The sequence below is a fragment of the Methylobacter tundripaludum genome, from assembly GCF_002934365.1.
Taxonomy (GTDB): Bacteria; Pseudomonadota; Gammaproteobacteria; order Methylococcales; family Methylomonadaceae; genus Methylobacter_A; species Methylobacter_A tundripaludum_A.
This window is the reverse complement of the sequence record NZ_PTIY01000007.1, coordinates 1-57,671: the sequence shown is the minus strand read 5'-3', so window position 1 is coordinate 57,671 and position 57,671 is coordinate 1. Positions and strand designations below refer to the sequence as shown.

45 protein-coding genes (1 of these 45 running past the window's edge) are annotated in these 57,671 nt (G+C 48.5%); 25 read left to right on the top strand and 20 right to left on the bottom strand.

Features of this window, described 5'->3' with window-relative positions:
• The 7 genes from B0F88_RS09985 to rpmH form a co-directional block, all read right to left on the bottom strand.
• On the bottom strand, positions 1 to 89 hold the 5' portion of the coding sequence (locus B0F88_RS09985; RefSeq protein WP_104423795.1) for a bacteriohemerythrin. Its footprint begins 361 nt before the window's first position; the window shows 89 of its 450 coding nt (coding positions 1-89); it begins with the start codon at positions 87 to 89; its stop codon lies off the left edge, out of view.
• Positions 90 to 110: 21 nt separating this feature from the next.
• Complete coding sequence (locus tag B0F88_RS09980) at positions 111 to 2,804, bottom strand: EAL domain-containing protein (RefSeq protein ID WP_104423794.1); 2,694 nt, start codon at positions 2,802 to 2,804, stop codon at positions 111 to 113.
• Positions 2,805 to 3,335: 531 nt separating this feature from the next.
• Positions 3,336 to 4,682, bottom strand: coding sequence for a tRNA uridine-5-carboxymethylaminomethyl(34) synthesis GTPase MnmE (gene mnmE, locus B0F88_RS09970; protein WP_104423793.1), 1,347 nt, complete (start codon positions 4,680 to 4,682; stop codon positions 3,336 to 3,338).
• An 11-nt stretch (positions 4,683 to 4,693) separates the two neighbouring features.
• Positions 4,694 to 6,409, bottom strand: coding sequence for a membrane protein insertase YidC (gene yidC / locus B0F88_RS09965; RefSeq protein WP_104423792.1), 1,716 nt, complete (start codon positions 6,407 to 6,409; stop codon positions 4,694 to 4,696).
• Positions 6,402 to 6,635, bottom strand: a complete 234-nt coding sequence (yidD, locus tag B0F88_RS09960; protein WP_081466894.1) for a membrane protein insertion efficiency factor YidD — start codon at positions 6,633 to 6,635, stop codon at positions 6,402 to 6,404. The genes yidC and yidD overlap by 8 nt, the downstream gene beginning before the upstream one ends.
• A complete protein-coding gene (gene rnpA / locus B0F88_RS09955) occupies positions 6,617 to 6,985 on the bottom strand; it encodes a ribonuclease P protein component (RefSeq protein ID WP_104423917.1) in 369 nt (122 codons plus the stop codon). Before rnpA ends, yidD begins: the two co-directional genes overlap by 19 nt.
• Positions 6,986 to 6,995: 10 nt before the next feature.
• Entirely contained in the window at positions 6,996 to 7,130 is a 135-nt protein-coding gene (gene rpmH / locus B0F88_RS09950; RefSeq protein WP_081466895.1) for a 50S ribosomal protein L34, read from the bottom strand.
• 169 nt (positions 7,131 to 7,299) lie between these two features.
• Between rpmH and dnaA the strand changes: the two genes are divergently transcribed.
• The 4 genes from dnaA (at position 7,300) to gyrB (ending at position 13,473) form a co-directional block, all read left to right on the top strand.
• Positions 7,300 to 8,616: a chromosomal replication initiator protein DnaA gene (gene dnaA / locus B0F88_RS09945; RefSeq protein WP_104423791.1), complete on the top strand. Its 1,317-nt coding sequence runs from the start codon at positions 7,300 to 7,302 to the stop codon at positions 8,614 to 8,616.
• 187 nt (positions 8,617 to 8,803) lie between these two features.
• On the top strand, positions 8,804 to 9,904 hold the full coding sequence (dnaN, locus tag B0F88_RS09940; RefSeq protein ID WP_104423790.1) for a DNA polymerase III subunit beta: 1,101 nt from the start codon (positions 8,804 to 8,806) through the stop codon (positions 9,902 to 9,904).
• 10 nt (positions 9,905 to 9,914) lie between these two features.
• The gene (gene recF / locus B0F88_RS09935; RefSeq protein ID WP_104423789.1) at positions 9,915 to 10,991 is read left to right on the top strand and encodes a DNA replication/repair protein RecF; all 1,077 of its coding nucleotides are present in this window, start codon (positions 9,915 to 9,917) and stop codon (positions 10,989 to 10,991) included.
• Between the two features lie 43 nt (positions 10,992 to 11,034).
• Positions 11,035 to 13,473 (top strand): DNA topoisomerase (ATP-hydrolyzing) subunit B, encoded by a 2,439-nt coding sequence (gene gyrB, locus B0F88_RS09930; protein WP_104423788.1) that lies wholly within the window; start codon positions 11,035 to 11,037, stop codon positions 13,471 to 13,473.
• A 135-nt stretch (positions 13,474 to 13,608) separates the two neighbouring features.
• Here gyrB and B0F88_RS09925 read toward each other — a convergent pair whose 3' ends face one another.
• Together B0F88_RS09925 and B0F88_RS09920 are read right to left on the bottom strand one after the other, a co-directional pair.
• Positions 13,609 to 14,346 carry a DUF2272 domain-containing protein gene (locus tag B0F88_RS09925; protein WP_104423787.1) on the bottom strand — a complete coding sequence of 246 codons (738 nt, stop codon included), beginning with the start codon at positions 14,344 to 14,346 and terminating at the stop codon, positions 13,609 to 13,611.
• 14 nt (positions 14,347 to 14,360) lie between these two features.
• A complete protein-coding gene (locus B0F88_RS09920) occupies positions 14,361 to 15,212 on the bottom strand; it encodes a hypothetical protein (RefSeq protein WP_146083341.1) in 852 nt (283 codons plus the stop codon).
• Positions 15,213 to 15,762: 550 nt separating this feature from the next.
• Here B0F88_RS09920 and B0F88_RS09915 point away from each other — a divergent pair.
• The 9 genes from B0F88_RS09915 to B0F88_RS09875 all read left to right on the top strand — a co-directional run bounded on the left by B0F88_RS09915 (position 15,763) and on the right by B0F88_RS09875 (position 25,537).
• A complete protein-coding gene (locus B0F88_RS09915; RefSeq protein WP_104423785.1) occupies positions 15,763 to 16,050 on the top strand; it encodes a type II toxin-antitoxin system TacA family antitoxin in 288 nt (95 codons plus the stop codon).
• A complete protein-coding gene (locus tag B0F88_RS09910; protein WP_104423784.1) occupies positions 16,047 to 16,559 on the top strand; it encodes a GNAT family N-acetyltransferase in 513 nt (170 codons plus the stop codon). The genes B0F88_RS09915 and B0F88_RS09910 overlap by 4 nt, the downstream gene beginning before the upstream one ends.
• Before the next feature lie 242 nt (positions 16,560 to 16,801).
• A complete protein-coding gene (locus tag B0F88_RS09905; RefSeq protein ID WP_104423783.1) occupies positions 16,802 to 20,506 on the top strand; it encodes a hypothetical protein in 3,705 nt (1,234 codons plus the stop codon).
• A 282-nt stretch (positions 20,507 to 20,788) separates the two neighbouring features.
• A complete protein-coding gene (locus B0F88_RS09900) occupies positions 20,789 to 21,049 on the top strand; it encodes a type II toxin-antitoxin system ParD family antitoxin (RefSeq protein WP_104423782.1) in 261 nt (86 codons plus the stop codon).
• Positions 21,049 to 21,402: a type II toxin-antitoxin system RelE/ParE family toxin gene (locus tag B0F88_RS09895; RefSeq protein WP_219820820.1), complete on the top strand. Its 354-nt coding sequence runs from the start codon at positions 21,049 to 21,051 to the stop codon at positions 21,400 to 21,402. Before B0F88_RS09900 ends, B0F88_RS09895 begins: the two co-directional genes overlap by 1 nt.
• Positions 21,403 to 21,598: 196 nt before the next feature.
• The gene (gene lgt, locus B0F88_RS09890; protein WP_104423781.1) at positions 21,599 to 22,390 is read left to right on the top strand and encodes a prolipoprotein diacylglyceryl transferase; all 792 of its coding nucleotides are present in this window, start codon (positions 21,599 to 21,601) and stop codon (positions 22,388 to 22,390) included.
• A gap of 4 nt (positions 22,391 to 22,394) precedes the next feature.
• Positions 22,395 to 23,867 carry a DUF6880 family protein gene (locus B0F88_RS09885; protein ID WP_104423780.1) on the top strand — a complete coding sequence of 491 codons (1,473 nt, stop codon included), beginning with the start codon at positions 22,395 to 22,397 and terminating at the stop codon, positions 23,865 to 23,867.
• Positions 23,868 to 23,955: 88 nt separating this feature from the next.
• Positions 23,956 to 24,789, top strand: coding sequence for a thymidylate synthase (thyA, locus tag B0F88_RS09880; RefSeq protein WP_104423779.1), 834 nt, complete (start codon positions 23,956 to 23,958; stop codon positions 24,787 to 24,789).
• A 133-nt stretch (positions 24,790 to 24,922) separates the two neighbouring features.
• Positions 24,923 to 25,537 (top strand): inorganic pyrophosphatase, encoded by a 615-nt coding sequence (locus B0F88_RS09875; RefSeq protein WP_104423778.1) that lies wholly within the window; start codon positions 24,923 to 24,925, stop codon positions 25,535 to 25,537.
• Between the two features lie 51 nt (positions 25,538 to 25,588).
• Here the strand turns inward: B0F88_RS09875 and B0F88_RS09870 are convergent, their stop codons facing one another.
• Positions 25,589 to 26,605: an asparaginase gene (locus B0F88_RS09870; protein ID WP_104423777.1), complete on the bottom strand. Its 1,017-nt coding sequence runs from the start codon at positions 26,603 to 26,605 to the stop codon at positions 25,589 to 25,591.
• A 49-nt stretch (positions 26,606 to 26,654) separates the two neighbouring features.
• Between B0F88_RS09870 and folA the strand changes: the two genes are divergently transcribed.
• Positions 26,655 to 27,146 (top strand): type 3 dihydrofolate reductase, encoded by a 492-nt coding sequence (folA, locus tag B0F88_RS09865; RefSeq protein ID WP_104423776.1) that lies wholly within the window; start codon positions 26,655 to 26,657, stop codon positions 27,144 to 27,146.
• Between the two features lie 215 nt (positions 27,147 to 27,361).
• Here the strand turns inward: folA and B0F88_RS09860 are convergent, their stop codons facing one another.
• The gene (locus B0F88_RS09860) at positions 27,362 to 28,204 is read right to left on the bottom strand and encodes a symmetrical bis(5'-nucleosyl)-tetraphosphatase (RefSeq protein ID WP_104423775.1); all 843 of its coding nucleotides are present in this window, start codon (positions 28,202 to 28,204) and stop codon (positions 27,362 to 27,364) included.
• Complete coding sequence (apaG, locus tag B0F88_RS09855) at positions 28,205 to 28,582, bottom strand: Co2+/Mg2+ efflux protein ApaG (protein ID WP_104423774.1); 378 nt, start codon at positions 28,580 to 28,582, stop codon at positions 28,205 to 28,207.
• 71 nt (positions 28,583 to 28,653) lie between these two features.
• Here apaG and B0F88_RS09850 point away from each other — a divergent pair, with 71 nt between their 5' ends.
• The 4 genes from B0F88_RS09850 (at position 28,654) to trpC (ending at position 32,568) form a co-directional block, all read left to right on the top strand.
• A complete protein-coding gene (locus tag B0F88_RS09850) occupies positions 28,654 to 29,163 on the top strand; it encodes an ankyrin repeat domain-containing protein (protein WP_104423773.1) in 510 nt (169 codons plus the stop codon).
• Positions 29,164 to 29,187: 24 nt separating this feature from the next.
• Positions 29,188 to 30,543, top strand: coding sequence for a UDP-N-acetylmuramate:L-alanyl-gamma-D-glutamyl-meso-diaminopimelate ligase (gene mpl / locus B0F88_RS09845; protein ID WP_104423772.1), 1,356 nt, complete (start codon positions 29,188 to 29,190; stop codon positions 30,541 to 30,543).
• Between the two features lie 195 nt (positions 30,544 to 30,738).
• Positions 30,739 to 31,755, top strand: a complete 1,017-nt coding sequence (trpD, locus tag B0F88_RS09840) for an anthranilate phosphoribosyltransferase (protein WP_104423771.1) — start codon at positions 30,739 to 30,741, stop codon at positions 31,753 to 31,755.
• Positions 31,756 to 31,767: 12 nt separating this feature from the next.
• Entirely contained in the window at positions 31,768 to 32,568 is an 801-nt protein-coding gene (gene trpC / locus B0F88_RS09835) for an indole-3-glycerol phosphate synthase TrpC (protein WP_104423770.1), read from the top strand.
• Positions 32,569 to 32,759: 191 nt separating this feature from the next.
• Here trpC and B0F88_RS09830 read toward each other — a convergent pair whose 3' ends face one another.
• Entirely contained in the window at positions 32,760 to 35,243 is a 2,484-nt protein-coding gene (locus tag B0F88_RS09830) for a S8 family peptidase (protein ID WP_104423769.1), read from the bottom strand.
• Positions 35,244 to 36,236, bottom strand: a complete 993-nt coding sequence (locus tag B0F88_RS09825) for an AAA family ATPase (protein WP_104423768.1) — start codon at positions 36,234 to 36,236, stop codon at positions 35,244 to 35,246.
• 565 nt (positions 36,237 to 36,801) lie between these two features.
• Here B0F88_RS09825 and murI point away from each other — a divergent pair.
• Positions 36,802 to 37,596, top strand: coding sequence for a glutamate racemase (murI, locus tag B0F88_RS09815; protein ID WP_104423766.1), 795 nt, complete (start codon positions 36,802 to 36,804; stop codon positions 37,594 to 37,596).
• 84 nt (positions 37,597 to 37,680) lie between these two features.
• Here the strand turns inward: murI and B0F88_RS09810 are convergent, their stop codons facing one another.
• The 4 genes from B0F88_RS09810 to B0F88_RS09795 all read right to left on the bottom strand — a co-directional run bounded on the left by B0F88_RS09810 (position 37,681) and on the right by B0F88_RS09795 (position 46,501).
• Positions 37,681 to 40,188 (bottom strand): glycogen/starch/alpha-glucan phosphorylase, encoded by a 2,508-nt coding sequence (locus B0F88_RS09810; RefSeq protein WP_104423765.1) that lies wholly within the window; start codon positions 40,186 to 40,188, stop codon positions 37,681 to 37,683.
• Positions 40,189 to 40,215: 27 nt separating this feature from the next.
• The gene (locus B0F88_RS09805) at positions 40,216 to 40,974 is read right to left on the bottom strand and encodes a ParA family protein (RefSeq protein WP_104423764.1); all 759 of its coding nucleotides are present in this window, start codon (positions 40,972 to 40,974) and stop codon (positions 40,216 to 40,218) included.
• A gap of 95 nt (positions 40,975 to 41,069) precedes the next feature.
• The gene (locus tag B0F88_RS09800; RefSeq protein ID WP_104423763.1) at positions 41,070 to 42,929 is read right to left on the bottom strand and encodes a diguanylate cyclase; all 1,860 of its coding nucleotides are present in this window, start codon (positions 42,927 to 42,929) and stop codon (positions 41,070 to 41,072) included.
• Positions 42,926 to 46,501: a response regulator gene (locus tag B0F88_RS09795; protein ID WP_104423762.1), complete on the bottom strand. Its 3,576-nt coding sequence runs from the start codon at positions 46,499 to 46,501 to the stop codon at positions 42,926 to 42,928. Before B0F88_RS09795 ends, B0F88_RS09800 begins: the two co-directional genes overlap by 4 nt.
• Between B0F88_RS09795 and B0F88_RS09790 the strand changes: the two genes are divergently transcribed.
• The 6 genes from B0F88_RS09790 (at position 46,500) to B0F88_RS09765 (ending at position 51,971) form a co-directional block, all read left to right on the top strand.
• Entirely contained in the window at positions 46,500 to 46,814 is a 315-nt protein-coding gene (locus tag B0F88_RS09790) for a hypothetical protein (RefSeq protein ID WP_104423761.1), read from the top strand. The two genes, B0F88_RS09795 and B0F88_RS09790, sit on opposite strands and share 2 nt — an antisense overlap.
• A complete protein-coding gene (gene hemL, locus B0F88_RS09785) occupies positions 46,807 to 48,093 on the top strand; it encodes a glutamate-1-semialdehyde 2,1-aminomutase (protein ID WP_104423760.1) in 1,287 nt (428 codons plus the stop codon). Before B0F88_RS09790 ends, hemL begins: the two co-directional genes overlap by 8 nt.
• Positions 48,094 to 48,186: 93 nt before the next feature.
• Positions 48,187 to 48,603 (top strand): BLUF domain-containing protein, encoded by a 417-nt coding sequence (locus B0F88_RS09780; protein ID WP_104423916.1) that lies wholly within the window; start codon positions 48,187 to 48,189, stop codon positions 48,601 to 48,603.
• 25 nt (positions 48,604 to 48,628) lie between these two features.
• Positions 48,629 to 49,951 carry a DNA recombination protein RmuC gene (locus B0F88_RS09775; RefSeq protein ID WP_104423759.1) on the top strand — a complete coding sequence of 441 codons (1,323 nt, stop codon included), beginning with the start codon at positions 48,629 to 48,631 and terminating at the stop codon, positions 49,949 to 49,951.
• Positions 49,952 to 50,379: 428 nt separating this feature from the next.
• Positions 50,380 to 50,880 carry a 5-(carboxyamino)imidazole ribonucleotide mutase gene (gene purE / locus B0F88_RS09770; protein WP_104423758.1) on the top strand — a complete coding sequence of 167 codons (501 nt, stop codon included), beginning with the start codon at positions 50,380 to 50,382 and terminating at the stop codon, positions 50,878 to 50,880.
• Positions 50,877 to 51,971, top strand: coding sequence for a 5-(carboxyamino)imidazole ribonucleotide synthase (locus tag B0F88_RS09765; protein WP_104423757.1), 1,095 nt, complete (start codon positions 50,877 to 50,879; stop codon positions 51,969 to 51,971). Before purE ends, B0F88_RS09765 begins: the two co-directional genes overlap by 4 nt.
• Positions 51,972 to 52,039: 68 nt before the next feature.
• Here the strand turns inward: B0F88_RS09765 and B0F88_RS09760 are convergent, their stop codons facing one another.
• Complete coding sequence (locus B0F88_RS09760; protein WP_104423756.1) at positions 52,040 to 57,028, bottom strand: SIR2 family protein; 4,989 nt, start codon at positions 57,026 to 57,028, stop codon at positions 52,040 to 52,042.
• Between the two features lie 206 nt (positions 57,029 to 57,234).
• Positions 57,235 to 57,513, bottom strand: coding sequence for a type II toxin-antitoxin system ParD family antitoxin (locus tag B0F88_RS09755; RefSeq protein WP_104423755.1), 279 nt, complete (start codon positions 57,511 to 57,513; stop codon positions 57,235 to 57,237).
• Between the last annotated feature and the right edge of the window lie 158 nt (positions 57,514 to 57,671).

Sequence of the window (57,671 nt, the reverse complement as noted above, 5' to 3'; positions counted from 1 at the left end):
AGATTAATAAGGATTTGATGTTGCTCGTCAATTTTATCAATTCCGGTGACAAGCCCGTCGTTCCATACGATAAGATCATAATCGGCCATATGTGTTCTCTATGAGTATTGCTATGTGAGTAATCGGTCGGCGAGTATAACCCGCAAGCGGTGCAGGAGACTGTTCATATTCTGCTGTAGCGCCAGCAATTGGGCCTTATCGGCGTCTGCTTTAACCGTCATACCGGCCTTGTGATGTTCGTACAGGCGAGCGGCGGCTTGGTGGATGCTTTGATGTATTTCGTCGAGCGTATCAAACTCGCTTATATTACAAAAACGGCGCCGGCCTTCGTCGTAATACCATTGGCCAAAACGGCATTGCCGGTGATCGAGCAGGGATTCCGGCGTAGTCTGGTCATTCGGTTCGTCAAGATTGGCGATAATCCGGTCAATCCAGTAGCGGTGATTGGCTTCCGCCTTCAACAACTCGAAATAACCCCGCGAAGTTAAATGGGTGGAGGATAAACTCCATAGCGGATCCGGCTTAAATTTCTCCAGCCATATCGCCATTTTTTTTCCGGGCATCGGCCGGGCGATTCCGTAGCCTTGCATAACGTCGCATCCCAGCGCCATTAACATCAATATCTGATCGATGAACTCAACGCCTTGGGCAATGACTTGCAGCCGGAAGGAAGCAGCCAAACCGATGACACCTTCTACAATCGCCCTGTCTCCCGGATTTATAAGCATGCCGGAAACAAAGCTCATGTCGATTTTCAACGCATCGGCGGCAAGATGCTTCAAGTGCGTCAACGATGAAAACCCGGTGCCGAAATCGTCCAGCGTAACGCTCACTCCCATATCGCGGCATTTTCGGATAGCTTCGCTGCTGACACGCATATCTTCCAATGCCGCCGTTTCGACAATTTCTATTTCCAGGCGCCGGATAATTTCAACATCATATCGGGCAAACAATTCTTGCAAACGCTGCAAGAATTCCTGGTTGTGCAGTTGGCGGGAAGAGATATTGACGCTAATATGAATATTAAACCCTGCCCCGGCCCATTCATTCAGTTGCCGCAAGGCTTCCTGTATGGTCCATTCGCCCAGGGCGATAATCAGTCCGCTGTTTTCGATCACGGGGATAAATTCGGACGGCGACAATATGCCGAGAATCGGGTGGTTCCAGCGCACCATCGCCTCGGCTCCGACCACCTTGCCTTGGCGGCAATCAACCTTGGGTTGATAATACAGTTCAAACTGCCCTTTATCCAATGCTTCGCCGATTTTCTTGAAAAACGCCTGAGTCGTTTGCATACGCTTTGCGTATACCGAGTTAAACAACTTATAGCCGTTTTTATTCGATTGCTTGACCTCGTACATGGCTTGATCCGCATGGCGCAGCAATAAATCCGGGTCGCCGCTGTCTTCCGGGAACAGGGTGACGCCGATACTGGCCGAAACATGCGCCGTCTGCCCGAATATCCGGTACGGAGCCGCTATGGAAGCGATGATTCGCTCCAGCGTCTGTTCGCATTCCCCGACTGCTGTAAAGCCGCCCAACAGCAGAGCAAACTCATCGCCGCCGAAGCGGGCGGCGGTGTCTTCGCGCCGTATGCACTCTTGTAAACGCTGGGCCACGTCGCATAACAGCTGGTCGCCCGATGCATGGCCGAGCGTATCGTTGACTTGTTTGAAACCATCCAGATCAAGCATACAGACGGCGACAATTTCCCGATGACGGCGAGCTAAAGTCTGATTCATCCTATCAGCCAATAAAACCCGGTTAGGTAAATGAGTAAGCGGGTCGTAGAAAGCGAGGTTATTGAGTTTCTCCTCTATAACCTTGCGCTCGGTAATATCGGTATAGGTCGCAACGTAATTAATAACCTCGCCGTTATTATTTTTCACCGCAGTAATAGTGACGAATTCAGGATGCAGCTCCCCATTTTTAAACCGGTTCCAGATTTCGCCCTGCCATGTACCGGTACGCCTAATGCTGTCCCACATGTCGGCGTAAAATTTCGCATCGTGGCGACCGGATTTTAAAATATTCATCTTACGATTAATCAATTCCTCGCTTGAATAACCGGTGAGCCTGACAAAAGCCTGATTGACTTTGATAATGACATTGTCGATGTCGGTGATGACCATGCCTTCCTGGGACTCGAAGGCGATAGCGGCGATTTGGAGTGCATTTTCTGCCTGTTTCCGTTCGGTAATATCGGTAATAAAACCATGCCAGAGCGTCGAGCCGTCGGCAAGCCTTTGCGGTAGCGCATTCCCGAGCAGCCAACAGTCCGGCTCATCGCCGAATTTCAACCGGTACTCCTGAACCCAAGGTGTTAAGTTTTCTGCAGAGGCTTTAATGGAGGCCAGATGATTCTCTGAATCGTCAGGATGTACAACAGTAAATATATAGGATGCGTCTTCACGAACATCCTCCGGCTTGACCCGGTAAATCTTCAGCAGACTTTCATTGGCATACGGCATGCCACAACTGCCGTCCGGGCGCAATTGAAACTGGTAAACAATGCCGGGTACCTGAGCAGCGATTTTCCGGAGCCGATCCAGTATTTCCTGCTGAGCTGTTTCCGCTTGTTCCTGTTTGATTAATTGAATTTTAAGTGGACGAAACGCCAGAAAATAGACGGCGGGAAAGGTCAAAACCGAAAGCAGCGCCGCATCGAGCAGCACTTCGCGCCTTTGCGAAAGAGGCGGCAACAGTTCAATAAACAACATGACCAGTGTTTCGCCGACAAAAATGGAGCTGATTAACGCTAAAATCAGATGCCTGACGGACTGTGGGTTTTTAATGGATATCACGTCAATTCTTACCCATCAAAAGTAAATTTATTTTTTGGAGTGGAAACCGGCTCATTACATCCTTCAGGTAGCTAACAACTTGTAATCATTTACTGATACTGCGTCAGCATAACATAACAATACAATTTGTCTAACGGCGTTTATGCTTGCCTGTTTTAAAAGGGTGGAATTGATCCACCCGTTATTGAGGTTTTGAATTAGCACCATTAAATACAGCTGACGCACGGCTTCTTCTGGCGTGAGTTTGATTTCTTTATTGCGCACTCAGCAAGTAACGTAAGGCGTGGTTTTACCTCGCGTTTTTTAACGACTATACTGGTTTCCAGAGCTTGGATTTGTGCAAAATTAATTGTATGCTGAATCTCTGAGTAGTTCGGCAAGGGTGATGGTCATTATTTGTCCTGTGGCAATAGCAGGGTAGTTAGAATATGCGTATGTTATGCGACAAAACGCAGCAAGGCGTATCCGTAGCGTAATAGCGATGTCTTTATGTGTGTGCTGTCGTCAGGCTTTAGAATTCAAGCCAAACTATCACTTGCCAATGCAAAAACTGGAAAATATTTTCCCCAGCAAATCGTCCGAGGTGAATTTTCCGGTAATTTCCGCAAGACTCATTTGCGCCTGTCTTAAATCTTCGGCGACCAGCTCTCCGGCCTGGCTGCCTCTTAACTGGTTTAAGGCGCTGTCAACAAACTGATGGCCTTTGTTCAAGGCTTCGATATGCCGCCTTCTGGCTATGAACACATCATCGGTAGCCTCGTTAAAACCGACGCTCTGTTTGAGGTGTTGTGTTAACAGTTCCATGCCGTCGCCGGTTTTTATCGACAAATAGATTTCGGCGCCGAGTTCGGTTTGTTTGATTTCCGGCTCTAGGCCCAGCAAGTCTATTTTGTTGTAGATTTTGGTGATGTTACCGCCGGGCGGCAGGGTTTTTAACAGCGAGTCTACTTCCGGTTCCCGTGCATCAATCAGCAACAAGATTTTATCTGCGTTTTTGATTTCCTGGTGCGCCCTGCGGATGCCTTCCTGTTCTATCGCATTATCGCTTTCGCGCAGGCCCGCGGTGTCGATGATATGCAAGGGCATGCCGTCCAGCTGGATGCGCTCTTTTAACACGTCGCGCGTGGTTCCGGCTATGTCGGTGACTATCGCGGCTTCGTGTCCGGCCAGCGCATTTAAGAGGCTTGATTTTCCGGCGTTGGGTTTGCCGGCCAATACGACAGTCATGCCGTCGCGCAGCAGGCGGCCTTGTTGCGCCGTTTGTTGGATTTGTCCGATGCGATGCAGTATGTTGACTATCCGGTTTTCGACTACGCCGTCGGTCAGGAAATCGATTTCTTCATCGACAAAATCGATAGCCGCTTCGACGTAAGTCCTGAGTTCCGTCAGTTCTTCGACCAGTTCGTTGACTTGTATTGAGAAAACGCCCTGCATCGATTTTTGCGCAGAGCGTACCGATTGTTCGGTGCTGCTTTCAATCAGGTCGGCGACGGCTTCGGCCTGGGCCAAGTCGAGTTTGTTGTTAAGGAATGCACGTTCGGTAAATTCGCCTGGATTGGCCAGGCGTGCGCCCAGCGATAATACCCGCCGCAACAGCATGTCCAATACGACCGAGCCGCCGTGGCCCTGAAGTTCAAGGATGTCTTCGCCGGTATACGAGGCGGGAGCGGAGAAATAGAGGCTGATACCGGAATCGATGACCGAGCCGTCGTCATCGGTAAAAGATGAATACTGGGCTAATCGGGGAGTTAATTTTTTGTTAACAAGGTATTTGGCGATTTCGGGAACCAATGCGCCTGAAATGCGGATGATGCCGACACCGCCGTTCCCTGGCGGTGTCGCAATGGCTGCAATGGTATCTAGGTAAGCAATGTCCACTTGAGCCTAAATTATGCGGTTTTGGCTATCTGCTTGGTAATGACCGACTGTTGAATGATAGACAGGGTGTTGTTGACTACCCAGTATAAAACCAGACCGGCAGGGAAAAACAGGAAGAAGATGGTAAAGACGATCGGGAACATCTTCATGACTTTAGCCTGAATCGGATCGATCGGCGCAGGGTTTAAGCCTTGCTGAATTTTCATGGTGATGCCCATGATGACCGGCAAGACATAAAACGGATCTTGAATCGACAAGTCCTGTATCCATAGCATGAAAGGCGCTTGACGGAACTCGACGGTTTCGCTCAATACCCAGTACAAACACATAAACACCGGGATCTGCACCAAGATCGGCAAGCAGCCGCCCAATGGATTGACCTTTTCTTTTTTATACAGCGCCATCATTTCGGTATTGAAACGCGGTCTGTCATCGGCAAAACGCTCTTGCAGCTCTTTAAGGCGCGGCTGGATTTTGCGCATCTTGGCCATTGATTTGTAGCTGGATTGCGACAATGGGAAGAACAGCAATTTGATACACAGCGTTACGCCGATAATGGCTACGCCCCAGTTACCAACCGCATCGTGGATCTGGTTCAACAACCAATAAATGGGTTTGCCGATAAAGGTTAAAAAACTGTAATCGACGGTAAGCTCAAGCCCCGGCGCTGTCTTTTCCATCATCGGCTGGATTTTTGGACCGGCGAATAATTTGGCGACAAACTGCGCATCGGAATTTGCATTAACGGTAACCGGTGCAGAATAGGTTCCAATGACGTAATGGCCGTCATTCAGCGCTTTGGTATAAAAGTGATTCTCCTGATCGGCAGGTGGAATCCACGCAGAAGCAAAATAATGCTGAATCATCGCCGTCCAGCCGCCTTTGGTGGCTACGTCAAGATTCTCATCCGTCATGTCGTCATAACTGATTTTTTGATATTTTTCTTTTTCGGTATAAATAACTCCGCCGGCATAAGCTCTCATACCGCCAGTCAGCATCCCGCCAGAATTGCTAGTCGTATCCGGCGCTCTAAGCAATTGACTGTATTGTCTGCCGGACCAAGCCTTGCCTGAATCGTTTTTGACTTTTTGTTCCAGCGTTATCTCGTAGCTTCCGCGTTTGAAGGTAAATGATTTGGTAATGGTCAGGCCGTTATTATCCGTCCAGGTTAAGGGTACGGTTAAACTGTCTTGTCCCGGTTGCAGATCGTAATTAGTCTGTTCGTTTTTAAATACGGTGTGATGGCTCGGCGCAGCCGAAAAACCGCTGTCGGCAATCAAACCGCTTTGTGCGACAAATAATTTTTCCTGGCTGCTGTCAAATAAGCGTACCGGAGAGATATCTTTTTCGGCAACGGATAAACCGACTAAAGTCCTTAATTTATCTACAACGGTATTGGATTTTTCTACCGGATAAGTCAGCAAATCCAGATTTTGGATTGTGCCCCCTTTCAGGTCGATTTGAAGTGCAAGTACGTCGGTTTTAACGGTAATGACGTTAGCGGATGAGACTGTCGCCAATGGCACGGCTGCGGTACTTTGCTCTGCAGGTTCTGCTTCGGCCGATACGCCGGCGGCGGAAGGTAAGTCTTCTTTGGCATTGGCTGCTACGGTATCGGCAATAGCGGCAACTTCGGGTTTAGGGCCATAATCCAGTTGCCAGGCTTGTTGCAGCATAAAAACAAGCATTGCAAAAGTAACGATCAGTACAAATCTTATGTTATCCATTCTTATTACCAAATTTTTCTGGAACGGGATCAATGCCACCTTCATGGAACGGGTGGCATTTTAATAATCTTTTGAGGGAGAGATAAGAGCCGATAATGGCCCCGTGGAGCTGAAGCGCTTCCAGAGAATAACTTGAACAACTTGGATAGAAACGACATCTATCGCCTAGCAGAGGACTAATAAAGTATTTATAAAACTTTATAATTGCTATGAGTATGAATCGCATCGGGATACCAACTTAAGCCAATGCCTTTCCAATGATTTTCTTAACAAATCCGGTGGAGCATCTACGGCTTCTCTACGAGCCAAAACAACAATATCAATATTCCCCAAATCATGTTGTTTTATTCTAAAGTTTTCCCGGACAGTTCGTTTAATCACATTCCTTTGCACTGCCTTTCTTATATTTTTTTTAGCAATTGCCAAGCCCAGCCTCGGATGACCGAAATCATTCTTTATGGCTAACAGGGTAAAATATTGGTCGCTTGATTTTACAGGCTTAGCAAAAACTTTTTTATATTCAGCCGGTTTCTTTAACCGTAACTGCGGGGGGAAACTAAAAACTTCTTCAGCCACCAACCGTCAACTAAACGGTTAACTGGGCGCGACCTTTCGCTCTGCGAGCATTGAGAACTTTACGGCCGCCTACTGTCGCCATTCTTGCACGAAAACCGTGGGTTCTTACGCGTTTGATTTTACTTGGTTGGTATGTTCTTTTCATTTTACTTAAGGCCTGATCGGATGAGTGTTAACAAAAACAGATAAAAAAGACAGCGGATGATAAAATAAACCACTAGGCCTGTCAATTCTGTAGCGCAATGTTTTATTGCTGTATAGTGATAACAAAGCAGCAAACTTTATTACATTAATCAACTTTTTACTATTTAATAATGAGCTCAATTTGGAATAGCTGTCTTTCTAAACTTGAAAACGAAATTTCAGGTTCTGACTTCAGTACATGGATACGGCCCCTTCAGGCGGTTGAAACCGATGGACAAATAAAATTATTAGCTCCGAACCGCTTTGTGTTGGACTGGGTTAAAGAGCATCATTTTGCAAAAATTGAAGAAACCATTCACGAATTTTCCAACGGTACATTAAATTTGAGCCTGGAAATTGGCTCCAAAACATCGTCCGTTGCCGCCGCAACAAAAATAGCGAAACCTGCCGGAACTCAAAAAGCCAGCCCAAACTATCTCAATAAGGCGTTTACGTTCGATAACTTTGTTGAGGGTAAATCCAATCAGTTGGCAAGGGCTGCGTCAATGCAGGTTTCCGAGAACATCGGCAAGGCTTATAACCCATTACTTATTTACGGCAGTTCGGGTTTGGGCAAAACCCATATGATGCACGCGATAGGCAACGCCGTTTTAAAGAAAAATCCTTCCGCGAATGTCGTCTATCTTCACTCCGAAAAGTTCGTCCAAGATATGGTTAAAGCATTGCAGCAAAATGCGATCAATGCCTTTAAGGAATTCTATCGCGGCGTTGATGTTCTTTTAATTGATGATATTCAATTCTTTGCCGGCAAGGAACGCTCTCAGGAAGAATTTTTCCACACCTTCAACACGCTATTGGAGAAGAAGCATCAGGTGATTTTAACCTGCGATAAATACCCTAAGGAAATCATAGGCCTTGAAGACCGGTTGAAGTCCCGGTTCGGCTGGGGTCTTCCTGTTTTGATCGAACCGCCCGACATGGAAACCAGGGCCGCTATTTTAATGAAGAAAGCCGCTTTGGTTAATATTGAACTGGCTCAAGATGTGGCCTTCTTTATCGCTAAACGGATTCCTTCCAATGTCCGGGACCTGGAAGGCGCTTTACGGAGGGTCATTGCCAACGCCCAGTTTACCGGCCGTGAAATTACCATCGAATTTACCAAGGAAGCGCTGCATGATCTGATTTCTTTGCAGGATAAATTGGTTAATATCGACAATATCCAGAAAACGGTTGCCGAATATTTTAAAATTCGTGTTGCCGATTTATCTTCTAAAAACAGAAAGCAATCCATTACCAGGCCAAGGCAAATGGCTATGTCGCTGGCTAGGGAACTGACATCACACAGTTTTCCTGAAATTGGCGACGCATTCGGTGGCCGCGATCACACCACGGTAATGAATGCCTGCAAACGGATTACCGAATTAAAAGAAGCCGATAACAAGATTGCCGAAGATTATTCCAACCTGTTGAGAACCCTGTCGCATTAACAGGGAGCAACCTGTGGATAAAATGTATTTTTTCTGACGGCCCTTATTTAGCAACAAGCGATACACTTTAAAATGCACCTTTAACCACATTGTTTATAACAACCCAGCTAATTGATTATTAAGGATAAAAACCTGTTTTCAACAGTTTCCTTTTAAGCTAGTAGTAATAATATAAAAATATTCTTTTATGAAATTTATTATTAATAGAGAAGAAATCCTGCTTCCTTTGCAGCAAATAGTCAGCGTGATCGAAAAAAGGCAAACCATGCCTATTCTTTCCAATGTCTTGATGGTTATCGAAGGCGACCAACTGACCTTGACGGGTACCGATCTTGAAATTCAGATCATCGCCAAAATTAATATCGCAACAGCCGATCCGGGTTCGATCACCGTACCGGCCAGAAAATTTCTGGATATTTGCAGATTGTTACCTAACGGAGCTGAAATTAAATTCGAGTTGCAGGACGATAAAGTAAAAATTGCTTCCAGCCGCAGCCGTTTTTCTTTGAGTTGTTTACCCGCGGATAATTATCCTGAATTTGCAGAGTCCGAATTAGAGAACCATTTATTTATCAATGCCGGTAAATTTAAAAAAGCACTGGATAAGACCGTATTCTGCATGGCTAATCAGGATGTTCGTTACTACTTGAACGGCTTGCTGCTTAATGTATCCAACAGCAAGTTGAAGCTGGTTGCGTCCGACGGACACCGTTTGTCCATTTATGAGGACAATCTGGACCAGCCGACCGGCTTTGAATCCAGAATTATTCTGCCCAGAAAAGGCGTATTGGAATTGAGCCGGTTGCTTGACGATCCCGAAGCCGAATTGAAGGTGGAGTTTTCCAGCAACAACATTAGAATTTTTATCAAGAACCTGATTTTCTCGGCAAAACTGGTCGATTCAAAATATCCTGATTTCGGCAAAGTTTTCCAGCAGGAATTTTTTAACCAGATTCATATTCAAAAACAGTTTTTAAAAGAGGCGCTGACTCGCGTCGCTATCTTGGCGAATGAAAAATTCAAAGGTGTGACTTTTGACATCAGCCCCGGCAGTCTGAAAATGAGTACGCATAATCCTGAGCATGACGAAGCTGAGGAAGAATTGGTTATTGAATACACGGGCGAACCTTTAACGATTGCTTTTAATGCGCAGTATTTATTGGATGCGGTTTCAAACCTGGATTCCGAGCTTGCGGTTCTGACGATTGCCAGCAACGCCAGCAGTTGTTTTATAGATGAACCTGGCGATTGCGGGTATAAATTTATCGTTATGCCCATGAGACTGTAATAGCGCAGTAATGAGTTTGTTGAAACTGGATATTTACGCAGTTAGGAATATCCAAAAAGAATCGATTAATCCTTCTCCGGCAATTAATTTTATTGTCGGGGAAAATGCCAGCGGCAAAAGCGCACTGCTTGAAGCTATTTTTATCTTGGGGCGAGCCAAATCTTTTCGTTGTTCCGCTATCAAGTCCGTCATCAATTTCGCCAAAAACCAGCTGGTTGTTTCTGCGCAAACTTTGCAGACAAACGGCAACCATGTTCAGTTGGGCATACAACTGGATGGTAAAAATATTGAAATCCATATTAACCAGCAAGCGAAGCAAAAACGTTCGGATTTAGCCTATGCCTTGCCGTTACAGCTTATTCATCCAAAAAGCTACGAATTACTCGATGCCGGTTCGCAAATCAGAAGAGAGTTTTTAGACTGGGGCGTTTTCAATAATGATCAAAACTTCTTGCCTGCATGGCGTAGATTTAAAAAAGCCTTGTCCCAACGCAACGCACTGTTAAAAACAAGGCGGCTTGAGCAAATCAATGTTTGGGATAAAGAACTCGTTTATTACGGTACAATAGTCGACAGCTACCGTCAGCAATATTTAGAAAAATTCCAGCCTGTTTTTATCGAGATTATCGGCAGATTCCTCACTCTTGATGGAATCGACCTGAAGCTCGTATCAGGTTGGGATACGGCTAAGGAATTTAACCGCGTTCTGATTGAAGACCTGGATAAAGACTTGCGCTACGGATTTACCCATAGCGGGCCGCATCGCGGGGATTTTCAATTATTAGTCAATAACCGGTTAGCAAAGGATTTTGTTTCGCGGGGCCAATTGAAATTATTGGTCATGAGCTTGAAACTGGCCCAGGTTCAGTTGCTTGCCAACGAGCAAAGTCAGACAGGCTGCATATTGATTGACGATTTTGCAGCCGAACTTGATGTTATTAACCGAGCTAAATTACTGCGTTATTTGTCGGAAATGGCATGTCAGGTATTTATAACGGCTACGGAAGCACAAGATTTTGGCGATTTAAGCCAGATAGAGAATTACAAAATGTTCCACGTGGAACAAGGCTCCATAAAACCCGTGTAATGTTCCACGTGGAACATTCGCAACCAACAGGAAAGAAATAATCATGAGTAACCCCAGTGATCAAGTTGTCGAAACGGCTAAGCCTGAATACGACAGCACCAATATCCAAGTGTTAAAAGGTCTGGATGCGGTAAGAAAGCGACCGGGCATGTATATCGGAGACACGGATGACGGTTCCGGCTTGCATCACATGGTTTTTGAAGTCGTCGATAATTCGATCGATGAGGCTTTGGCGGGTTACTGTAAAGAGGTCAGAGTCGTTATTCACAGTAATGGTTCGGTCTCAGTTTCTGACGATGGCCGGGGTATTCCAGTCGATATTCATAAAGAAGAGGGTAGGTCGGCGGCGGAAGTCATTATGACAGTGCTGCATGCTGGCGGTAAGTTTGACGATAACGCTTATAAAGTTTCCGGCGGCCTGCACGGGGTGGGTGTATCGGTGGTTAATGCCTTATCCGAAGAGTTGAATCTCGAAGTGCGCAAGAACGGCCAGCTTTACAAGCAGCAGTACCGTATGGGGGAGCCGGTCGCCCCGCTGGCCGCAGTAGGGCCTGCCGAAGGCTCAGGCACTAAGATTAATTTTAAACCCAGCGCCGAGACGTTTACCGATGTCGAGTTCCATTACGACATCCTGGCAAAAAGGCTCAGAGAATTATCCTTCCTGAACTCCGGCGTGCGCATCAGTCTTGAAGACGAGCGCTCCGACAGACAGGACGTATTTGAATTTGAAGGCGGCATAGGCGCTTTTGTGGTTCATCTTAATAAAAACAAAACGCCGCTGTTTCCTGAGGTATTTCATTTCATAGCGGAAAAAGAAGGCGTCACGGTTGAAATAGCCATGCAGTGGAATGATTCTTATCAGGAGAATGTGTTTTGCTACACCAACAATATTCCGCAACGCGACGGCGGTAGCCACTTGGCCGGTTTCAGGAGCGCGCTGACCCGGACCATCAATCAATACATTGAATCCAGCGGCTTAGCCAAAAAAGAAAAGGTACAAACCACCGGCGATGATGCAAGGGAAGGTTTGACCGCCGTGCTGTCGGTTAAAGTGCCTGACCCTAAGTTTTCCTCGCAAACCAAGGATAAGTTGGTTTCATCGGAAGTAAAGCCGCTGGTCGAATCGACGATGAACGAGAAGCTACAGGAGTTTCTTCTGGAAAAACCGCAAATAGCCAAAGCCATCGTCGGCAAGATTGTCGATGCGGCCCGTGCCAGGGAAGCGGCGCGTAAAGCGCGTGAAATGACCCGTCGCAAAACCACGCTGGATATTGCCGGATTGCCGGGCAAACTGGCGGATTGTCAGGAAAAAGATCCGGCGTTATCCGAACTGTTCCTGGTGGAAGGGGATTCTGCGGGCGGATCGGCCAAACAGGGTAGGGACCGCCGCACCCAAGCCATCCTGCCGCTAAAGGGGAAAATCCTAAACGTAGAGAAAGCCCGCTTCGATAAAATGATTTCATCGGAAGAAGTCGGAACATTGATTACCGCGTTGGGCTGCGGCATAGGCAAGGACGAATACAACCTGGACAAGCTGCGTTACCACCGTATTATCATTATGACCGATGCGGACGTCGACGGCTCGCATATCAGAACCTTGTTGCTGACGTTCTTTTACCGTCAATTGCCCGAGATCGTCGAAAAAGGCTACATCTACATCGCCCAGCCGCCTTTGTATAAAGTTAAGAAAGGCAAACAAGAGCATTACGTTAAAGACGACGCCCAATTGAATGAATACCTGATTCAACTGGCCTTGGATAAAGCCCAGCTTTTCACCGATGCATCCGCTCCGCCGATTCAAGGCCAGGGCCTGGAAAAACTGGCTAAATTGTTCACCGAAGTAGACGGTATCAATAATCGCTTGTCCAGACGTTACGATGAAGTTTTCCTGGAGCAGTTTGCCTATATGGATGTGATCAGCGATGAACTCAAACAGGATCAGCAAAAGCTTGCGGCTTGGTTTGCCAACATGGAGCAGAAACTGACCGATTGCGACAGCAAGGCGATATACACCGTTGAGCTGGATTACAAATCAAGCACTGATTTTTCCGTCGTGGTTAACAAGCGCCTGCACGCAATAACCAAAACCTTCGTATTGCCTTCGACATTTTTCAACGGCAAGGATTATCAAAAAATCGCGCAATATGCGGCAGACACAGCGGGCATGTTTAACGAAGGCTCATTCATGCAAATGGGCGAAAGACAGCAGCCGGTCAGCAACTTTAAACAGGCTTTTGAATGGATGATGAAGGAAATCAAAAAAGGCCAGCATATCCAGCGTTATAAAGGTCTGGGCGAAATGAACCCGGAACAGCTCTGGGAAACCACGCTGGATTCAAATAACCGACGCTTGCTGCAAGTCAGGATCGAAGACGTGATTGCAGCCGATGAGATTTTTACCACGCTGATGGGCGATGTGGTCGAGCCGCGGCGGGATTTCATCGTTAAGAATGCGTTGGATGTGACCAATCTGGACGTGTGATCATGGTCGAATCACAGAGTCGGTGAAAAACTCCGTCAGTTTAACTGACGCTTAAAAATCTAACGGCGCTTTAACAACCGGGCCGACCTTATGGTTTGCCTGGTTGATTGATGCATCCATTCTGATACTCGTATTTTAATTTCGCTGTTCTATCGCCAACGACCATGGCCTGGTTTTTGTGGGCAGCACCTTTCCCGCTCCGTCCAGTTTGATATGGGCTAAAGTGACCGCATCCAGGACATTGCCGCCTATTACGTCAAGCTCTCCAGGCCGTTGTGCAACCACTAAATCACAGTGGTAAGCCCCGCGTCTTAGATCGTTATAGCTGCGAATTGACTGGATAAAAGCTTCACCCCGTGGCGTACAAATAATGTCTCCGGGTTTAGGGGCATAAGTGCTGATGTCATGGCTTACAAACCTGTCTTCGGAACCGGCCGACATCACATGCTCAATATAATCCCAATGCAAAACGGTAGAAGGCAAATCGCTTTCAGGCACGCCTGCGCTTCGGGCTAGCCAGACAATAAAAGCGCCCGACCAGGGTCTAATCTCCCCTTCATGCCCGATTATCGGTAGGTCTGTCACAGCATACCAATACATGAAAATCCGGCTGAAAAAAGGCGGTAGAGTTTCATGACCATGGCTTGCTTCACTTGGATAAGTGAGTGAAGGCGGCTCAATATCGTAATTGACTTCGGGACGGCCGAACAATTCCCATTCCTGGCGGGCAAGGTACAGCATCCGATCTCTAACGTTAGGAATAACAAACGATGGGCTGACATTGTCATCGGCGGTAATGGCAGGCATTTCACCTTGCTTTAGTAGAGCGCAGCCATTAACAAGCAAAACAATACTGAGTAGAAAATAAGGCATGGCAATCGACTCCTCTAACGATTCAACGGTTTTCTGCTTGCCATCACTTTCAGATATTCGACAATATCAGCGATGAGTTCCCCTCGGTTACCGACATCACGGTAAAACGGGATCATTTTACTGTTTGCCCGCACGCTTTGCGGATCGGCGATAAATCTGACCAGCCATTCAGGCTGCCAGTATTCGGTAACGCTGACGGGATAATTGAGTTCCGGTCCGATATTGCCGCCATCACCATTAATGGCATGGCATTTTATGCAATGTTGCCGAAATGCCAAAAACCCCTTTTTAACAGATTCCTGGCTGGCGGCGGGCGGCGTTGATTGCGGATATTCCCGCTCGAATGAGGTTAATTCGATGGTCGTTAATTGCCACGGCCAACTGAGCCAAGGTTCATTTTTGGCGGCGATGTCTTGGATATTTTCCCACACCAAAAAAAATGGCCCCGGATCGACGGTCTCCCGATTGTTTCTAAGCAGCTGCGAAAACCCGTGTTGACCGTTTTCGCCTATGGCGATGATCCCGTTGTGCTTGAGGATGACGCTAATGGGGATGATAGGTTGGTATCCGTCCGATGCTGTAAATTTAATCGCGTCGCGGTTTTTCCACTCTGAATTAAAAACGGCGTCCAACAGCGGGATTAACGAAACGCCTTGATAAGATTTGATTGTCAAATCGGTCGGGTTGTTTGCGGTTAACGTCTTTATTCCACCGCTTTGAACCAGTTCATCGGTCTCCATCGTTTTGGCGATATGGCCATTGTCAACGAATGTTAGTGAAGAGGAATAACATGAGAATCCGATGAAATAGAGCAGCAGAGCGCAGAGTCGAGAAAGTGTTTGGCGAGTGCGATAATTATCTGACATGGTTTTGGCTCCAAAAAACTACCTGATTAGCAAGATGCTTCAGCTAAGTCGTCATACCGGCAGGGATTGCCGGTATCCAGAACACAGGGATGTGATTCAGCCTGCCATCCATGGTATCTGGGTTCCGGCAATCCCTGCCGGAACGACGGTTTTGGAATTAGCTGAAGCAGCTTGCTAATCAGGTCAATTTTACCAGTTAAGTTAGAACATATTATCTAAAAACAGTAATGCGCTATACCGTCATTCCAGCACAAATCTGGCCGGAATGGATTTGCATTAACCCGAAGATCGTCAGAAGTATAACCTGACGTGCTTTGAAATACTTGGGAGCCTCGAAAAACCTCGCATTTCGACAAGCTCAATGCGAACGGCTCTAGGATAATCAACCTGTTCCGTTCGTGCTGAGCTTGTCGAAGCATGAACGGAACAGGTTTTTCGAGGCACCCACTTGTTCACAACGATGAGAGCGGGGCGTGGGAAATAGGGCTGCCTGTGTTGTAACCTTCTATACAATAATATATGCTCAGGCTGCATACAAAGGAGTATCGCCATGCCAAATGCACAAGCCAAAGAAGCGGCTTCCGTTTCCATCAACATCCGCGCTAAGGCCAGACAACGCGATCTTATCGACCAAGCCGCAAGTCGCCTGGGTCGCAGCCGCTCAGACTTCATGCTTGAAGCCGCCTGCCGTGAAGCGGAAGACGTGCTGCTCGGCCAAGCATTCTTTACCGTCGATGAAGGCGCCTTTGCTAAATTTCAGGCACTGCTTGATCAGCCATTGCCGCCGACTGACAAACTACGCTGGCTGCTCAAGACCAAAGCGCCTTGGGAGAAATGAGCGCGCTTGATTTCACACCGCCCGAGCCGATCACGGCTAATCATGAGTTGGCAGGTTTCGACAGCGGCGAATCATCCCTAAACCAATGGTTCAAAAAACGCGCGTTTAAGCATCATGCCTCCGGCGCTTCCCGCTGCTTCGTGTTGTGTACCGGTGCTGATGTTATTGCTTACTACAGCCTGTCGGCCGGAGCGATCAGCCACGAGGGCGCACCGAAGACGATGCCGCGCAACATGCCCAACCCGTTGCCGGTCCTGCTGCTGGGTCGGCTCGCCGTCGATAAGCGCTACCACAATCAGGGAATCGGGCAGGCACTGTTACGCGATGCGATGCTACGGGTAGTCAACGTCGCCGATGATGCCGGAGTGTTTGCCTTATTGGTTCATGCGCTTTCCGACCAAGCCAAGCAGTTCTACCTTTCACGCGGTTTCGTGGAGTCGCCTTTGCAACCGATGACTCTGTTCATGACGATAGAAACAATTCGATTGATTTTGGCTGAGGCTGATTGATAGTAAGGTAAATGTTGGCTCGTGGTGAACTATGGCATATTTGTAAAGCCTCGTTTGCACACCGAATAGCATCTGATTTTCTTAACATAGTTAAGTCAATGAGAACATCACCCTCATAGATTGAATGAGATTGCTTTAATTTATCCAGAAAACGTTTTTTTGATGAATAATGGCGGACGGTCATAAATTTTACAAAATCAATCGAAGAATTGGTTCCATTAGTTTCCAACATACTGCCCCTTATGACCGCAAAATTTGATCATAGCCAAACAACACGCGCCCTTGAGCAAATTACTGATGCGGGTGCTTTCGAACGCCTAGCAACGTCAGTTTTACGGAAAGCAAACCCATTGCTTTACGCCAATTTAGCTCATCCGGGAATGAATCCAGATGGGAGTACAGTAAAGTCACCAGTCGACGGCATTGCTTTTGTTTTTGGTAAAAGTCCACCACACATGATTGCTGCTCATCATGGGAAAGGCCCAGCAGCTGGTTTACGCAAAAAATGGCTGCACGATCCTTCGAAGGTCAAGGCTCAGGGATCAAAACCTACAGCTCCAGCGGGAGACGTTTTAAAGACAATGGAAATTGTGAAAAATGAACGTCAGCGTAATCCTGAGCTATCGGTTACTTTAGCATTAACAACAAACCGAGAGCCGCCGGAAGACTTGATTCGCGATGTCAACAAAGCGGCTGCGGATTATGGAATTACTATCGATATTTGGTCTGGTTCTCGTATCGCCGACTATCTCGATAACGACCCAGAAGGCGAATGTCTTCGTAAACGGTTTTTCGGTATTGCCGAACAACGATTGTCGAAATCCCTGCTACGAACGCTTTCCGAAGAAAGCATCAAGGCCTTTCCGTTAAAAGTTTCAAATGAAAGTCTTGTTGATAGGTCTCTTGACAGAGCGTTAATTGAGTCCTTTCCAGTTCCAATGGGTTTTCTGGCTGGGGAGTCTGGTGTCGGAAAAACGGTAACTTGCTACAAACGTTTAAAAAGCCATATCGATAACGGTGGCTGTGGTTTGGTTTTAACTAATGAAATAGTGGCAGCACAAAGAACTTTAGAGCAAGCGATTGATGCTGAACTCAGAAGATTAAGACCTAACTTGGATGCCGGAATAGGAGGAATTGCACTTGGGCTTTGTTCGTCGCACGACCCGTTTATGATTGTCGTTGAAGATATAAATAAGTCCAACGCTCCCGCCCAGTTACTTGAGAAACTTATCGGTTGGATACCAAGCTCTAATATAAATAGTGACGTGACTTCGCCGAGTTGGCGTTTGATTTGCCCTGTCTGGCCTCGAATGTTGACAATGGTTTCTGAGGAGCTCAAAAAGCGAATTGATAAATTGACTATTTCGACAGGTTCTTTTTCAAAGCAAGAAGCTTGTGCTGCTATAAAGCAAAAAGCTTTACTGCTTGGGAAAAACTTATCCACAATGGATGCAGATAAGATTGCATTAGCCTTAGGTAATGATCCTTTGCTTATAGCTCTTTACGATTTCGACGCAAAATCTGAGCCGCAAGAAGTAATCAAGGACTACATCAATGGTAGTCTTCAGCGTTTAGCCCAAAAGCCTGATAACTTTACAGTATCCGAGTATCGAACAGCTATACGCGCTGTCGCCCTTGAAATGTTAAGCAATCGACGAATGGAGCCAAGTTGGGCGGAAATTAAAAATTGGTTAAATGCTCAGTCGGATTACCTTTCTGCATTTCGTCAAGTTTTTCAATGTGCTGAAATTATCCAGTTCAATGACAAGTGCGGAATAGAACAAATAGCATTTCGGCATGACCGAGTTAGAGCATGGCTATTGACTGATGCAATTGCTGAACAATTGCAGATAGGAAGTATGGACGACTCTGCCCTTTCAGACCCATTTTTTGCGGATGTAATAGGTGCAGCTTTGACCGAGACAAACGTGCCAAGTGAAGCCATCTTAAAAATACAAGCATTAAATCCATTGGCATTGTTCTATGCGCTAAAAAATTGCAGGTTAACTTCGCACAAACAAAGCACAGCAAAACTTACAGCCATTAACCAATGGCTAACTTCTCCAAATCTATTTGATCGTTCAAATAATGCCTTGCGATATGCTGCTTTGCAGGTTTTATCTGAAACTGAGTCACAGCATGTCATCGAACTTACTAAAAAATTTCGTGACGATTCCTTCCCGTCCATGATGGCGCGGTTTCGCAATGGTGATGTAAGTGCAGGTGTTCAGCTATGTTGTTGTGTTGAACCCGGAGTTGATGCACCATGGAAAGACTACCAAATTGAACATGCAAAATTACGGTTTGGGAGTAGCTTAATCCAAAAAGTCGACGAAGTTTTGAAACAATCTGATCTTTCAAAAGGCATGCGTTGCGGTGCACTTCGTTTGGCCGGTCATTTGGCCGATCCGTCATTAGGCAATAGCATTTCTATCTGCTGGTCTATAGATTCAAACAAGATTGAGTATTTGGCTGATTATCTATGGGCGGCAGCTGAATGCTGTGGTGATAATCACAAACAACTGCTTGAAGCTGTTTGTGATGTGTGGGCTCAATTGCCCATTAATAGCGTTGAGGATGATTCATTTTCACCAAGGGATAATCTTGCAGCAGATAATATTTCTTGGGCATTTAATAAAGCTTTGCCAGAAACGGCTTTACACTATTTTATCGAAAGGGCAAACAGTGAGGATTTACGTTGGCCTATCACTTGTATGTTGCGGGGCGTTGATCACCCCGATGCTGTCGCATTTATAGCGCAAGAGTTGGCAGCATTGAGTCGTATACGAGAGGAAGCCGATTTCTTTTCTCCTTTTTTCTCACATGCTAAGAGCAACTGGAAACGTAAACAAAGGGGCACTGGTAAAGGAATGTCTTCTGCTTCGCGGCAAAAATTGCAACAGCTTTGGCTTAGCACAGAAAACGATAAATATTTACGTATTCAGGCCTTCGAGCTTTGGGCGGCAACATTGGAATCTGATGATTTAAAATTGCTGAATGCAATTGATACTAACGAGCCGTTAGCTAACAAAATTTTAAGGGCAAGATTAGAACGAGGCGACCAATCAGCAATTCCCGCTTTTATCGAAAAACTCCAAGACGATGAATGGGGTAATTGGTGGCAACTTGGGAAACATATTTGGGCAGATGAATTGACGGTTGAGCTTGATGTGGCTTTGCAGAAACGGGGAGCTGAAGTTCCATTGGAATGGTACAGCGGACATAAGCTTGATTTCATTATTGCTGGTTTATTTCCGACACTAAATGCATCAACGGCGGAACAATTATTAATTAAACATTGGAAGCATCTGCGTTTCACCGGAAAGTATGTTCAAAACGCACTCTATATTGCTTCGCCGACTTCGATTGAGTTGGCAGAAGAGGCCATTTCTAGTTGCCCAGAGCCTCGCAAGTTGCTGGAGCATCTACACTTTCAGCTAGGCATCAAGGTTTTCGATCATCCAGGTGTTAATAACATTCGCCAGTTTGAGGTTCTTATCCCTTATCTCGATTATTTGAATTCCATGGATATTCATTTTATCTGGGAACACTGTAATGATCGTGGCTGGTTTGAATTCCGACGTACATATCTCGATTCTCGGCTTGAGGAACGGTGGCGAAAAGAAACACTGATTGATAAAACAGATTTTTTCGAGAAATTAGACGTAATTATTCAAAAGTCAGACGCTTATTGGCGGATAGAGCATTTGATTGATAAATATCTAAAGCAAGGTGAACAGGTTGCCCAAATATTTGAACTTCTCCGTGAGTGGTTAAACAGGCATCGTACTATCGTTGCTCTTGAAGTTGTTGCAGCGGCTATTATTCATTCTGGGGAGCGCTCTGATATAAACATCCTAAACATTGATAGAATAGAACCGTCCGATCAAGCTGAAGCAATTAGGAAAGATACCTGTTTTGCTGTGTACTTACGTTCACTTTCATAATCGAAATTTAAACGGCTAATATGATTTTAGCTCGGTGGGATGCGCAGGACAAAATAAAGCGCATCTCCGCGATGATTGATGCGCCTCCTTGCGTCGGCAGCATCCTACACAATTCGATGCTAACTTTAATTCTTTAGATTCAACTCATAGCGCAATCCCTACAACGTAACTGCCCAGCATATAGAGAAAGCGACACTCACAGGCTTGGTCTTTATTGTGGACTTCCCGTTAAAAATAACATAAATTGTTATTTGTTGTTATTTTAGCGGCGGAGCAAAACCCATGAACATTTCCCTTACCCCTCATTTTGAAGAGCTGGTCAAAAACAAGCTGGACAGCGGCCTTTACCATTCGGCAAGCGAGGTCATCCGTGATGCCTTGCGCCTCATGGAGGAACGTGATCAGGTTCGCGGCCTGCGCCTTGAGGAACTGAAAAAAGAGATCAGGCTTGGGATGGACAGCGGCGAATCGACCCCACTGGACATGGAAAGCATCAAAAAACGCGGGCGTGAACGGCTTGTGGACAAAGAAAACACAAAATAATGCCGCGTTTGTTAAAAAAGCCCCAGGCTGAAACCGATCTTGATGAGATTTGGTGGCATATCGCACAGGACAGCCCCAATAACGCCGATAAGTTTATGGATTCCATCCAAGAAAAATGCTTCCTGATTGCCGAATTTCCGGGCTTAGGGGAAAGCCGCGATGAACTGGCCCAAGATTTGCGGAGTTTTCCGGTCGGCAGTTATCTGATTTTTTATCTTCCGCTTAAAGATGCGCCGACATTGTCAGGGTTCTGCACAGCTCCCGCGACATTAAAACACTGTTCCATTAGCAGGACAGGATGGGCAGCTATGCAGGTCAAGTTAGAGCCAGCGAACCGGTCGGCATTTGCTTGAGCGGTAAATCTTATTAGGCTGGTAGATGCGGCTAAAGATACAATTACGACAAATATAGTGTTCGCACATCATTGTCGGTTATTAAATCTCCTCACCCTAACCCTCTCCAGCAGGAGAGGGAGCGCAGATACCGCATTTTAATGTGCGATGGATATAAAGATAACTACCACTTCAATAAACCATTAACTCGACAATTATGCTGAATTTTCCCCAAATTGATCCCATCGCTGTAAGTTTAGGCCCGCTAAAAATTCACTGGTACGGCCTGATGTACCTGATCGGTTTCGCCGCCGTATGGTTTATAGGGCAAAAACGCGCAGAGCAGCCCTGGTCGCCGATCAAACCGGAAGCCATAGAAGATTTGGTGACCTACGGCGCGTTCGGCGTCATCCTGGGCGGCAGGATCGGCTATATCCTGTTTTATAATTTTGCCGGTTTCCTGGAGAATCCGCTGGTGCTGATTAAAATCTGGCAGGGCGGTATGTCCTTTCATGGCGGCATGTTGGGCGTATTTATCGCGATGTGGCTGTTCGCCAAAAAACAGCAATGCAGCATGCTGCAATTGACCGATATTATCGCGCCGCTGGCGCCTATCGGTTTGGGCGCGGGGCGTATCGGCAATTTTATCAATTCGGAGTTATGGGGCAGGCCCACCGATGTGCCTTGGGCGATGGTTTTTCCAAACGGCGGCCCGTTAGCCCGCCATCCTTCGCAATTGTACGAGGCCTTTTTAGAGGGCGTCGTGTTGTTTGCTATCCTCTGGGTATATTCCAGCAAACCGAGGCCGGTTATGGCGACTACCGGATTGGCGTTATTTTTTTACGGCTGCTTCAGGTTTTTTGTCGAGTTTTTCAGGATGCCGGATGTGCAGTTAGGCTATTTGGCTTTGGACTGGGTGACTATGGGCCAGATACTGTCGACGCCGATGATTTTGATCGGCGCGGCGTTATTTTATTTTGCGCATAAAAAAACTATTCCAAATAAGTAAACCGATGCAGAAAGAATCAGGCGGCGCAGTAGCCGGAAAAAAGAAACGCCGCGATCAGTGGAGCGATATCCGGGATTATTTGAACACACAAACTCCCGAGGTATTGATCGAGCTGTTGCTGGATACCGCCAAGCGCGATGACCGGTTGCATCAGTCTTTATTGCTCAAGGCCCAGCGTGTTGCAGGCGGAACCGATGTCGTCAAAGCCTTTCGCAGGGCGATAGACCAAGCGACGCGTATCAAGGGTTTTATTGACTGGCGGCAGTCCCGCAACTTTGCGGCTAATCTCGACCAGGTTGTGGAATCGCTGGCGGAACTGCTTACACCCGATAGCGCTGGGATGTTGATCGGATTGGCCGAATACGGCATTGAGCGAGTGGAAAGCGCTCTGGAACAGATTGACGATTCGAATGGCGAGGTCGGCAGCATCGTACAAGCACTTGGCGATTTGCATCTTAGCGCCTGCGAGTTGGCGAAACCCGATCCGCAAGCGCTGGCGGAACGCTTGTTCCGTTTAGAGACGACATCGCCATTCGGGATTTGCAGTTTTAGCGCAGTCACTTACCTTGATGCGCTCGGTGAGGAAGGGCTGCGGCGTTATCGGGAATTGGCTGAAGTCGAGTGGGCCAAGATTAAGCCACGGCAAAGCGGTGACGCTTACGTTTACGATTCTCATCGTTTCCATATCACCAGTATCATGGAATCGCTGGCCAAGGCGAGCGGCGATGTGGAGGAGCTGGTGGCGATCAAGTCGCGCGATCTATCGATGTCTTACCACTATCTGACAATTGCCGAAATATGGGTCAAGGCAGGGCAGGACGATAAGGCGCTGGACTGGGCGGAACGCGGTCTGCAAGCTTTTCCCAAAGCGACGGACAACCGGTTGCGGGATTTTTTGGTGGCGGTCTATCTGCAACGCAAGCGCAACGATGAAGCCTTGCAATTGACTTGGGTGCAGTTCGAGGAACGGGCATTTCTGGAGCAATACAAAAAACTGTCTGGTGTTGCCAAGCAACTTGGCGTTTGGCCGGAGCAGCGTGAGCGCGCCTTGGCATGGGTTGCCGAAGTCATTGCCGCTGAAGCTGCGGTTACAAACCGCTGGAGGCCGAAACCTTCAATACCCAACTATTCATTGCGGGTTGAAATCGCTTTATGGGAGGATGACCTTGATGCAGCCTGGGCGGCGGCACATGCAGGCATCTGCCATCAGGGCTTGCTGATAGCGTTGGCCGATAAATTGGAACCGACGCGCGCGGACGATGCGCTGGCACTTTATAAGCAAGTGATTCCAGACATCGTTAATCAAACCAACAATACAGCTTATGCCGATGCCGTTAAGCTCATCCGCAAGATTGGTGGGATAATGATTGCCCAGAACCGGAATCGTGAGTTCGGGGATTATTTGGTCGAGTTGCGCGTCCGCTTCAAACCTAAGCGGAATTTCATCAAACTTCTGGATGGAGTGGGGGGGCGCTAGTTTTATAGGGGGTGAGTTTCGCCCCTATAAACGCCTCGTCAAATTTTAGAATCCTATCTAAAAAGCCAATAGTTATGAAAAAAACCGCATGAAGCAATATTTAGAATTACTCGATAAAATCAACACCGAAGGCAGCCAGAAAGGCGACAGAACCGGTAGCGGCACGCTGTCCATTTTCGGCCATCAGATGCGGTTTCCGCTGGCGGAAGGTTTTCCGCTGGTTACCACCAAGAAAATACATCTAAAATCAATCATCTATGAGTTGCTTTGGTTTTTAAAAGGCGACACTAACTTGGGCTTTCTGCATCAGCACAACGTCAATATTTGGAACGAATGGGCGGATCAAAACGGCGAGCTGGGCCCCGTGTACGGCCATCAATGGCGCTCATGGCCGACGCCCGACGGTCGGCATATCGACCAGATTCAGCAAGTCATCGATCAGCTCAAGACAACCCCGAACAGCCGCCGGATTATCGTCTCCGCCTGGAATGTCGCGGATTTGCCGGATGAAAGCATCAGTCCGCAGCAGAATGTCGCACTGGGTAAAATGGCCCTGGCGCCCTGCCATGCGTTTTTTCAGTTTTATGTGGCTGACGGCAAGCTGTCTTGCCAGCTCTATCAACGCAGCTGCGACACGTTTTTAGGTTTGCCGTTCAATATTGCCAGTTACGCCTTATTGACGCATATGATCGCCCAGCAGTGCGATTTGGCTGTCGGCGATTTTATCTGGACCGGCGGCGACGTACATCTGTACCTGAATCACCGGCAGCAGGCTAACTTGCAGCTAAGCCGCAAGCCCTATCCGTTGCCGACATTAAAAATAAAGCGCAGGCCGGAATCGATATTCGATTATCAATATGAGGATTTTGAAGTCATCGATTATCAGGCGCATGAGCATATCAAGGCGCCGATTTCGGTTTAGCCGTTTTTCTAATGGAACACGGATGACGCGGATTAGACGGATTTAAACGGATTTTATTTTTTGAACTTGTTAATCCGTGTTCTATTTTTGTCATTTCCGAATGATTACTTTTTAAGCAAACTATCCACCACATATGAATATACAATACAAAGCGCACCCTTGGCACGGCATCAGTCCGGGCGACAATACGCCGACTGTCGTCACGGCCTTTATTGAAATTGTCCCGTCGGATACCGTTAAATACGAAATCGACAAAGAAACCGGCTATCTTAAAATCGACCGGCCGCAAAAATATTCCAACACGATTCCTACGCTTTACGGTTTTATCCCGCAAACTTATTGCGGAGAAAGGGTTGCCGAGTTTGCCGAATTAAAGTCCGGTCAAGAGGTTGCCAAGGGCGACGGCGATCCGCTGGATATTTGCGTTTTGAGCGAACGTAGCGTGACGCATGGCGATATTCTGTTGCAGGCGATACCTATCGGTGGTTTTCGCTTGCTGGATGGGGGCGAGGCCGACGACAAGATTATTGCCGTCATGAGGGGCGACGAGTTTTACCGGCAATGGAATGACGTATCGGACTGCCCGGAATCTTATATCAACCGTTTGAAACATTACTTCTTGACCTACAAACAGCTGCCGAGCGAAAAAAGCTCCTGCGAAATAACCAATGTTTACGGGCGGGATGAAGCGCATGAAGTGATCAGGCGAGCCATGGACGATTATCAAAGCCGTTTTATTGCTGAATAAGGCTCAAAGCAGAAGCAATCGTTGCTCCCTGCTATGCATTGCCGGCAGCGGCTAGAGGTGTTCACCGGTAATGTCCTCGCTGATAAAATCCATTATTTTCCGCTTATCGTCAAAATTGCCGTAAGCCAACAACAGTTTGACATAAGCGGCTTCGACCGACATATTCCAGATTATTTCAGCGCCTTGTTCGATTAAGGTTTGGGTGCTTTGATAGGCGTCGGGCGATTTAATCGCCGGAGCCAAGTAAACGGCGACGCCTTGTTTTTCGCAACGTTTGATGAATTCGACTAATGAATGGTTTTCGCCCCATTGCAGCGAGGCGCATGCGGTGCCGGAGTGATACAGGTCATGCAAAACCGCATCGACATGGTCCAGGTTGAAGCGGTCGTAATCGAGCCCTGGATAGGGTTTTATCATTAGGATGCGTTCGGAAAAATCAGCCTTTACCGGGATATTTTTGGTTGTAGATTGTTGTGTAGGCGGGTTCAATAGTGAAAACCGGCGGTTTTCAAATTGCATGTAACTCTTGCCCTGAACACTAAAAAAATCGCCGCCCAATTGTAAGGAACAGGCCAGATGTGTGCCTCGATGCAGTTGGGTAATTTGCTGCTGGTTTCGATAAGGTACAAAAACTCCGGTGCCGATTTTTTGCAGGATAAATTCGACCGCGCAGATGAAATTTTCCAGCCCGTTGGCTTTAGGATGATCCAGCGGATAATCGCTGGAAACCAGCAGTATCGGAATCTTGATCGCATTAAAATAAAAGCTCAATGCGCAAGCGGTATACGCCAGGGTGTCTGTGCCGTGAGTAATGATGACGCCGTCGTATTGCTCGGGCCGGGCGGCTTCTATCGCTTCGATGATGGTTTTCCAGGCGCGGGGCGCAAGGTTCTCGCTTAAAATTTGTATAGGCTGGATGGTGTCGAAACGGATTTGCCGGTGGTTTTCGTAATGCTGTTTAAACAGCCGTATCAGTTTGAACGATGTGGTATCGGAAGTATTGATGGTGCCGCCGGTTGCAACAGAGCCGATAGTACCGCCGGTAAATACAACCAGTATATTTTTCATAGTATGATGCTGGGGTAGAAATTAATGACTAAAAGAATACTGCATTAAAATGAAAATATCACTTATCGTCGCGATGGCGAGCAACCGGGCCATCGGCCTGAATAACCAGATGCCCTGGCATTTATCCGCTGACCTTAAAAAATTCAAAAAAATAACCATGGGCGCGCCCATTTTGATGGGCAGAAAAACTTACGAGTCGATAGGCAGGCCGTTGCCGGGGCGCACCAATATCATCATTAGCAGGAATCCGTCATACAGCCAACCGGGCTGCCTGGTTTTTAACGATATTGACAAGGCGCTGGAAAGTTGCGGTGATGCGGAAGAAGTTTTTGTTATCGGCGGCTCGGATTTTTACAAGTCGATGCTGCCGGTTGCCGATACGCTGTACCTGACGCAAATACACCGGGAGTTTCCCGGCGATACTTTTTTTCCCGAGATCGATGCGGATCAGTGGATCGAGGTGGAGCGGGAGGATATTCAGGATGATCCCGATGTTGAATTCAGCTACAGTTTTTTGAAGCTGGAAAAACGAAAACTTTGATTAAAAATCATGTAAAAGACCACCACGAACGGCTGCACGGACAGATATTTGCTCCTGCAATATCTGCATTCACCACATCCCTGTGGATTATGCAGGAGGTAGAGCACCAAAAGTAGGCGCTTTAGGCGACGCAGGAGCAGTTGCCGAGACACGAAGGGTACGAAGTTTTATTTCTTCGTGCCCTTCGTGTCTTCGTGGTGAAAAAAGATTTAGCTTTAACCCGCCGCCAGATTATTTTTGCGGGGTTTTTTAGCCTCAGGACAATCGATACTGAAACGCTGTACTTGTTCTCCCAGTTTTAACGCGGTCAGCTGGCCGCCCCAAAGACAGCCGGTATCGATTGCATAACAGTTCGATCCTTCGTAATAGCCCAAAGAGGACCAGTGGCCGAAGATAATGCGCATGTCGGTATTTTTACGCTTGGGTGCTTCAAACCACGGAACAAGGCCCTTGGGTTGGGAGCCTACAGGCCCGCTATGAATAAAATCCAGCCGGCCGTTAACATCGCAATAACGCATTCGGGTAAAGCAGTTGACGATGAAGCGTAACCTCGCGACGCCTTTCAGGCTGGATGACCAGAGGTTGGGCTTGTTGCCGTACATTTGCTTTAAAAACGCCTGATAATCGGGACCTTGCAAGACCTGTTCAACCAGCGAGGCCATTTTTTGGGTCTTTTTAAAGTCCCATTGCGGCGGAAGACCGGCGTGAACCATACAGAAATCATCGTTAAAATGAAACAGCGGCCGATGCCTCAGCCAGTCGATTAATTCATCCCTGTCCGGCGCCTCAAGTATTGGCAGCAGCGAGTCTTTTTTATTGGCTATTTTGGGGGCGCAGGATGCGGCTAATAAATGCAGGTCGTGGTTGCCCAGCACGGTGATCGCGGCATCGCCGAGCGATTTGACAAAACGCAGGGTTTCTAAGGATTTGGGGCCGCGGTTGACCAGATCGCCGGCAAACCACAGTTGATCGGACTGTTCATTGAAAGAGATGGCATCGAGGAGTCTTAATAATTCGTCAAAACAGCCTTGAATATCGCCGATAGCATAAATAGACATCTAGTGCAGGGTTCTTGGGATTGACAGGGTAAATCTGGGAACATCTGCGCGGAAATGGTCGCCGTCGTCGGAATGCATCGTATAGTCGCCCTGCATCGTACCGACCGGGGTCGCTATCATTGCGCCGCTGGTGTAACGAAAAGACTCTCCGGGCTTAAGATAAGGATGCTCGCCAATGACGCCATCGCCCCTGACTTCCTGGACCTTGCCGTTGGAATCGGTAATCAGCCAATGGCGCTGGAGCAGCTTTGCCGGCACTTCGCCGACGTTGGTGATGGTGATGGTGTAGGCGAAGACATAGCGATCCTCATCGGGAGAAGATTGCGCTTCTATGAAATGAGGTGTGGCTTCAACTAATATTTTGTTTTTTTCGTTCATTATTGGATCATATAGGTTATATGTTGATTATTTCATCGTAACTTTTCATTAAACGCAAGCAACTATTCGGTATGAAATACAAAGACTGCTTTTTAATCCTGTTATTGGCTGTATCTCAAGCGACCCTTGCGGAAGGCGGCCAAGATTTATTTGCGGCGGCGATGATGGGCAAGATTGAAAGAACCGAGGCTTTGCTGGCGCAAGGGATAGACGTTAACAGCAAAACTGCGGGCGGCCGCACTGCGCTGATGGCCGCAAGTTTTAACGGCAATGTAAAGATTGTTAAAACCCTGTTGGCGTATGGGGCCGATGTCAGTATTGCCGATAATTTGGGAACGACAGCGTTAATGGATGCATCGGTTTTCGGCAATGAAGACATCGTTAATTTACTGATTGCGGCCGGGGCCGATGTCAATGCGGTGGATAAACAAAATGTGACGGTCTTGACCAGGGCCAAGAAAACCGCCCATGAAAAAATCATTAAAATTCTGGAAAAAGCCGGGGCGAAAGAGGAGGAGGATGTGCCAGAAGGGGCGACAGGCAAAGACGGCGCAGGCGGAAAACCGCCGGCTAAGAAATAGTTACAAACCGGTAAGGATAAAACATTGCATATTCACATCTTAGGTATTTGCGGGACATTTATGGGCGGGCTTGCCGTCATTGCGCGGCAGTTGGGGCATCAGGTCAGCGGTTCCGACCAGAATGTTTATCCGCCGATGAGCACACAGCTGGAGCAGCAAGGCATAACGTTGATGGAAGGCTATCGGGCCGAGAACCTGGACAGCAAACCCGATCTGGTGATTATCGGCAATGCCTTGTCGCGCGGCAATCCCGAAGTCGAGGCGGTGCTTAACCGGGGGCTGAGATATGTCTCCGGCCCGCAATGGCTGGCGGAGCATGTGTTGCAGGATAAATGGGTGCTGGGCGTTGCCGGAACCCACGGCAAAACCACTACGACCAGCATGTTGAGCTGGATACTGGAGCATCAGGGATTTAAGCCGGGCTTTTTGATCGGCGGCATTCCGCTGAATTTCGGCATTTCGGCGCGGCTCGGCGAGTCCGATTTTTTTGTGATCGAGGCCGACGAATACGATTCGGCGTTTTTCGACAAGCGCTCGAAGTTTGTCCATTACCGGCCCCGCACCACGATTCTTAATAATCTTGAATACGACCATGCCGATATTTTCCCCGACCTGGATGCGATCAAAAAACAATTCCATCATCTGGTCAGGACAGTACCCGGCGAAGGCCTGATCATCAGCCCCGAATGCGACGCCAATATCAATGATGTTTTGACGATGGGCTGCTGGACGCCGGTTGCGAAGACTTCGATTAACGCCGATGCACAGTGGAACGCACAGCTGATCAACAGCGACGGCAGCCAATTCAACGTACTGATGGATAACCAAGCGCAAGGCTGCGTCGAGTGGCCGCTGACCGGCGAGCATAATGTCTACAATGCGCTGTCTGCGATAGCCGCCGCAAAGCATGTCGGCATCCTGCCCAAGGATGCGATAGCTGCGCTGGGACAATTTAAAAACGTCAAGCGCCGGATGGAAGTGATAGCAAATATTAAGGGAGTGACACTCTACGACGACTTCGCCCACCATCCGACCGCGATACAAACGACGTTGGACGGCCTGCGCAAACAAGTGGGTCAGGATCGTATCATCGCGATAGTCGAGCCGCGCTCGAACACCATGCGTCTGGGTGTGCATACCAAAACGCTGGCCGAATCGCTGGGCAACGCCGATCTGGCGATCATCTACCAGCCGGAAGGCATGGGCTGGGACTTGGGCGAACTGAAAAAGTACGCCGGTAATATCGAAATCTGCTCATCGCTGGATGACATCATCGCCAAGCTGAAATTCGAAGCGCGTTACGGCGGGCATTTCGTGTTGATGAGCAACGGCGGCTTCGGCGGCATTTATCAGCGCTTGCAGGATGCTTTGAAAAGCTGACTCTAATAATGGATTACAGATTGTTCATAACTTGTTTTTATTACCATGAAGAGCATGAAGATAATGAAGGGATACACATGAAGTCAATACTGCTATCTTCATTTCCTTCATGCTCTTCACGGTAAAAAATCAATGATATTTCTCCAAGCCGGGACGGGGTATTTCCCCCGTCCCTAACGTTTAATATAAATCCGAATGCAAATACAACAAGCCCTGCAAGCCCTGCTGAACAAACAAAACCTTAGCTACGACCAAATGCGCGACGTGATGCATCAGATCATGAGCGGCAAAGCCACCGACGCGCAAATCGGCGGCTTCCTGATCGCCCTGCGCTGCAAAGGCGAAACCATCGACGAAATCGCCGCCGCCGCCGAAGTATTGCGCGAACTGGCAAGCAAAGTAGCCGTAACAGGCGACCATGTCATAGACACTTGCGGCACCGGCGGCGACGGCGCGAACACCTTCAACATCTCCACCACCTGCGCCTTTGTCGTGGCCGCAGCGGGCGGACAGGTCGCCAAACACGGCAACCGTTCCATATCGAGCAGTTGCGGCAGCGCCGACCTGCTGGAAGCCGCCGGGGTCAACCTGGATTTAAGCGCCGAACAAGTCGCGCATTGCGTCAATGAAATCGGCGTCGGTTTCTTGTTTGCGCCCAAACATCACGGCGCAATGAAATATACCAGTAATGTCCGCAAAGAAATGGGCGTAAGAACCCTGTTCAACCTGTTGGGCCCGTTATCCAATCCCGCCGGAGCGCCGAATCAGTTGATCGGCGTATTTGCCAAGGAATGGGTGGAACCGCTGGCGCACGTTCTGAAAAAACTCGGCAGCAAGCATGTGCTGGTCGTCAATGCCGACGACGGCCTCGATGAAATCAGCATTGCAGCGCCGTCAACCATTGCCGAACTGAAAGACGGTAACGTCACAACCTATACGATTACGCCGGAACAATTCGGTTTTAAGCGAGCCAGTCTGGCCGAATTGGCCATTGATGGTGCAGCCTCCAGCCTGGTGATGGTAAAATCGGTGCTGGACAATAAAGCCGGAGCGGCCAGGGACATCGTGGCGCTCAATTCCGGGGCGGCGATTTACGCGGCCAATATCACCGATTCCTTAAGCGCAGGCATAGAAAAAGCTGGACAGCTTATCGCCGGCGGCGCGGCAAAAGCCAAATTCGACGCGTTGATCGCTTATTCAAAAACCTTATAAAAACTAAAAGCCATGACCGATACGCCAGACATTTTAAAGAAAATTCTCGATAAAAAAGCCGAAGAGATAGCCCGACGCAGAACAGGCATGACCATCGCCAATCTGGAAGAAATTGCCGGTGGGGTTGAAGGCCCGCGCGGATTTTACAACGCGCTGCAAAGCAAGGTCTTGGCCAAAAAACCGGCGATTATCGCGGAAATCAAAAAAGCCTCGCCCAGCAAAGGCGTAATCAGGGAAGATTTTAACCCGATCGCGATCGGCCAGGATTACGCGATGAACGGCGCGGCCTGTCTGTCGGTATTAACCGATAAGGAGTTTTTCCAAGGCTCGGAAGTCTACCTGCAAATGGTCAGGGAACGCTGCCCGCTGCCGGTATTAAGAAAAGACTTCATGATCGACCCCTATCAAATCTATGAAGCCCGCGCCTTGGGTGCAGACTGCATATTGCTGATCGCCGCCGCGTTGGAAGACGGCCAAATGCATGAGCTGTCGGATACCGCAACCAAACTGGGCATGGACGTATTGGTGGAAGTGCATAATGCGGAAGAACTGCAACGGGCATTAACGCTGGACACCAAACTGATCGGCATCAACAACCGCAATCTGCGCACGTTTGAAACCTCGTTGCAGACCACTCTGGATTTAAAAGCCGATGTTCCGGCGGATCGATTGATCATCACCGAAAGCGGCATTCATACCCATGAAGACGTACAGTTGATGCTGGATAACGGCATCTACACCTTCCTGGTCGGCGAAGCGTTTATGCGGGCGGAAAGTCCGGGGCAGAAGATGCGGGAGTTGTTTGGGTTGTAGAAAGATTCCCGTTTTTTTCATATTGCGGATACTTAGATGGGGTCCTCTTTTGGTTTAAGACGTTTGTTTTGCATAATCAAAGTGTGACTCCATGTGTAATGCGGAGTTACTCTGATTTTTGTATTTTGTTTTAGCTTTAGCTTGGTTATGGTGAAATTTCAACGAAACTGTGCGCCTCATTCATGTGACTATCACACAGCCAAAGATATAACTGATTGATTTTTAATTTCAACTGGCGTGTAAATATCTGTTTCAACTCCCGGTGTCTTAATACTGACAATCAATGTATAGCGAGCTTGTTTGCCCCATCGATCCAGATTTGCTCGCTCTTTCCACCAGCCCAACACAGGATAAACGGCAATATAACCACGTTCTGCAAGTTCCGCCGCGGAACCATGCCATGTATCTGAATGAATGGAACCCAAGCTACGCAATTTTTCGCCCAATTTCCATTCGCCACTTTCGGGCTGTGCTTGACTGTTATATTCTTCATCACGCGCAAGTTGATTGATGCGTTGTTTAAATTGTTCCAGGCTTTCAAGTGATCGACGCACATCAAAACGTAAGCCGTGGGATGCATAACGGTATTTGTTTACCCATCCTCTTGATCCGGGATTCGGTTCGATAAAATAAGATAAGGTTACTTTCATTTCGACGCGGGTATTTGCTGGTAAGTCACGTAATACTTCAGTGGGCCAGGGTAGGCTATGTAAATTAATATCGCGGGTTTTAACTGTGCTTTTATCTTTAAAATATGGCTGTAACGCATCCTGAGCAATTAGTGTCAATTCGTTTCGACTGCTCCAAAATAACGTTTCTTCATCGGGAACGCCATACCCACAATAGCGCAGTAATTGGCGGTATTGGTCTTTGGTATTGAATGGGGCAAATCTTGTTTTCATCGCATCTGTCCATTTTGCAGAATGGACCATTAATGCCCGTATGGTTTCCGGCCAGTACTCGGGATAGTGGGTTTGTACTTTCGCAGCCAAATGAGCAGCCAATGCCGCTGCTGCGCTGGTATCTCCGAATGAAACCAGTTGTTTATCAAGTAAAAACTTATGTCCTGTAGTCAATAATTGTAGAGCATCATCAATATAGTCGGCATTGCCGTATATCGGATCGATAGCCATATTACCTGCTTCCATAACAATATCGGGTTTTATGGGCCAGGTTTTTTGCCAATCCATGGAAGTGCAACTGGATGGGGATAGATCTCCTAGTGGAGCTATCGGCAACCAACCTGGATATTCTACCGAATCAAGCCAGACTTTTTCGGTATACCCTCCAACTGTTAATGCATTCCATGATTGCCCCGGATCATGCACCTCGTCGGCCAGATTATTGTTCGGATACATGTGTCTAAAAGCTTGAGCCGTGTTGCCGGCAGACAGAATAATCAATCGCTGTTGTTCATCGTCATAACCCGATGCAAGCGCATCAACAGCAGCCGACCAAGAGGAAGGTCGCCCCCTATCCCTATCATCAGTGGCAGATACCGCCATGCAATAGATACGTTGCCGATTGGGTTCGATTTCAACTCGTGTGATACTTTCACGAGTAATCGCACCATATAAGCGTTTATCTTCATGAAAGCCGGGATATGGTGTAATTTTTACCGATTCAATACGATGGGTGAGCTGTATGGGTAAAGCGGAAGCCAACACTTCGGTTAAGTCGCCATAAGCGGATAATCCCGCCATTGCAGTACCGTGACCATTGCGATCATCGGTTCCCCACACCGGGGTATAAGTATGCATATCTGGTGAGTCAGCAACTGGTATTAACAGTGGGTGTTGTTCATTAACCCCAGTATCAAGGATACAGATATAAGGGGATGCATTGGATGGGGGCGTCAATTGCTTCAATGTTTGGCTTATCCAATTATGTTGATCTTGCCTATCCATGCCGGTAAAAAAATCGGCGGTGTCTTTAGCTTTTCTAAGTTCAGCAATAGAGCCTAATAAGTGAATAGAGCGGCTCATCTGTTCCTTAGTGCCATAAACAAGAACAACAGTTCTATCGAGAAATCGTATTGATTCTTTGCCGACCCTCATTTCTAGTTGAGGGGCATGTTCACGAAGAAATGATTCGTAGTCGATGTTATCGCTATGACGTAACCAAACTTCCCACCAGATCGATTCATCGATATTAGGCAATGATTCGGGAGCATCAGTCCAGAGGGCATCCAAGGCAGCCAGTTTAATACCAGCAATACTTTCTACCAGCTCTTTGTGTTTGGGGTTATTTTTGGGTGTGTTTTCTTCCTGATATTGTGAAATCTTCTTCAGAAAATGCGAGAGCTTTCCTTCTGGAACAAAAACGGTGGCAATTGTTTTGTGATCTGCTCCTTTAACTGTACAAAGCTCAATACCGCTGGGCTGAAATTCCAGGCTGCTAAACTTTAATTCGAAGTCTGGTTCGCTTTCAAAGGCTAGGTAAATTCCATTATTGACATCCAGACCGAACGCTTTTTGTTCTTGAATAATGGTAGTTTGTTGAGTTTTTACTTGTTCGATTTGATTAAGCAGTTGTTGGGCGTGAAATTGCCGATCTCTTTGAGGGAGTTGCATTCCAGGTAGGACAATAGCTTTTTGAGGCCTCGTATAAGTGTCTGTACTGGCCAACTTTTTTATTAAAAGATGAGGAAGGCGTTCCTTGCTGTTATCTGCCATTTACGAGTTTACTTGTTGTTTCTGACGGATTAAACACCGCTCTTTTATTGAGTGAATGAGGTCTGAATGACTGACAAATTCTTTATTATGGATAATCGCGTCTTTTATGGCATCTTCGCAAGCCCTAGTAATATCGCCATAACTTAATTTATCCGCTGCTTCAGTCACTTTTGTCCATAAAATTCTGGATGTTTTAAATGCAGCCAGTTTTGACTTGAAGGCTGCGACGATTTCTTTTTTTTCCGGTAAATCATATTCGATCAGATCATCGAAGCGTCGAAACAACGCGTGATCAAGCATCTCTGAATGATTGGTTGCTGCAATTAACAGACTATCGGAAGTATCTTGTTCGATCATCTGCAAGAAACTATTGAGAACCCGTCGTATTTCACCAACATCGTTAGTATTGCCTCTTTGAGCTCCAATGCTGTCGAACTCATCGAATAAATAAACACCACGCGTTTGCTGGATGGCGTCAAAAATCAAACGCAGTTTGCCTGCTGTCTCTCCCATGTATTTTGTCATTAGACTTTCGAGTCTGACAATAAACAGCGGTAAGCCAAGTTCGCCAGCTAAAACAGAAGCCGTCAAGGTTTTTCCGGTTCCTGGCGGACCGATTAACAAAAGTTTTTTACGTGGGGCTAAACCATGAGAACGCAATTTTTGAACGTGTTTATGTTCTTTAATCAGCCTTTGTAGCCGGGTTTCGATATTGGCAGACAACACCATGTCAACCAAACGCAATTTGGGGTATGAAACATTCAGTAAATTACTAAGTTCGCCTTTCGGTTTGACTAAAGGTATTGGCGTTAAATCATTCGTCCGGCGAGTAGATTTTGCCTCATCGATTAAATCCCGAATTTCTTTGGCGAATTTCCCATGCCCTTGCTTTGCCTCTTGAGCGGCCATCTGCATTGCAATAGACAAAAACAGAGCGTCATCGCCATCAACATGCGATTTTAACAAAGCTTTTATTTGATTTGCGATAGCCATAAGCAATGAGTCAAATTAGGTTTCCTAGTGTGGTCATTATAATTCGATATGACCTATAGATCTAAAGAATCCATATTAACAATAATACTTGTGCCATGCTAATAATAGCCACGTTCAATGCTAAATCATCCCCGTATCCTCATGAGAAACAGATGGCAATGGAGTACCATGGTGCCGTCGAAATCTTCATACGGCTCAGGGTGGTTTGCGGCTCGCCGTATTTCACCAGAAGACTATCACGCCACAGAGTTTCCGTTTTGCCGAGTGGGTCGGCAGAGGTAATGATCCAACTGTGTTGGTGCCGGTTTGCGGGCCGAATGATGTTTTCGGGTGAAACGCTGGCAAGCGATAGTTTCTTTCAATGCGAAGTGATTCTGAAAGAGCGCCGCATTCTAACGAAAATAATGATTCCAGAAGACGTTTAAATCTTGTTCATGACAGATAAACGACCTAAGTAGCACCGTCAGCAAGGACAAGAAAATCTATGCTGATGACTGTATAATGGCGCGATATGAAAAGCTCAAAACGAAAAATACACCTTCTTACTGCCCGGTAGTTGCGAAACATGAATGCCGCAAATCCTATTGGCGTTTTCGATTCAGGCGTAGGCGGATTGTCGGTCCTGCATGAGATTCGCCGGTCGTTGCCGGGTGAAGACCTGCTGTATGTGGCGGATTCGGGCCATGCGCCTTATGGCGATAAATCGCAGCAATTCATCGAAAGCAGGTCGATTGCGATCAGCGAATTCTTGGTGAGCAGGAACGCCAAGGCTCTTGTCGTTGCCTGCAATACGGCGACCGGCGCGGCGGTGACGACGTTGCGCTCACGATTCATGATGCCGATTATCGCGATGGAGCCCGCGGTTAAACCGGCGTCGGAGCAAACAAAATCAGGAGTTATCGGCGTTTTGGCTACCAGCCGGACATTGGCCGGCGATAATTTTGTGCGCTTGTTTGCGCGCTATGGCGAGGATGTCGAGATATTGGGACAGGCCTGTCCCGGACTGGTCGAGCAGGTGGAGGCGGGGGATCTGTCGGGAGACAAAACCCGGCTGTTGCTTCAGCGATATGTGCTGCCGCTGCTGGAGCAAAAAGCCGATACGATAGTGCTGGGCTGCACGCATTATCCTTTTTTGGCGCCGTTGATACGGGAGATAGCGGGGCCGGGCGTAGCCGTCATCGATTCCGCCGCCGCCGTTGCGCGGCAACTGAGCCGCCGGCTTGAAGTGGGCGGTTTATTGGCGGATGCGGCCGATGCCGGTACGGAGTGCTTCTGGACCAGCGGTGCGCTGGATAAGGCGAAGCCGCTGTTCTCGCAATTATGGAACGCGGATGTCGAGGTTCGCCCTTTGCCGGATTAAGAACCGCGAAGACACGAAGTTTTTACCTTAGCTGCGTTTTAAATTGCAGGGCGGATGCACTTTCCGCCCTGCGCCCAAAATTCTTTAAGGATATTGCACCGGCACAGGCTCCAGCTTCCAGATCTCCCGATTATAATCATTGATGGTCCTGTCCGTGGAAAATTTGCCGCTGTTTGCGCAATTCAATATGCTCATCCGGGTCCAGTAGTCCTTGTCCTGATAGGCCGCTTCCACCCGTTTTTGCGCATCGATATAGCTCCTGAAATCCGCAATCGTCATCCACGGATCGAACTTGCTTTTAATCGATGCGATAAGGCCGTCGAAAATTCCGGGTTCAAACTGGTTGAAATGCCCGCTTTCCAGCAGATTCATGACCCGCTGCAAGTCTTCATCCTGCTCGATGATCGCATAAGGGTCGTAATGTTCCCGCCTTGCTTCGATCTGCTCTTCGGTCAGGCCGAACAGGAAAAAGTTTTCATCGCCGACTTCCTCTCTTATTTCAATATTGGCGCCATCCAGCGTGCCGATCGTCAATGCGCCGTTCATCATCAGCTTCATATTGCCGGTGCCGGACGCCTCTTTGCCCGCAGTGGAGATCTGTTCGGAAAGATCGGCCGCAGGGCAGATTATTTCCATGCCCGAAACCCGGTAATCGGGCAGGAAGAACAGAGTTAGTTTGTCGCCGACATCGGGATCCGAGTTGATCACATGGGCGACATTATTAATCAGCTTAATGGTCCGTTTCGCCATCGCATAACCCGGCGCAGCCTTGCCGCCGATCAACACGCAACGCGCAACCCAGTTGTGGGTGTCGCCGCGCTTGATGCGGTCGTAAAGATGAATTACATGCAGCACATTTAAAATCTGCCGCTTGTATTCGTGGATACGCTTAACCTGTATGTCGAACAGCGCATCGGGGTTCAAATGGATGTCCAGGTATTGTTTTTTGTGCTCCATCAGGCGCTGCTTGGCGTGTTGTTTGATCACGCGCCAGCGACTTCTGAACTCGGCATCTTCGGCAAAAGGCTCCAGCTTTTTTAACTCATCCAGATGAGTTATCCAGCCGTCGCCGATGGTTTCGGTTATCAGCGCGGCCAGTTCGGGATTGCACGAGGCCAGCCAGCGGCGTGGGGTGACGCCGTTGGTCTTGTTGTTAAATTTGTGCGGCCATAGTTCGTAAAAGTCGCGGAACAGGCCCTGTTGCAATAACTGGGAATGCAATTGGGCGACGCCGTTGACCGAAAAACTGCCGACTATTGCAAGATAGGCCATGCGCACCTGCTGCTCGTCGCCTTCCTCGATGAGCGACATTCTGGCCAATCTGGCCTTGTCGCCGGGCCAATGCGCGGCAACTTCGGCTAAGAAATGGGCGTTTATTTCAAAGATAATCTCCATCAATCTCGGCAACAATCTTTTCATCAGCCTGACCGGCCATTTTTCCAGCGCTTCAGGCAGCAGGGTGTGATTGGTATAAGCCATGGTTTGCCGGGTAATGCCCCAGGCTGTCGCCCATGACAGGCCGTGAACATCCATCAGCAGGCGCATCAGTTCGGCAACGGCGATACTCGGATGGGTGTCGTTTAGCTGAAAACAGCGTTTTCTGGTGAAATTTGCGAACTCGTGTCCATGCAGCCTGATCCAATGGGAAAGGACGTCCTGCAAGCTGGCGGAAGCCAGGAAATACTGCTGGCGCAGCCTCAATTCCTTGCCGTTTTCATTGGCGTCATTCGGATACAGCACCATGGTGATGTGCTCCGCGGTGACTTTTGCGGCGACCGATTCGGCATAATCGCCCGCGTTAAAGTCATCCAGATTAAACTCCTCGGTCGCCACGGCTTTCCATAAGCGCAAGGTGTTGACGGTGTTGTTTTTATATCCGGGTACCGGTGTGTCAAAGGGAACGGCCAGCACATCATTAGTGCTGATCCAACATACCCGCTGTTTGCCTTTTTCATCGGTCTGTATTTCGGTATGACCGCCAAACTTAATGCGCCACGAATATTCCAACCGCTCAATTTCCCAGATATTGCCGTGCCGCAGCCAGTGATCGGGCTTTTCGACCTGTTCGCCATTGACGATGGTTTGGGTAAACATGCCGTATTCATAACGCAAGCCGTAACCAATGACCGGCAGTTGCAGTGTCGCGCAACTGTCGATAAAACAGGCGGCCAAGCGCCCCAGCCCGCCATTGCCTAGCCCTGCATCAAGCTCCCGGTCAACCAGTTCCTCGATTTCAATGCCCAAATCGTGCATGGCCTGGGTGGCTGCATCCGTCACGCCAAGATTAAGCATTGCGTTACTCAGAGTTCTGCCCATCAAAAACTCCATGGACAGGTAAAATACCTGTCTGCTATCCATTTTGTTATAGGTTTGATAGGTGGTTTTCCAACGCTCCATCAGCCGGTCGCGAATCGACAGCGACAACGCCTCGCAGGCATAGAACGGCGACGAACGGAAATTCTCGTCGCGCCCCAGCAAATGAACGTAATACTGTTTGAAGTCATCAATCAAATCCTCTTTGGTTACGCCCAATATAGGGACATCGGTAATTGAAGATTTAGGCTTGCTGGTAACAAATCGTTTATTAGGCATGATTTACTCCAAGAGATTGATGTAAGTTTAAGCGCTGTGCGTTTGGTTAATGCGGGCCAGAATTTCCAGCCACAAGGCATCGTAAGCAACCGTAGACAGGCTTTTTTTGATATAGCCTCCGAGCGGCATACGCTCCAGGCCCATGCGTTCAATGTCGCTGGCGTAAGGAATGGCGGCGGTTAAAATCCCTGCATGACTCGCAACCAGGCTGTCCATGATGTCCCGGTGCATTTTTTTACGCCGGTCGACCATCGAAAAAAACGGGATCAGCACCAGCTGATTCAGTTCATTATCTTCGATGAACTGTTCCAGCTGCTCAAGCGTTCTTAGCGACAATGTCGTGGGGATTATCGGCGACAACAAAATATCGGCGGCCTCAAAAACGGCTTCCGATAATAAGGAGATGTTCGGTGGGCAATCCAGAAAAATAAAATCGTATTCCTCGGCCAAAGGCTTCAGCAGTTTTTTAAGTTGCCGGGTCGGCTTTTTCTTGGCGTCAAGAACCAAATCCAGGTTTCTGAACGAAAAGTCGGCCGGCAATAAATCCAGGTTTTCAAAGTCGGTGCCTTTAATCAGCCCGTCCAGGTCGCGTTTTCCGGCGATTAAGTCTTTGCCGCCGCCTTTGATCTTGGGCTTGATGCGGAAATAATAACTGCTGGCGCCCTGTGGATCGAGATCCCAAACCAGGGTGCGGAAACCGTTGCGGGCGGCCGTGTGCGCCAGGTTAACCGCGCTTGAGGTTTTGCCGACGCCGCCCTTGATGCTGTAGACAGCCAATACATTCATAATCGTGTCTCGTACTGATAACGGGAAAGTTGAAACACGATAACATAACCGCTGCTGTTGGCAAGGTGGCCGCCTAAACTGTTGCAGGCGGCTGACTAGGGCGACAAGGCAAGCCGTATGCCGTTGCGGTCGGCTTGCTTGACCCGGTACAACGCGTCATCGGCCGATTTCATCAGCTCTTTCCAGCCCGGCTTGGCCCCGGTAGAGCCCGCCACGCCAATACTGACGGTAACCGGGTGGCGCAATACGAGCCCGTGGGGTTGATTTTTTTCGATGGAACTGCGGATGCGTTCGGCCAGCAGCATGGCGGTGGCGCCGTCGGTGTTGGGGGCGATAATCAGAAACTCTTCGCCGCCCAGGCGGCAGACAATGTCGTTGGTGCGGGCGGCTTTACGCATCAGTCCCGCCGCATGAGCCAACACCTTATCGCCGACATCATGGCCCAAGGTGTCATTGACCGATTTGAAATGATCCAGATCCAGCATCAAAACGCTTAAGGCCTGATTGGCGCGCCGTGCGGCCGCCGATTCCTGTTCCAGGCGGTTCAGCGCATAGCGCCGATTGGGCAAGCCGGTCAGAATATCGGTATTCGCCATAGACTTAAGACGGCGGTTGGCGACCGCCAGTTCCGCGGAATAGCGCTGGATGTCCCGGCTCTCTTTTTCCAGTTCATGTTGCAGCGTGATGATACGCTGGCCGGCCCGGAGCCGCGCCAGCAGCACGCGAAGGCTGACCGGCTTGGTCACATAATCGTCGATACCGGCGTCGAAAGCTTCAACCAGGGCATCCTCTTCTTCGGTCGAGGTCAGCATAATCAGGTAAATGTTTTTGCTAAAAGCCGATGCGCGTAAGGCCTTGCACAGCGTTAATCCATCCATCGGCTTCATGCGCCAATCGGTAATCACCAATTGAGGGTTGTGCTCGACGATATGTTTCAGCGCGGAATCGCCGTCGCGGCATACCGCAACCAGATGCCCCGCCGCCGCAAGCTGTTTGGAGAGACGCGTCCGCATTATCGGGTCGTCATCGACCAGCAGCAAGTTCAAGCCGGATAAAACCGGCTCCAGAGCGGCGGCGGGTTTCAGCAACGGTTGGGATATATCGGTTTTTACCTCGATTAACTTGCCCCATTCGTGCCAAAGCTCGATTGTTTCATCGATAAACGTCAGCAAAGCCGGTTCATCCAGGCCGTGAAGACTGGCTTCCGTTATTAAGTCCGGCAACAACTCGGCCCGATGGGCTTCATCGGCAATGCAGTAGTCCCCGATCAGCCGGGCGAGAATCAGTTGTCTGGCCAGCTGTTCGGTTCGGCTAAGCCCGGCTACATTCCTGTCGAAACTCAGTTTTAAGGCATCCAGAAATATCGCCGGAAAACCCCAGTCGGCCAGCAGTATTAAACTCAAGTCGTTATGATCGATGGCGAAACGTTCGCGTTCCAGGGCGAGAAGGGGCTTGCCTTCCGCCGCGCCAAGACATTCACCGTAGACCTCCGGCCAAGCGGTCGCCAGAGCGAGACTGCCGATGTCGCTAAGCAGTCCCAGGGTAAACGATTCCTCCGGCACGACGGTGGGTTCCAGCGCCGTGATTGCTGCAAGCGACACCGACACCGCCAGCGAACGCGACCAGTAGGCTTCGTAATCAAAACCCCGGCAATGTCCCTGGCTGTTGTTGCCGATCAGGGAAAGGCTTAGCGCGAAGTTGCGCACCGCCTGCATACCCATCATCATGACGGCCAATTGAATGTCGGCTATCGGACGTCTGGCCCCGAAGGCCGCCGAATTGGCAAAACGCAAGATGCGTCCGCTTAACGCAGGGTCGACTTTAACCAGCTGGCTCACTTGTTGCACGGTGGTATCGCTTTGTTGCACCAGCTGCATGATGGCCAACGCCGTTCCCGAAGGCGAAGGCAGGCGGTCTGTGGTTTTTAGCTCATTAAGATTGAATTTGGTATTCATTGGTTTTGTCGTTTTCTTTGCAGCAAACTCTCGATTAAACGCACCGTGGCCAGGGTCAAGTCGTCGATCATTGCCTGAAAATCGGTATCGGCGCCGCTACGGGCGGCATGTTCCAGATTCGCCGCAAGGCTGATGGTTTGGTCGGCGCAAAAATGTCCGGCCATGCCTTTAATGGCGTGGGCTGCATCGGCCAATGCCGGAAGATCGGCTTTATCCAGGGCGGTGCTCAATTCCGCGACAGAGACAGGCGCCTCTTCGAGAAACAGGTCTATCATCTCGATCAATAAGTCAATGTCGCCGTCCAGCCGTTCGAGCGCCGATGTTTCATTCCAGCAGGCCGCTGAAATTCCGCTGTTTTCGGCTTGCTCTTTCGCCAAAGGGAGGCCCTGTTCAGCGCCATTATCTTCAGGCGTTGATGCGCTTGTAAGATGGGATGGCGTAACCAGCCAGCGGGCCAATACGATTGCCAAGTCGGCCCGGCTGACAGGCTTGCTGAGATAATCGTCCATGCCTGCGGTCAAGCATTTTTCGCGTTCGCCTGTCGAGGCGTGAGCGGTTAGCGCGGCGATCGGCGTATGCGGCTTGCCGCCCCCTCGGCTACGCTCGGGGCAAGCTCCGGTTATTTCCCGTTCGCGTAAAGTACGCGTCGCTTCGTAACCGTCCATGACCGGCATTTGGCAGTCCATCAGCACCAGATCGTAGGTTTGACGTTCCAGCCGTTCCAGCGCCGCTTGCCCGTTATTGGCCAGGTCGGGCCTAATTTGAAACTTGGCCAGCTGGGAAAGTATTACTTTTTGGTTGACCTTGTTGTCTTCCACGACCAGCACCCGGTTGCCGCTGTAATCCGGCAAAACCTCTGCGGCTTTGGCGACGCCGGCGGTTTTCCGGCCGGGAAGCTGTAATGCGTCGATAATAGCATCAAAAAGCTGCGTTTGTCGTACCGGTTTTAACAGGCTTTGCGCGAATCCCGATGCGATCCTTTCGGCTTGCGAGCCGATGCTGCCCGAGGATAAAAGAATACGCGGGGTGTCGGCAATGGCGGGGTTTGCGATGATCGCGCGCGCCAGGGCGAAGCCGTCCATGTCCGGCATTTGCATGTCCGACAGCAGCAAGTCATAAGGTTCGTTTCGCAGAGCGGCGGCTTCGAGCTCGGTCAGTGCCGCGGGCGCGCTGTCGGCTTCGCTTAAAGTAAACCCCCAGTTGCTTAAGTAATGATTCATAATCATCCGGTTAGTTGCGTTATCGTCGACTATCAAGGCGCGCTTGTCGGCAAAGTTAGCCTGCGGGACCGGGACATCGCTCGCCATCGGCTCCAACGGCAGGGTAAACCAGAAGATTGAACCCTGCCCGGCAGTACTTTCAACGCCGATATGGCCGTTCATAAGCACAACCAGATCTTTGCTGATGGATAAGCCCAGCCCCGTGCCGCCGTATCGCCGGGAGGTGGAACTGTCGGCTTGCGAGAAAGCCTGGAACAGTCTCGTTTGCGCTTCGGCGCTAATGCCGATGCCGGTATCCGTAATCTCAAATCGCAATGCCGTCGGTTTGCCGGGATAGAGTACGGAGCCGTTATTTTCCGGCATGGCGACTTTTACCGAGACTTCGCCCCGCTCGGTAAACTTAACGGCGTTGCCGATCAGGTTGGTCAACACTTGACGGATGCGCGTGGGGTCGCCGTGCCAGCGTAGCGGGAGGTTCATCGGCAGGAAGCAGTTTAACTCCAGGCCCTTGCCGTGGGCGCGGCTGGACAGCAATGTGCAGACCTCTTCGACCAATTCAGGCAGGTTGAACTCGATCTGCTCCAACTCGATTTTGCCCGCCTCAAGCTTGGAAAAATCCAGAATATCGTTGATGATCGTCAATAGAGATTCCGCCGAGTTGGCCGCGATGTCTATCAGGTCCCATTGCTCGCGAGACAGTTGGGTATCCTGCAAAAGATCGAGCATGCCCAAAACGCCGTTCATCGGCGTGCGGATTTCATGGCTCATATTGGCCAGGAACTCGGTCTTGGCCTGTGCGACCTGCAAGGCTGCATCGCGCGCCGCTTCCAGCGAGGTATTGGCTTGATGCTGGAGCAGCGCGAGCGCGATCATTTCGCCGACTTCCGTGAGCATGGCGATACGGGATTCGCTATGCACCGGGTAAGGATCGGTAACGGTAAATAATACGCCGAGAATATCCTCGCCGGAAGCAATAGGCACGATGTAGTGGCCGTGCGGCTGTAGGCCGCCGCAACTGCAATGAGCGGTAACGGACAGTTTCCTGGAGACCGCGACTTGTCCGCACAGGCCGTCGCCGAACGCTATGCGCCGCTCGATGCCGAGACATTGGTCTGCGTCTTGTTCATTGAGCTCTACGAACTTCTCCAGATAGTTTTCATCCTGCGCCCGGAGAAAGATGCAGCCCTTGCGTTGCCGATCCAATGCCTTAAGGCCGAACAGAATGGCAAGAATCTGAATAAAGCGTTGTTCCAGCGTCAGCGGCTGATGCAGTGCTTCCGATATAGACAGCCGGGCGGCGGTATCGTCAGTTTCGATTTGCAAGGCCGCTTCCTGCTCGACTTGTTTGCTGACATCGTGCTGAATCTGAACATAACCGGACAATGCGCCGTCTGCACTCAGGATCGGCGTAATATTGGTCTTGGCCCAGTATTCCAGCGTATCCTGGTCGGAAGCGTTGCCTCGGCGTCGGCCCCGCAACCGGCCGGACCAGGGTTCGCTGCAATGAAGCCTGTCTTGCATTTCGGCAATGGCTCCCTGCATTGCCCTGCCTCCTGCATCCGTGCAGGAGGCGGTAGGGCTGTCCAGCACATAGGGTTTTTGCCCGATCAGCGCATCCTCCGTCCAGCCGGTAAACAGGCATAGCGCCGGATTGGCGTATTGGATGAATCCTTCCGCATCGGTGATCAGTATCATCTCGCTGCTGGCGTCCAGCGCGCGTTTGAGCGCGGTCAGCTTCAGTTCGTTCGCTTTCCGGGCGGTCGTGTCCCGGCGTATCGAAATGTATTGCTTGGGTTTGCCGGCCTTGTCCAGCGAAGGCACGATAGTGCTGTCCACCCAGTACAGTCCCCCGTCTTTGCGGCGGTTGCAGAACTCTCCCTTCCATACCTGGCCGCCTGCGATAGTGCGCCACATGTTGCGGATATAATCCTGGTCGTGATAGCCGGAGTTGACGATACGATGATCCTGACCGATCAGTTCATGTCGGGCATAGCCGGAGACTTTGCAGAACATGTCATTGGCATAGACGATGCGGCCCTGGACATCGGCAATACTGAGCAGGACGTGATTCTCCAGCGCCTCCAACAGCTCCTTATTGGAGGCCGTCCGCTCCTCGGCAATCTGCAAGGTCAGCGGGCGCACCGTCAGAAACCATAACAATGCCGAGCTGAGCGCAGTCAGCAGGGCTATGTTCAAAACCGCATCCTGTAACGGCGACAATACAATGCCCTGTTGATGAATGGCTCCCAATAACAAGATGACCAATGTTTCGGAAACAGAGACGGCTGCAATGATGCACCCTAACGAACAGAGAGAGTTATTTTTCGGGTCTGGCGACAATGGGCTTGTCATGAGCTTTTTTGATGCTGTCTGTTTTTTCATTATGTTGCAAGGAATGAGCCTGATTTGTCAGGGGCTCACCGGTTTTATCGGGCGGCGTATTCCGCGTCTGTTATTAAATAAAGCGCCAAGCCGTAACCCGAATTGGAGCGTATCTTTAAACCCGTTAATTTTCAATAGAATTGTTGAATATGGAACGATAAGCTTTCAATCAACGCTAAGTTATCCTATCCTTTACGCCATTAAATTTAACCTTGTCCGCAACCGTTCCCTACAGGCTTACGGTATACACACCATCTTGGCGATAAAAAACAACCATGACTGAAGCAAGCTCCTTATTTTCCGATGCAAAACTTGTAATTCCAGGCGGCGTCAATTCGCCGGTCCGTTCTTTTAGCGGCGTGGGCGGCACACCGGTTTTTATCGACCATGCCAAAGGCGCTTATATTTACGACAGTGTCGGCAACCGCTATATCGATTATGTCGGTTCCTGGGGGCCGATGATTTTAGGGCATGCCCACCCGGACGTTATCAAGGCGGTCAAACAGGCGGCGGAAAAAGGCCTGAGCTTCGGCGCGCCGACCGAAATCGAAACGCTGATGGCCCAACGGGTTTGCGAGTTGGTGCCGTCGGTCGATATGGTCAGGATGGTCAGTTCCGGCACCGAGGCGACCATGAGCGCAATCCGCTTGGCCCGAGGCTACACCGGCCGCGACAAAATCGTTAAATTTGAAGGTTGTTATCACGGCCATTCCGATGCGTTATTGGTCAAAGCCGGTTCCGGCGCATTGACATTCGGCGTGCCCAGCTCTCCGGGCGTACCGGCTGCCGTTGCCGAAAACACCATTACCCTGACTTACAACGACAGCGAGGCTGTCAAAGCACTGTTTGCCGAGCTGGGCGAGCAAATTGCCTGCATTATCGTCGAGCCGGTCGCAGGCAACATGAACTGCATCCCGCCTGAACCCGGTTTCCTGGAATGCTTGCGCGAGGTATGCGACCGATATAATAGCGTATTGATTTTCGATGAAGTGATGACCGGGTTCAGGGTGGGCTTAAGCGGTGCTCAGGGACTCTATAATATACAGCCCGACTTAACCACGCTGGGCAAAATCATCGGCGGCGGCATGCCGGTCGGGGCTTTCGGGGGCTTGCGAAAAATCATGGAACATCTTGCGCCGCTCGGCCCTGTTTACCAGGCAGGCACGTTGTCCGGCAATCCGGTCGCAATGGCCGCCGGCTTGAAAACACTGGAATTGATTGACCAGCCGGGCTTTTACGAGGCGTTGACCGCAAAAACCGAAAAACTGACTTCAGGCCTGAAAGCCCGCGCCGCTCAGGCCGGTATCGCGATGACCACGAACAGCGTCGGCGGCATGTTCGGGCTGTTTTTCAGCACTGAAACGCAAGTGAGCCGCTTCGCCCAAGTCATGCAATGCGACCAAGACCTGTTTAAACGCTTTTTCCATGCGATGCTGGATGAGGGCGTTTATTTGGCGCCTTCCGCGTTTGAGGCCGGGTTCGTTTCGGCCGCGCACAGCGACGAAGACCTGGAAAAAACCCTGGATATTGCTGAAGCCGTCTTCAGGCGCTTGCAAGCTTAAGCGGAGATGACGTTCGCCGGCAGCAACGTTTAGATAATTATGACAGGACTTTCTGTTGCTCGAGCGCGCCTTCAGCAAAACGGTACATTACCCATGATTCGACTCCTCTATTTTAGCCAGTCCAGGGACGTAATATCCGACAAGCAAGTGCAGAACATCATGGAGTCGTCGCGGCGGCATAATCCGGCCCTGGGCATCACCGGCGTTCTTGTTCACGGCGGCGGCATGTTCATGCAGGTTCTGGAAGGACCTGAACAAACGACGCTCCGCACGTATGTGAAGATTTTGGACGATCAAAGACACAGTAATTGCCAAATTGTTTACATCACGCCTACAGACAAGCGAATCTTCGAGGGTTGGTCTATGGGGGTCATTGCCCGTCGAGATGTGTTGGAATTTGAGCAAATCATGGAACTGCGGGAGCAGCGGCGTAAAGAAGTAATTGAGCCGAAGGTTTTCACAAATGCTATGCGCGGATTTCTTAAGATATTAAATGACGGGCATCGCTGATCAAATGACTTGCTTGAGCTAGCCCATGAATTTTATCAATAATATTCCTCCGCTGGTATTGACGTTAATAGGCCTGTTGCTCGGCGCATTGACCATGCGCTTGTTGAGCGGCAAGGATAAAACCCTGATCCGGCAACTCTCGACCGATCTCGCTGTCGCCGAAGAAAAACTAAAGCAGTTCCAAACCCGCGAAGCCGAATTCAAGCAATTGCAGCAGCTGTTCATCGAAACCAAAACCGAGAATGCCCAGTTGCAGGCCCGCATGGACGAGCAGGCGAAAAATACCGAGGAAAAATTAAAATTGTTGCTGGATGCGGAACTGCGCCTGAACACCCAGTTTGAAAACCTGGCAGGCAAAATTTTCGACGACCGCAGCAAGCAGTTCACCGAACACCATAGAACCAGCCTCGATCATATCGTCACCCCGCTACGGGAACAGCTGGGCGAGTTCAAGCAGCGCATCGAAACGGTTTACGACAACGAGAACAAGGACCGCATTTCCCTGCGCGAGGAAATCGTCTCGTTGCGGCGCGATACCGCGCAAATGAACCAGGAAGCGCTGAACCTGACCCGCGCGTTGAAAGGCGACAAGAAAGCCCAGGGCAACTGGGGCGAAATGATCCTGGAAAAAGTGCTGGAAAAATCCGGGCTGCGCAAAGGCGTCGAGTACGAAACCCAGGGCGCATTCCGGGACGAGGATAATCGGTTGTTCAAGCCCGATGTAATCGTCCGTTTGCCCGAGGGCAAGGATGTGGTGATCGATTCCAAGGTGTCGTTGCTGGCTTATGAGCGCTATTGCTCAACCGAGGATGACCAGGAGCGGGTGCTGGCCTTAAAGCAACATACCGACGCGGTGCGGGAGCACATCAAGGGCTTGAGCAACAAGGATTATTCCGGCCTGAAAGGCCTCAGGTCGCTGGATTTCGTGTTGCTGTTCATGCCGATCGAATCGGCCTTCATCGCCGCATTCCAGGCCGACGAGCGCCTGTTTACCGACGCCTTCGAGCATAAAATCATCGTGGTCACCCCGACGACATTATTAGCCACTTTGCGCACTATTGAAAACATCTGGCGCTATGAACGCCAAAACGAAAATGCCCGTGCTATCGCCGATAAGGCCGGGCTGGTTTACGACAAGATCCGGGGCTTCGTCGACGACCTGGATAAACTGGGCAAGCAATTAAGCACCGTCAACAGCACTTATGACGGCGTGATGAACAAATTGACTCAGGGCAACGGCAACCTGATCCGTCAGGCCAGCAGCTTTGTCGAGCTGGGCGTTAAAGTCAAAAAGACTTTTCCTAAAAGCATCACCGAACAGGCGGGGCTCGATAGTGATGAAAGTTAGAAATTCAAGGTAAAAACTTATACATAAGTGCTTATTAGCCGCGTCGTTCCGGCAGGGATTGCCGGGATCCAGAAGTCATGGATGGCAATGCCGAAGCAAACAATAACTCTTGCAAAATAGGAGCGTGTTAGATAAACCAAGCGTTCACATCCCTGTGGCCTGGATTCCGGCAATCCATGCCGGAATGACGACTCTTAAAATACTTGTGTATAAAGATGAACATACCGGAGTTTATGCGATACTACGCGGCTTTGATTTTTCTGATGTATGTAGGCAATGTCATTCAGTTAAGCCGTTTGTGGCGAGGTTAAGCCGTTCGTGGTGAGCCGAAGGGCTTAGGGCGAACGGAAAAATCCTTAACTTAATGGCGTTTCCCTTCGTGATAACTATTAGACATTTATGATTACCTGCTTAATAAGGAGTAACACATGACCGCACTGGTTGGCATCATCATGGGCTCGACGTCCGACTGGGAAACCATGCGCTTTGCAGCGGAAACGCTGGAACGGCTCGGCATTCCGCACGAGGTCGAAGTGGTCTCGGCGCACCGCACCCCGGATAAACTGTTCGATTATGCCGAAACGGCCGAGGGCAAAGGCCTGGAAGTGATTATCGCCGGAGCGGGCGGAGCCGCGCATCTGCCGGGCATGACGGCCGCGAAGACAGCCGTGCCGGTGCTGGGCGTGCCGGTGCAGTCGAAGGCGCTGAACGGCATGGATTCCCTGTTGTCCATCGTGCAAATGCCCGCCGGCATTCCGGTCGGCACACTGGCGATAGGCAAAGCGGGCGCGATCAACGCGGCCTTGCTGGCTGCCGCGATCATCAGCAACAAACATGCTCAATATAAGCCCGCATTAAACAATTTCAGAAGCGAGCAAACCGAATCGGTGCTTGCGCATTCCGATCCAAGACCGGGGGATGCGTTATGAGAGTGGGCATATTGGGCGCAGGCCAGCTGGCCAGAATGATAGCGCTGGCGGGTACGCCATTAGGATTGGAATTTATTTTTCTCGATCCCTCCGCCGATGCCTGCGCCAACAAGCTGGGCGAGCCCTTGATCGGCGATTACAACGATCCGAAATTATTGGCGCAGCTGGCGGAACGCGCCGATGTGGTCACTTACGAATTCGAGAATGTTCCGGCTGAAGTCGCGGAGTTTCTGGCCTCCCACACCCAAGTGCATCCGGCCCCGAAAGCCCTGGCCATTGCCCAGGACCGCTTGCTTGAAAAAACCTTTTTCCACGACATCGACATCCCCACTCCGGCTTATGCGGCGGTGGACAGCCTTGAAAGCCTGGAACAGGCGATGACCACCCTCTGCTATCCCGCCATTTTGAAAAGCCGCACCCAGGGCTACGACGGCAAAGGCCAGTCGCTGCTCAAATCGGCCGACGATTTAAAATCGGCCTGGGAGCTGTTGCAAGGCGTACCGGCTGTTGTTGAAGCCTTCGTGCCGTTTAACCGCGAAGTGTCGATCATCGCCGTGCGCAGTGTTTCAGGGGAGATTGTCTTCTATCCGTTATCGGAAAACCTGCATCGCGGCGGCATACTGCGCGTTTCCGAATGCCGTGCCGACGATCCGATGCAACAACAGGCGGAAAGCTATGTCTCCCGCTTGTTGGAGGAGCTGGATTATGTCGGTGTACTGGCCTTGGAACTGTTTGAAATGGACGGCCATCTGGTTGCCAACGAGTTTGCGCCACGGGTGCATAACTCCGGCCACTGGACGATCGAAGGCGCGGAAACCAGCCAGTTTGAAAATCACCTGCGGGCGATCCTGGATCTGCCGTTAGGCTCAACAGCGCCGGTAGGCAACGCGGCCATGGTCAACTTTATCGGCGGACTGCCTAAGACTGAAGAACTGTTGGCAATTCCCCATGCGCATTTGCATCTTTACGATAAAGCGCCGCGCAAAGGGCGGAAAGTGGCGCATGCCACGGTGCGCGCGGAAAGCCGGGAACAATTATCGGAATTGGTCAAGAAACTGGCCGCGCTGGCTGATCAAGTTGATGATTCGTAGATGTTTTTTGAATAACTTTACAGCCGGCGGGGCATGTTGCCCCGTCCGGCTTGTAAGCCTCTAGGGATTCAAGCCGATTCGCTTAAATCCGCTCTGTGAGTCTTTCTCCTATCTCTTCGTATATTCCACATAATTTCAATTTTTTCATCCGTACATTCATTGCGCATCGCTTTGATGACTGCTGCACGAAATGAAATAGACTTTAATGCTTCCGCGAATGTTTCCTCGGTTTGTAAACTAACAGAGTTAAAAAATGTTTTCATGTTTTCTGCTTCACTGAAGCTATCAAAACGCATCGCTATACACCATAGTTTCCACTGTTCACGATATTTCATCGCGTTGTCGCGTTTTTCAGCGAGTCTGGAAAGATACTGAATAAATAAATCTGCAATATCGAAGGGACTTGTTTCTTCATCATAGTGTAAACTTCCAGTCCCTATATATAGGCAATTCAACAAGCTTGAATAACAAGCCCCGACCACAAACAATTGCCTCCATAGTTTATAGACACTGCACTCGATTTGAAACATCACCTGACCTGGCTCCATTTCGTTATTATTCATCTCAGTCCATTTTTGCGATTGGTAAGGAATGATATCTAAAACATTCCGAAGTCGTTGCATGGTATCGAGAATTGCCTGTTCAAGCTCACCGCTTTTCTTGAGATATTCTGTTACTGTTAATGACTGCCAAGACAAAAACAGTAACTCTATTTCAAAAAGCATTCGCTCAACTTTTATCTGTGCCCAACCAAATTCCATACGAATGAGCCAAATATTTTGGTGCGCCATGTTACGGAGCAACTTCTCGGCATGACGGAGTTCTTGTTCGGCACGCTCGATTTTTTTTAGCGATGAGGCAGCGATGGGGTGTAGCTCTTTGGCTAGTTCAGCGAATTTTCGAGGTAACTTTTTAAACTGTTTATTCTGATCTTGCGTACTCGTACCATCAAGCTTCAGCTTTTCGCGTACCTGATCGCGTTTAGATAGAGAGAAGTAGTGTTCATGTGCACTAATTGCAAGTAGCTCAGCTCGTATAATATGCACTACACTGATCAATGACCAGTGGTCGATTCGCTCAGGAAACAGTCCCGTTGATGCGAGATCGAGAAAATGATGAGCTTGCGGGAAATGTCCCCGCAAATACAACGCTCGTACTCTGATGGTAAGTGCGTTGGATCGATTCTTTGTATCTTCATCATTTGTTTTAGTGGTTTCACGAAGTAGGTCTTCAAAAAGGACAGAATCTATTTCGGCCTTTCTTAGCTTGTCGTCCATTATTCGTGAGTCGGAATCTTTACGTTCAAGTAGGGGGTGCCAAAACGGCCACTTTATAAACCAAGATCGACCACGCAGTTCATGTGCCACAAGTTGTTTCCTTTTTACCCAACTCTCAATATCTGTATTTGTTGTTCTTCCTTTTATGTCATCCAGCTTGTCAAGAATAAACTGAGTATGCTCTTCGGCACGATGATCGCCGGGATGAACAAGGCATCGCGCAATATTTAACAAATTATTAAGCTGCTCCTTAGCTCCTTGAAACTTTTCGGAAAAGTTTTTATTATCTTTATTTGTAGCTGTTTCCCCCTTATCCTTTAAATTTTTTTCTAGTTTAATTAATTCCTTAACAATTTTATTAAAGTTGTTCTTTTCTTTCTTAAAGTTGGATTCTGATCCGTATTTGCTCAAAATGCTCTTGTAATCCATTTTCGATAGCAGTGCTTGATATTTTAACTTCTCAAATAGTTTACTAAGTTCGTCAAGCGTCTCTTTAATTTCTATTGGACATTCGCTAGTGTGCCCGCTAATTCCTTTCATATTAGTCAACTCAAACTCCAGAAACTGATCCGACCATGCCAGAATGCTATCAGGGGCTGCTTCGATACGAAAGAGTAGTTTATTTTTCTTGAGAGCCATCAAAAGTGTGTCCAAGGAGTTTTTGCGAAGAAGTTTAAAATTTTCTACTAATTCTTGTGCACTAGAAATTTTCTTTGTGTTTCTCTTAATTGGGTCAAAAATGCCTAGTACCCAAACATACCATTCAAAGGGATTATCATCATCGGGTTTGAATCTTTCGGAATCACCAACTGGAAAAGTTTCACAAACTGAAGAAAGTTCTTTGCAATGTATGCTCAAATCGTTCCAAATGGTTGTCTTATCGCCTTTTTCGAAGTCTTTTTCAATGATAGTGATGAGCAAAGTAATGATTCGGATAGCGGAAACGCGGTGATACAAATACTCCCAGAATGATCGTATATCATGAGTAGGTAGGAATATATCAACGTAATAAGCGCGAGCGGCAAACAGGTGCCAAGTTATACTTAAAACACCATCCATAATCGCCGCCGAACTTGATGGTTTATTACAGGGGATTTCAAGTTTCCAAGCATCTATCCAGGCTTTAAGATGTAGCTGTTCGGTAAGTGCATCGTATATAGCCTCGTAAACTTCTCTGAAAAGCCAAACACTTCCACCTTCATGATTCTGTGATACGACACTACCTACAGGACTACCAATGGTGACAATTAACTGTAATAATTCATTTATTGCAGCATGGGTTTTTGCAGAAACTTCATCATCAAGTAAGTTCTCTCCAATTTTTCGCAATCCCCAGCGTTCTACGATTGAACGCAGCAATGGCAGAGAACGGGGGCGACGGAAAATCGAGAGGAGACAGATAAACGCTTCTGTAGTAGTTTTTTCACTGAGTTTTTTAAGCTTGGATTCTTCAGCATTGTCTTCTGACCTAAGCGCATTGAGTAGAAAAAGGACATTTTTGGCACGTTTCAACGAATTATCAGGCAGATTTGCCTCACTATATCGCCAATGTGCGGATAGATTGGTTGATGGGTCAGGTTCTGGTACTAAATTTTTTTCGGAAATGAGATCTTTGTATTCTTCATTCTTTTGGTGGTGGAGGCAAATATGTTTATGTTGTAATTTTTGTTCTTCACCAATGCGTTGGAGTGACTTTATCAGCAGGTAAGCGTATTTGTATGATTTGCATGACTTCAACAGAGTTGTGTTATCGATTGACCTCAAATGATGTCTAAGGCGCGGCTTGTCGGCGGTCACGATAATATAAGAATCCCAGTAATTAGGGGCTGGCATCCTTTTTCCCATGTGTAGCAGCTCCTTGAGAAAACGCCATAAACCTTTTGAACGACCTTCAAGACGTTTTTCATACGATGAAGGGATACCATGATGCACCATCTGCGGTCGACCAAATGATTCCACCATGTCGAGGACAAGAACGTAGCGTCCCCTTTTAAATACATCGTGGATTCTCTCAATCGCCTTAGATATTGCAGCTTCACGGTTGACATCCATATTGGTAATCGCACATGATGGAATTTGAGGATCAATTAGACGAACACGATTGAAAAATTCCGCAATGATACCTTCCACTGTGTGATGATTTTCAAGATCAATCCAGATTACCGTGTATCCATTATCAAGCGAATTGACAAAAGCCATCCCAGCAAGGGAAGACCAGTTCGAAGAAGGTTTGCCATTATCGATTTCGCCAATACAAAGATGGACTGGACGGCGCTTCTCCTCTTTTTCTTTTTTTGTATTCGCGAGGTAAGTTTTCAGCCCTGTCGTCAAGGGTCTACTGGAAATAGTTGAATAGCTCCTAGAGGTAGATTGGTAACTATTGCAGGTAATGTGTAAATACAGCTCTTGGAGAAAGGTGTCTATGTGTCTAACGTTAAGACGTTGCACGCTGTTGCCCGAATCGGCAATCAATTCATTAAATAGTGGGCCTGGTTCACTTGGCCCCTGAATCCAGATAAGTCGAGGTTTATCTGATCCACGCTCTCTTTCCTGAACAAATGCTTGGAGTATTTGCATAATTCGTCGCTCAGAACCGTTAAAACCCATGACCAGTATTAGCGCATCTTTCGGTATGTAGCCTAAAGCATTATTACGGGCATCAATTTCGAGCGTATATTTTAGCCGCTCACCTAATCTAAGTCCGTAGGCAGAGCCATGAAGCTTAAGCAGTGAAAGTTGCCGATGAACCAAAGCTTGATTTGGGAGTTCAGCATCTTTGTGTACATCAAACACTTTCGGCGGAATACCTTCCTGATAAAAAGCACGCTCAAGCAAGGAATCGAAATTGGTTGTAAGTAAAAGCGGTATCCCTAACTTTGGCTGAAGGAACGCAAGGTAACGGTGTGATAGGGTTGGATTAAGCCCATTTTCGAACGAGGTGAAAAGTGCATCAATGAGATTAAAATTACCTTCGCAAAGTTTGTCCAAAAGCATTTCCCAGTCACCATATAAAAGACTTGGTTCCAGTTCATCAGAGGACTCATTACCATAGTGATAATGAGATTTCCATTGCAACCATTCTTTCAACATGGCTTGATTCGCACCACTTTCGCGTCCCGTCAGCTCTTTGCGCAAAGTCCATTGAACTATTGCCTGTTGATGATCGCGTAACGCAAGTGATTTATTTATAAGAGGTTTTGTTCCTTCTAAGATATTCGGAACTGCTTCAGATATTTTTTTAATTTTTTTATCTATACCCACGTCATAAGCGAGAAGATCAAGGAGTATTTTTTTGTTACCTAAATTTTCACCACGTTGCTCGCGTTCCTTATAATCACTTATGGCGAGCCGTACTGCTTCATTACTAACCTCCCAAATTTTTTTCCGCCCTACTCCATTTTTGTAAGGCTTCTTAATATCATCACTTTGATTTTTTTCATTCAGCGGTCGTTCAAGCCATTCCCAAATATCAGCGTTGAGCTGTCCTAGATTAGGCCAGCCAAAATCTTCTAAATATTTACTCGGATGCCGGCTATAGTTATCCAATGCCCACTGATGATCTTCTTTGATCTTTGGGAAACGATCTTTGAATACGCCATATTGAATAGCAAAATCCACTTTCGCAAGATATTGGATAACAAATCTAATCGTAGGAAAACCCGCAGAAACCGAAATACCAGCACCAAGAAATGGCACTATTGGTCTATAACTTGACTCTTTACGAATGGTCTCAAGTATTTCCTGCCTTTTTTGGCATAATGACTCTTCCTTCTTCGACATATCAATTACCCCTACACGCTAATAATATTTTCAATTGCAATCAGTAATATGAATTCACCGAGATGCTCCACATAGCCTTAGATTGTGAGCGATTGTCGTTGCAAAAGCATTTTTGAGCTCAAGTATATGTCAGTAAATATTTACTAGATTATGAGTTTAGTTGCCTAGAGAAGTCCATTATTCTCGATTGATGCGTTTCGGCTTGATTATCGATTAATACGGTCGATTGCGCGATTCTTTATCAGCTGAAAATGATCGCTTAGCTGTTCCGGTTTGAGTTCAGTATATTGACCGTCAACAAGATCACGTTCGCCCTCCGCCAGCTTCGACCGCAAGTGATCCCGCTTCATCTGATTGATCAGCTCTTCGTTGGTTTTCATAAACCTCAGTGCTTCACGGATTACTTCGCTAGCATTGTTATATAAACCGGAAGTGACTTTTTCTTTGATGATGGCTTCGAGTTCTGGTGTTAATGAAATATGCATGAGAAACGCCTCCTGGATTCAGGATTCACTAAGAATGGCGGATTCAACTCCGAAGTGCAATTCTAGTAATCATGCGGCATCCCTCTCTTGTTCAGGAAAAAAGACCTCATGAGGTGTTTTAAAATTGAGTGTTTTTCGAGGGCGATGGTTGAGCTTAT

What these genes read in the sequence shown, in the direction of transcription:
- B0F88_RS09910 (WP_104423784.1), top strand. Translation starts at nt 16,047, where the DNA reads ATGAGCGCGCTTGATTTCACACCGCCCGAGCCGATCACGGCTAATCAT.
- trpD (WP_104423771.1), top strand. Translation starts at nt 30,739, where the DNA reads ATGCAAATACAACAAGCCCTGCAAGCCCTGCTGAACAAACAAAACCTT.
- B0F88_RS09870 (WP_104423777.1), bottom strand. Translation starts at nt 26,605, where the DNA reads ATGAAAAATATACTGGTTGTATTTACCGGCGGTACTATCGGCTCTGTT.
- B0F88_RS09765 (WP_104423757.1), top strand. Translation starts at nt 50,877, where the DNA reads ATGAGAGTGGGCATATTGGGCGCAGGCCAGCTGGCCAGAATGATAGCG.
- B0F88_RS09925 (WP_104423787.1), bottom strand. Translation starts at nt 14,346, where the DNA reads ATGCCTTATTTTCTACTCAGTATTGTTTTGCTTGTTAATGGCTGCGCT.
- trpC (WP_104423770.1), top strand. Translation starts at nt 31,768, where the DNA reads ATGACCGATACGCCAGACATTTTAAAGAAAATTCTCGATAAAAAAGCC.
- lgt (WP_104423781.1), top strand. Translation starts at nt 21,599, where the DNA reads ATGCTGAATTTTCCCCAAATTGATCCCATCGCTGTAAGTTTAGGCCCG.
- B0F88_RS09790 (WP_104423761.1), top strand. Translation starts at nt 46,500, where the DNA reads ATGAGCTTTTTTGATGCTGTCTGTTTTTTCATTATGTTGCAAGGAATG.
- B0F88_RS09810 (WP_104423765.1), bottom strand. Translation starts at nt 40,188, where the DNA reads ATGCCTAATAAACGATTTGTTACCAGCAAGCCTAAATCTTCAATTACC.
- B0F88_RS09905 (WP_104423783.1), top strand. Translation starts at nt 16,802, where the DNA reads ATGACCGCAAAATTTGATCATAGCCAAACAACACGCGCCCTTGAGCAA.
- gyrB (WP_104423788.1), top strand. Translation starts at nt 11,035, where the DNA reads ATGAGTAACCCCAGTGATCAAGTTGTCGAAACGGCTAAGCCTGAATAC.
- B0F88_RS09875 (WP_104423778.1), top strand. Translation starts at nt 24,923, where the DNA reads ATGAATATACAATACAAAGCGCACCCTTGGCACGGCATCAGTCCGGGC.
- recF (WP_104423789.1), top strand. Translation starts at nt 9,915, where the DNA reads ATGAGTTTGTTGAAACTGGATATTTACGCAGTTAGGAATATCCAAAAA.
- rpmH (WP_081466895.1), bottom strand. Translation starts at nt 7,130, where the DNA reads ATGAAAAGAACATACCAACCAAGTAAAATCAAACGCGTAAGAACCCAC.
- B0F88_RS09775 (WP_104423759.1), top strand. Translation starts at nt 48,629, where the DNA reads ATGAATTTTATCAATAATATTCCTCCGCTGGTATTGACGTTAATAGGC.
- thyA (WP_104423779.1), top strand. Translation starts at nt 23,956, where the DNA reads ATGAAGCAATATTTAGAATTACTCGATAAAATCAACACCGAAGGCAGC.
- B0F88_RS09850 (WP_104423773.1), top strand. Translation starts at nt 28,654, where the DNA reads ATGAAATACAAAGACTGCTTTTTAATCCTGTTATTGGCTGTATCTCAA.
- B0F88_RS09795 (WP_104423762.1), bottom strand. Translation starts at nt 46,501, where the DNA reads ATGACAAGCCCATTGTCGCCAGACCCGAAAAATAACTCTCTCTGTTCG.
- folA (WP_104423776.1), top strand. Translation starts at nt 26,655, where the DNA reads ATGAAAATATCACTTATCGTCGCGATGGCGAGCAACCGGGCCATCGGC.
- B0F88_RS09755 (WP_104423755.1), bottom strand. Translation starts at nt 57,513, where the DNA reads ATGCATATTTCATTAACACCAGAACTCGAAGCCATCATCAAAGAAAAA.
- B0F88_RS09920 (WP_146083341.1), bottom strand. Translation starts at nt 15,212, where the DNA reads ATGTCAGATAATTATCGCACTCGCCAAACACTTTCTCGACTCTGCGCT.
- murI (WP_104423766.1), top strand. Translation starts at nt 36,802, where the DNA reads ATGAATGCCGCAAATCCTATTGGCGTTTTCGATTCAGGCGTAGGCGGA.
- yidC (WP_104423792.1), bottom strand. Translation starts at nt 6,409, where the DNA reads ATGGATAACATAAGATTTGTACTGATCGTTACTTTTGCAATGCTTGTT.
- B0F88_RS09805 (WP_104423764.1), bottom strand. Translation starts at nt 40,974, where the DNA reads ATGAATGTATTGGCTGTCTACAGCATCAAGGGCGGCGTCGGCAAAACC.
- B0F88_RS09800 (WP_104423763.1), bottom strand. Translation starts at nt 42,929, where the DNA reads ATGAATACCAAATTCAATCTTAATGAGCTAAAAACCACAGACCGCCTG.
- purE (WP_104423758.1), top strand. Translation starts at nt 50,380, where the DNA reads ATGACCGCACTGGTTGGCATCATCATGGGCTCGACGTCCGACTGGGAA.
- yidD (WP_081466894.1), bottom strand. Translation starts at nt 6,635, where the DNA reads ATGCGATTCATACTCATAGCAATTATAAAGTTTTATAAATACTTTATT.
- B0F88_RS09830 (WP_104423769.1), bottom strand. Translation starts at nt 35,243, where the DNA reads ATGGCAGATAACAGCAAGGAACGCCTTCCTCATCTTTTAATAAAAAAG.
- dnaN (WP_104423790.1), top strand. Translation starts at nt 8,804, where the DNA reads ATGAAATTTATTATTAATAGAGAAGAAATCCTGCTTCCTTTGCAGCAA.
- B0F88_RS09900 (WP_104423782.1), top strand. Translation starts at nt 20,789, where the DNA reads ATGAACATTTCCCTTACCCCTCATTTTGAAGAGCTGGTCAAAAACAAG.
- B0F88_RS09915 (WP_104423785.1), top strand. Translation starts at nt 15,763, where the DNA reads ATGCCAAATGCACAAGCCAAAGAAGCGGCTTCCGTTTCCATCAACATC.
- dnaA (WP_104423791.1), top strand. Translation starts at nt 7,300, where the DNA reads ATGAGCTCAATTTGGAATAGCTGTCTTTCTAAACTTGAAAACGAAATT.
- B0F88_RS09825 (WP_104423768.1), bottom strand. Translation starts at nt 36,236, where the DNA reads ATGGCTATCGCAAATCAAATAAAAGCTTTGTTAAAATCGCATGTTGAT.
- B0F88_RS09780 (WP_104423916.1), top strand. Translation starts at nt 48,187, where the DNA reads ATGATTCGACTCCTCTATTTTAGCCAGTCCAGGGACGTAATATCCGAC.
- B0F88_RS09860 (WP_104423775.1), bottom strand. Translation starts at nt 28,204, where the DNA reads ATGTCTATTTATGCTATCGGCGATATTCAAGGCTGTTTTGACGAATTA.
- B0F88_RS09885 (WP_104423780.1), top strand. Translation starts at nt 22,395, where the DNA reads ATGCAGAAAGAATCAGGCGGCGCAGTAGCCGGAAAAAAGAAACGCCGC.
- B0F88_RS09760 (WP_104423756.1), bottom strand. Translation starts at nt 57,028, where the DNA reads ATGTCGAAGAAGGAAGAGTCATTATGCCAAAAAAGGCAGGAAATACTT.
- B0F88_RS09895 (WP_219820820.1), top strand. Translation starts at nt 21,049, where the DNA reads ATGCCGCGTTTGTTAAAAAAGCCCCAGGCTGAAACCGATCTTGATGAG.
- apaG (WP_104423774.1), bottom strand. Translation starts at nt 28,582, where the DNA reads ATGAACGAAAAAAACAAAATATTAGTTGAAGCCACACCTCATTTCATA.
- hemL (WP_104423760.1), top strand. Translation starts at nt 46,807, where the DNA reads ATGACTGAAGCAAGCTCCTTATTTTCCGATGCAAAACTTGTAATTCCA.